The following is a 57,671-nucleotide window of genomic DNA, read 5'->3' on the forward strand; positions in this document are numbered from 1 at the left end:
CATTTTCTGGGCCAGTTTTTCGGCATCGACTGAGTAGGAACCGTCCTCAAGCGCTTCACGGATGCGGGACACCTTGGCGTCGTCCACTTCCGGCTGCTGCTGGAGCGTCTGCTCTGCAGCCTTGATGTTGCGTGCGTCCGGGCTCAGGTCCACGCGGGTGCTCTCGCGCGCCTGTGAGCCGCCTTCCGCGGGCTGCTGTGGCGTTTTCTGCCCCTGGGCGTCGTCACGCTGCCGCAGGGTCTGTTTCTGGGTGTTGAGGGCGTTGTTGTTGGCCCCATTGAAATCGATTGCCATGGCTTTCACCCCGTTCGGATCCGGATTCTCTGTGAATTGTAACGGCAGCGTGGCCGCAAACTTTAGCCTTGCGCGGCATTTTTTTCATCACCAGGCATGGAACTGCCGCTTTTCGGCATGATCCTGCCGCTTCCGTTCAGTTGATCGCGACCCGCCCGGGCTCGGTGATCCGGCCGCGGACCCGGCGCCCCGAGTTTTCGTTGATCACTGGAATCTGTTCGCCCACGCGGCCACTGCGCTCGGCCTTGCCTCGGGTTGTGATGGAGAAAGCATCGCTTCCTGCAGAGATGACTACGCGGTCGCCGCGCTCCACTGCCAGTGGTTTCTCGACCATGTGCGGCGTGATCGGGGTACCTGCGCGGATGGTGCGTGTGGCCTGCATGCCGATCATGTGCTCGGGATCCCGGAACCCGTTGCGGCGCTGTTCGTTGAGGACCACCGGGCTTGAGCGCAGCATGTCCGGGCTGAGCCGTTCGCCACGGCCAATGGGCCGGTCCGCGACCCAGCCGTCCACCTGGATACGCACTGTCGCACTGAGAAAGATCCGCCAGGGTTGATCCCCCTGACAGCTGACCAGCAGCGTGGTGCGCGTGGAGCGTTCCGGGTCACCCGCGAATTCGACCCCCAGCGCCTGCGGGCAGCGGTTGAGCGAGAGTCGGTTGTCCACGCTGCCAATGTCGTATTCAACCTCGCGCCCCTTTGCAGCCTGTTCCTTTGCAAAGGATTCCAGGAAACCGTCCGCCGCGTCCGTGATGCGTTCAGCGGTGGTCTGCTCCGGTTCCGAAGCCGTTGCCACCCCCGGAAGCAGCATGGCAGCCAGGAGGAGATAGCGGAAAACCGGCATTGGATTGGCGTTGGCGATGCGCATGGCGGTCAAAATGTCCTATCCTTGCGGGTAATCGGTGCCACGTTCGACCCGTGTCGGGGGTGGCACAACCCATACCGGCGAAAATCCGGCACAAGCCGGACGTTGTTCGCATTCTTCCGTTATGAAATGCAACAACCATGCCGGCTCATTATGACGGGCAGGACTATGGCGGGACTACTCGACAACGTGAATCAACGTACCCAGATGGTGGGGCAGAACCGGCTCGAACTGCTGCTGTTCCAGCTCAAGGGGGAGCAGTTCTACGGCATCAATGTGTTCAAGGTCCGGGAAGTGCTTCCCTGCCCGGCATTGACGGCAATTCCGCACAGCCACCCTGTGGTCCGGGGGGTTTCCTACGTGCGGGGTGAGACGGTGCCGATCATTGATACCGGTATGGCCATCGGCAGACAGCCGATTCCGGATGAGGAACTGTCAGAGTCGCTGGTGATCGTGTCGGAATACAACCGCAAGACCCAGGGGTTTCTTGTGCGCCGGGTGGAACGGATCGTTAACCTCAACTGGGAAGATGTGCACCCGCCACCCAAACGGGCCCGGGCGGAGTACCTCACGGCGGTCACCGAGCTTGAGGGAAAGCTCGTGGAGATCCTGGACGTGGAGAAGATCCTGGCGGAGGTGTCGCCCATTGATGACAGCGTGAGTGAATCCTTCCAGTCGACGCTGGATACCAGCGGTGATGCGGCAATGCGTGTGCTGGTCGCGGACGATTCCTCCGTGGCGAGAGGGCAGATCAGGCGCTGCATGGAAGCGGTCGGGCTTGAGGTCGTCATCTGCAATGATGGCCGCGAGGCGCTGGAATACCTGGAGTCACTGGTTGCGGATGGCAGCCCAATCCACGATCATCTGGCACTGATGATTTCCGATGTGGAGATGCCGGAAATGGACGGTTATACGCTGGTGACACACTGCAAGGACAATCCAGCTCTGGCTCCCCTGTATATCATGCTGCATTCGTCGCTCAGCGGTGTGTTCAATCAGGCCATGGTCCAGAAGGTCGGTGCTGATGAATTCATGGCCAAGTTCAATCCCAACGAGCTTGCGGAGCGGGTTATGGCAGTCATGGACAAGCAACAGCACATGCCGTCCTGACGGAGACGCCGACACCGATGAGTTCCGAGATCAGCCAGGAGGACTATCGCGCCTTCAAGGAGTTCCTGCAGGATGCCTCCGGCATTCTGTTGGGGGACAACAAGCAGTATCTGGTGAAAAGCCGTCTGCGGCGGATCATGACGGAGAACCGGTTCAACAGTCTTGGCGAGCTGGTTCAGCGCCTGCGTAAGCAGCCGCGCAGCGAACTGCGCGAGACCGTGATTGACGCCATGACCACCAACGAGACGCTCTGGTTCCGGGATACCCACCCGTTCCGCATTCTCGAGGAGCGGCTTCTGGGGGAGATGGCTGCGGAGAGCTCCAGCCAGCCCCTGCGGATCTGGTCAGCTGCCTGCTCGACCGGGCAGGAGCCGTACTCCATTGCGATGGTGATTGACGAGTACCGGCGCCGTAACCCCGGCCGCCTGCGCCGCCCCGTGGAGATCATCGCCACGGACGTGTCCAAGCCCGTGGTGGACGCGGCAAAGGACGGTATCTATGAACTGCTGGCCCTAGGGAGAGGTCTGTCCGCGGATCGTCAGAAGCATTACTTCACCCAGCTTCCGTCCGGGAGTTGGCAGGTCCGCAAAGAAATCCGTGACATGGTGACCTTCCGCGAACACAACCTGCTGGAGCGGTTCGGTTCCGGCAGGTTCGACATTGTCTTCTGCCGGAATGTGCTGATCTATTTCTCCAGTGATCTCAAGCACGACATCCTGGTACGCACCCACGGCATACTGAAGCGCGGTGGCTACCTGATCCTGGGTGCCTCCGAGTCGCTCAACGGGCTCAACCAGTACTACGAAATGGTCCAGTGCCGGCCGGGAATCATTTACCGCGCCAAGTGAGTGTTGCGTTCGGGCCACGTTTTGCGTACAGTCTGCGCCCATCAAACGCGGCGGGCCCTACAGCCCACACGCGTACCGATCAAAGGAGAGGTGTCCGAGTGGTCGAAGGAGCGCGCCTGGAAAGCGCGTGTACGTACTGCGTACCGAGGGTTCGAATCCCTCCCTCTCCGCCAATACAGAACCCGGCCATGTGCCGGGTTTTTTTATGTCGGGATCTTCTCCCCGAACTCCGCCATGGCCATCCCCGCCCGTGCCTCAGCGCTGTCCGGGATGTTCTCCTGGGCCTCAATCCACTGAAGCCGGGGCAGAAGTCCCTTGCCATTGGCAATCTGGATGGCCAGGCCAGGCCGGGCGTTGAGCTCCAGCATCAAAGGCCCCCGGTTGCGGTCGACCACGATGTCGGCGCCCAGATACCCGAGTCCGGTCAGGTCATGGCAGCGGGCGGCGAGGGTGAGGAGGTTCTGCCAGTCCGGGATGGCGATACGGTTCAGGTCAACGCCGGTGTCCGGATGGCTGTGTACGCGCCTGGAGTGCTGTACCGCGTGTATGCAGCGGCCACTGGCCAGGTCCAGCCCGACGCCGATCGCGCCCTGGTGCAGGTTGGCTTTGCCGTCGCTGGCATGGGTTGAGAGCCGGAGCATGGCCATTACCGGTATCCCGCGGAAAATAATGACGCGGATGTCCGGGACGCCCTCGACGGACAGGGACTCGAAGTAGGGGTCCGCCTCGATAAGGTCCTCGATGATGACCGAGTCGGGGGCGCCGGCAAGGGAGTGCAGGCCTGCAAGAATGTTGGAGCAGTGACGCTGCAGGCTACCCAGCGTGAGGGCCTGTCCGGATGCCTTCAGGAACTGCTCGCCGTCGCGCTCCCGGATGACCATAATGCCTTTGCCGCCGGCCCCACGGGAGGGTTTGATGGCGAAACGCTCGAGTCCCCCGAGGCGCTTACCCAGATCGCGGACGCCATGCTGGGTATCGATGACATCGCGCAGGGTGGGTGTAGCCACCCCGTGCAGCATGGCCCGCTCCTTGGTGAGCTTCTTGTCGTCCACCAGCGGATAGAGGCGGCGCTCGTTATACCTGGAGATATAGGACACATTCCGGCGGTTCATGCCCAGCAGGCCATGGCTCCGGAGTGTGGCGGGAGACACCAGCATCAGTCCTTCTCCACCATCGAACGGAAACGGTAAAGCTCGGACAGCTTGTAGCCCGTGTACTGCCCGACGAGCAGGATCAGCGCGAGAATGATCAGGTGGACCTCAGGGAAGTTGAAGGTAAGGTGTCGGACTGTCGCCAGCTGCATGAGCCCATAGGCGGCAATGGCCACCAGCAGGCTGCCACCGCCCTGTATGGCGACTTCCCGGGCCCCCTGTTCCTCCCAGATCACCGACATCCGCTCGATGGTCCAGGCAATGATGATCATCGGGAAGAAGGTGATGGTCATCCCAAGGTTGATCCCCATTTCATGGCCAAAGACACTCAGCAGACCTGTCAGCAGCACCACAAGTACGATCATGGCGGCGATCCGGGCCACCAGCAGGAGGTTGAGGCGTGACAGATACCCTCTCAGGAGCAGTCCCAGCCCGACAATGGTCAGGAAGGCGGTGAGCCCCGGCAGCAGCGTTGTCTGGATGAAGGCCAGGGCAATCAGAACCGGCATGAAGGTGCCGGATGTGCGGATGCCGATCACGATCCGCATGAAGGCCACAACCAGGGCGCCCAGGGGCAGCAGCAGGAGGAGCTTCAGCATGCCCTGTTCCTCGATCGGCAGCTGGTAGAGGCTGATGTAACCCAGAGGCTGGTCGGCCGAGGTCTGGCTCTGGGCGAGGTCGAGGGCGGGAATGCTCTGGCGCATCATCGAGAAGCGCACCTGGGAGTTCTGCCCGCCCATGACATCCAGAACGGGCCCGCTGGTGCGGTGCCAGACCAGGGTATTGGGCGTGATGCCCTGCTGGCCACCGCGCTCCAGGTCATAGAGATGCCAGGAATCCTCGATGTAGACGTCCACCAGCGGCTGGAGGCTCTGGTTGCGGCGGGCATCCTCCAGCTTCAGGCCCATGGCGAGACGGGCTGGGACACCGGACTGGTTGAGAAGGCGGACAACCAGCTGCTGGGGTGAGTGCTGGTCCAGCAGCAGTGCCGCGTTCTGGTCGTTGGGGCTCTGGACTGCCTTGATCAGTTCCCGGGTCAGGCTCGCCGGTGTACTGGAGCGCCGCCGGGCTGTTTCCAGCAGGTCGGCGGCGGCTGTGGCCTGGGGCTCCTCCCAGATGATCCGTTGGGGGTTAGAGGGAGCCTCGGTGTTGCCGCTGGGGCGGGGCGTTCCGTTCTTGCCCGGAGCGAACTGAACCTTGTAATAGAGGGTCTGGGGGCCCGTCGCTTGCCGCTTGGACCATTCGCCACGACGCCCCGTGGATTCAATGATGCGCGAGAACCCGTAACCCGGAGAGGCGGCCTGTTCGGAAATGATACGGTAACCCGGTGGGTCATTCGGGAGGCTCAGGCTTGCCAGTGTCTCGTCTCCCAGGGCGACGAAATCGATGCGTGCCTCCACCAGCCAGACTGGCTTGTCGTTTGCCGGCAGCAGGGGAATCCCCAGGCGGTCATGCCGCAGCCACATCATTGACACACCAATGATGATCAGCACCGATACAGCGAGGAAGAAAAGTGGCTGTTGCCTCATTCTTCACCCTCGATGCTGCCGGCGGCCTCTTTCAGTTTATCGGGGTCACTGAGTATGAACTGTCGTGATACATCCACCGTGAACAGGTCCCTGAGGATGTTGCGCCCGATCAGGGCAGGGTAGGTCAGGCGTTCCCGGTTGCTCAGGGTGAACTCCGCAACCCGCTCAATCGAGCCGATGCGGTACTGGAGTTCAATCACTGCGCGCCTTTCATTCTCATCAGTGGATGCCTGGATGATCTCCACGAACCGTGACACCGGGCGTTCCAGTTCCATGGCGCCGCGGTCTGCGAAATGCTCGCCCGCCAGTGTGAAGCGGACATAGTCATCACCGTCGCGCTCAAAGAACTCGATATCCCTGGCGTCCAGGGATGAGGTATTGGCACCGGTGTCGATCCTCGCCTCAAAAAGATGGTCCGGGGGCAGCAGGCGGATGCCCTCCACCGAACCGATGGTCGTGAGTCCGGAGCACTGTTCGTTCCCGTTGGCCGGGCCGGTGTTCAGGATCGGGCAGGTGTCGCCATCGTTGTTGGTGCTGCGGGATGCAAGATGACGGTTGGTGACGCTGCGCAGCCGCTCCATCTGGTCCTGAACATTGGCGAACCCCTGCTGCTGCTGTTCCGCCACGTTCCTGTTTCCGCTCAGCAGGGCGTTGAGCAATACCTGCTGGGAGGCCAGTTGATCCTGCTGTTGCGCCAGCTGCGTCTTGAGCACCCTGAGGTCACTTTCCGCTGTGGAGGAGGAAGTAAAGTGGGTACAGCCGGCGCTTATCAGCGCCGCCAGTAAAATCAGGATGCGTGGCGCAGCTGGCATGGGGGTCCTCTATGCTGTGGTAATGTCCGTTAGACATGGGGAGTATAGAGGCTGCACCTCTGTTTGACGATGGTTACCGCTTGAAGCGCGGGTTACGGCGGTGATAGACTCCGCGGTCTCAGCGCAGGCGGGATCAGCCGCCGGACTGAGCGCGATGGTGGTCCTGCTGGTGCCTTCGCAACGATAAACCGTGAACCCGGTCAGGCCCGGAAGGGAGCAGCCGTAGCGGTGGATTCGTGTGCCGGAGTGTCGCTGGCAGGCCACCCCCAGTTTTTCCTTTCCCGAGCTTTGCTCCCCGGCCAGCCCTCTGCTTGCCAGCCCAAGATAAGGCCGTGATAAGGTATCCCATCAGATAATGGATGGTCCGGCATGACGTATCAGGTACTTGCGCGCAAATGGCGCCCTTCCCGGTTTCAGGATCTTGTTGGTCAGGAGCACGTGCTCAGGGCGCTCGTGCACGGGCTGGATCAGGATCGGCTGCATCAGGCGTTTCTGTTCACCGGTACCCGGGGCGTGGGCAAGACCACGATCGGCCGGATTCTGGCGCGGTGCCTGAGCTGCGAGCAGGGCGTCAGCTCCAATCCCTGTGGCGAATGCGACAGCTGCCGTGAAATCCAGGATGGGCGGTTCGTCGACCTGATCGAGATCGACGCCGCCTCCCAGACCCGCGTGGAGGACATGCGTGAGCTGCTGGACAACGTCCAGTACGTGCCAACCCGCGGTCGCTTCCGCATATACCTCATTGACGAGGTCCACATGCTCTCCAGCCACAGCTTCAACGCGCTGCTGAAGACACTGGAGGAGCCGCCCGACCACGTTAAGTTCCTGCTCGCCACTACTGACCCCCAGAAGCTGCCGGTCACGATCCTGTCGCGTTGCCTGCAGTTCAATCTCAAGCGCCTGGGGCCGGAACTGATCGTATCCCATCTGGAGCACATCCTGGCCCAGGAAGGTATTGAGTATGAGAACAGTGCCCTCTGGCTTCTGGGGCGTGCCGCCGATGGCAGTATGCGCGATGCCCTGAGCCTGACCGACCAGGCGGTGGCATTCAGTGGCGGACGCCTGGAATCCGAGAGCGTCAGCCGGATGCTGGGCACCCTCGACCGGGCGGACATCTTCAGTATGCTGGATGCCCTGGTCCAGCGAGATGGCCAGACGCTGCTCAGGGAGGTAAACCGGATCGCGGAGTACGCACCGGATTACAGCGCGGTACTGGCGGACATGCTGGATGTGTTCCATCGAATCTCCCTGGAGCAGGCGATTCCCGGGAGCAATGACAACAGCCAGGGAGACCGGGAACAGGTCCGGACCCTGGCAGGTCAGTTGAGCGCGGAAGATGCCCAGCTGTTCTACCAGACGGCGTTGACCGCCCGGCGGGATCTGGCGATCACGCCGGATGCGCGCATGGGCTTTGAGATGGCACTTCTGCGCATGCTCGCTTTCCGGCCGGAGCCGGTTGCGACCCCACCGCAGGGTGGCCGCTCGGAGCCGGCGGCGGAGGCATCGGGCGCTCCCGCCGGGGAACCGGTATCCCCGCCGGAGCCCGAACCAGAACCCCAGCCCCAGCCTGAACCCGCTCCCGAGCCCGAACCAGCGCCGGATCCGGTGCCTGAACCAGAGCCGCCCATTCCTGAGGACGAGGCGGACCGGAATGCCGGGGAGGCATCACCAGCCACGGAGGCGCCCGAGACGTCGGCTGTCACCCCGGAGCCCGGTGTGGCGTCCGGTTTCGACTGGTGCCGTGACTTCGATCAGCTCCCCCTTCAGGGCATGCCGGCGACGCTGGCCGCGAACGCGGCCTGCCATGAGGAAGAAGGGGCCTGGGTTCTGACGCTGGCCGCCGGGCATTACCAGCTGCTGCATGAGCGTCACCAGCAACGGATCCGTGAGGCTGTTGGGGCTGTGGTCGGCAGTACCATTACCCTGGTCTTCCGTGAGGGTGAGCCGGGCCAGGCAACCCCGGAAACCCACCGGCAGGCGCAGATGGAAGAGGCGCAGGCGAATGCCGTCAGCGCCATTCACGGGGATCCCGTGGTGCAGCAGATTGTGGAGCGTTTCGGCGGCCAGGTTATTGAAGACAGTATAAAGCCTCCGCAGGCTTCGCCAGCGGCGGCATCAGACAGCAGAGAGGTGGCACGATGAAGGGTGGCATGAACGACATCATGAAGCAGGCGCAGCAGATGCAGGAGGACCTGCAGAAGGCGCAGGAAGAGATTGCCAAGGCTGAGGTTACTGGGGAGTCCGGTGCCGGCATGGTGAAGGTGACCATGAACGGGCGCCATGATGTGCGTAACGTGGACATTGATCCATCCCTGATGGACGAGGACCGCGAGGTTCTGGAGGACCTGATGGCGGCGGCGGTGAACGATGCCGTACGCCGTGTCGAGGAATACCAGAAGGAGAAGATGGGCAACATGACCCAGGGCATGGGCATGCCCCCCGGTTTCAACATGCCGTTCTGAGCCGGAGGGCCCATGAGTCTGAGTCCGCGTCTTGAGGCGCTGATTGATGCATTACAGTGCCTGCCCGGTGTGGGACGCAAGTCCGCCCAGCGCATGGCCTTCCAGCTCCTGGAGCGCGATCGTGCTGGGGCTGGCGCCCTGGCACGCCAGCTTGACGACGCCCTGGCCAACATCGGTCGCTGTGAGCGCTGCCAGACCTTTGCCGAGGACGCCCTGTGCCCGGTCTGTGCCGATGACAGGCGGGACAGTTCGCTGATGTGCGTGGTGGAATCGCCCGCCGATCTCGCCGCTATTGAGCAATCAGGGGATTACAGGGGCTACTACTTTGTACTGCTGGGGCATCTGTCTCCCATTGATGGCATAGGCCCCGAGGATATTGGGGTGGATCAGCTGCTGGCCCAGATCCATGAACGGGGGGTGACGGAACTCATCATGGCCACCAACGCTACCGTTGAGGGCGATGCCACCGCCCATTACATCGCGGACCGTGTGGATCCGGAAACAGTTACGATCACCCGGCCTGCCCAGGGTCTTCCCGTGGGAGGTGAGCTGGGCGGTGTCGATGGCGGTACGCTCAGTCATGCCCTGCGGGGCCGCCGGCCTTTCGCCGGGTAGTGGAGTCACTCATGGATCAACCCAACCCGGATCAGGCCGCCTGGCTGGATACCCCGCAACAGTTGGATGACTGGCTGGCTGATCTGCCGCCGGAGCATCCGGTTGGCATGGACTCCGAGTTCGAACGGGTGACCACCTTCCATGCGATCCCGGGTCTGATGCAGCTGGCCGCAGCAGGGGAGGTTGCGCTGGTTGAACCCGGGGCTGCCGAGGGCTCCGGGGTGCTGCGCAAGCTGTTGGAGGATGCGGACCGCTCGAAACACCTTTATGCCATGAGTGAGGACATCGAACTGTTCCGGGACTGGCTCGGTGTGCGTGTTCGTGGCGCACTGGATCTGCAGCTGGCGGCGGCTTTTGCCGGCCATGGTATGTCCGTGGGCTATGCCAGGCTTGTCGAATCCTGTCTCGGGGTGGCCCTGGGCAAGGGCGAAACCCGGTCGGACTGGCTGGCACGCCCGCTGTCCGATGCCCAGCTGTACTATGCCGTGGCCGATGTTCACTACCTGCGCCCGCTCCATGAGCAGCTTATGGAGCAGGTTGCGGCCAGAGGCTTCCAGGAGGCGCTGGCCGAGGAGAGCCGGACCTGGTGCGAACGTCAGAGCGTTGCTGATGCGCCTGAATCCTACTATCTGAGACTTACCGGGGCCTGGCGGCTGCGCCCGGGCAATCAGGCCGTACTGCGGGCGTTGTGCACCTGGCGTGAGCATCGGTGCCGGGAACTGGACCGTCCGCGTGGCCGGGTCATTGAGGACCGGCTTCTGATCCGCCTGGCCGAAGCGGTGCCGCGCAGCCGTAAGGCGCTCGCGGCCATAGAGGATATGCCCAGCGGGGTCGTGCGGCGTGAGGGTGATGCGCTTCTGGCGGTCATCTCAGAGGTGGTTGAGGGCCCGGAGCAGTCCCTAGAGCCCATACCGGCCCCTTTGACCCGCAGTGAGAAGAATCATTACCGAAACGTAAGGCGGATTCTGGCCGAGCAGGCGGAAAGCCTGGATCTGCCGCTGGAACTCATCGCTTCGAGGCGTTATCTTGAGCCAGCCGTCCGCACAGGCCTTCGTGAGGGCCGCCTGCCCGATCTTCTGACGCAGGGCTGGCGCGGCCGGGCACTGGCACCCCGCAGAGAGGAACTGGAAGCCTGTTTCCATGAGTGACAAGCACCTGATCAGCATTTACCGCAGCAGCAAGCGTGAAGGCATGTACGTGTTCGTGCCAAGGGAGACAGATCCGGCCACGCTCCCGTCATCACTGATGACCTATTTTGGCCTTCCGATTCATGCCATGGATCTGGTATTGACCCCAGACCGGAAGCTGGCACGGGCCAGTGCCAGTGATGTGATTGCGGCGATCGGGGACCAGGGCTTCTATCTCCAGATGCCCCCGAAGGAGACGGAGGTTACCGGTTAGGTCCATGGACATGCTGCTGACTGAATACAATATTGCCTGGGCGGTCTATCTGCTTGGCTTCCTGGTCGTCTACCGCTTCTGGGCTGTGATCGTGTGGTGGTTGCCACTGCGCATCCTCCGCCAGTTTCTCAAGGGTCTGTTCGCCGTGGTTCTGCTGACCCCGGTGGCCTCGGAGCGGGCCGCGGAATGGCTGGTGCCCGCGTGGTTGAATTTCTTCTATGCCGTGGTGCTTGAGCAGCCGGACGTGATGGGGCGCACCCTGTTTGTCTACGCACTCGCCGCCATTGTCATGCTGCTCGTGCTGGCCCTGGATTCCGGCTGGGCTCGCTACCGGCGCCGGAAAAGCTGAGACACCCGCTTTACCGGTGCTTTCATTCCACGGGATTCCTGCTATAGGTTGAGTGTAATCAACCGCTTTAATAAGGCCACCATGGGAAAGTCAGCGTCCAGATCGTTCCGCACCCTCCTGACCATTCTGCTGTTCACGGTGACCGGGCTGGTGACTGTCCAGGCCCAGGAGCAGGCGTCCCAGACCCAGGCACCGGAGCTGCCCGATAATATCGATGTGCGGTTTGTGGTGGATGTTTCCGGGAGCATGAAGCGCACTGACCCCGACAATCTGCGGGGAGAGGCAGTGCCCATGCTCGCGGAACTCATGCCTGAAGGGGCCCGTAGCGGTCTGTGGACCTTTGCGCGTTATGTCAACATGCTGGTACCTCTGGAAGAGGTTGATGACCAGTGGCGCCAGGAGATGCGCGATGCCCGCTCCCGTATCGGTTCCCCCGGCCAGTACACCCAAATAGGGCGGGCGCTGGAGACCGCCACTGAGGATTTCTGGCCGGGTGGGGGCTACGACAATACCCATGTGGTCCTGCTGACCGACGGTATGGTGGATGTGCCGGAAGGGGAGGAAGCCAGCCGGGAAGAGCGCCAGCGCATCCTTGACGACGTGCTCGGGCACTTCCGCGAGCACGGCGCGCGTCTGCATACGATCGCGCTCTCCGACGAAGCCGATCGGCCGCTGCTGGAGCAGCTCGCCGCCGAGACCGGGGGCCATCACGCCATTGCACGCTCCGATTCGGAGCTGATCAGCGCCTTTCTCTCCGCCTTTGGGGCAGCCTCTCCAACGGAAGAGGTGCCGCTTGAGAACAACGGCTTCTCGATCGATGACAGCGTGGATGAATTCACTGCCCTGATCTTCCGGGATGAGGGCAGTGAGTCCGCGGAGCTCGTTGATCCCTCGGGTAGCCGGGTGACGCGCAATAGCCTGCCGGAAGGGGCCCGCTGGCACAGCGCAGAGACCTATGACCTGGTGACCATTCCAGAGCCCGCTACCGGGCGCTGGGAAGTGGACGCCATGGTGGGCCCGGATAGCCGGATCAAGGTGGTGAGTGAGCTGCGCATGGCGGCGGGGGACCTGCCCTCGCGCTTCTTTGCTTCGGATATTCTGGATCTGGAAGTGGCTTTCTATGAAGACGGCGACAGGCTGACGGATGAGGATTTCCTCGGCGTCATGGATGTCCGTGCCGAGATCCGGAATGCGGAGGGTGACCGCCAGGGCACCGTCCGGCTTTCCGGCGACCGCGTTCCCTCAAATGGCGTCTTCAATGGCGAAATCCGAACCCTGACCGAACCCGGGCAATACGAGGTCCGCCTCATCGGTGAAGGCGAAACCTTCCAGCGCAGCCAGCGCCAGAAGGTAACACTGGCGCCGCCTTTTGACACGGAGATCCAGGGCCTTGGTACCGGCGATGACAGCCGATGGACCTTCCGGGTAATGCCACGGGATCCAGGTCTGGAGGCGGACAGTATCCAGGTTGAGGCTTCAGTGACAGGCCCGGATGGTGAAACACTGAAGCGTTCACTGGAGCCGGCCTCAGGCACCAGTGAGCGCATACTGACCCTCCATGGTGAGCGGGGTAACGGCACCTATCAGGTACGGCTCCGTATGCAGGCGGAAACCCAGGACGGGCGGGTGGTCTCCTTGGACACGCCGCCGTTCGCGGCGGAATTCCCGCGAACGGCGGATACGGCGGACTACCGGGCGCTCGAGCCTGAGCCTCGGCAGCCTGAACCGGCACCCGAGCCGGAGCCTGCGCCCGAGCCCGCGACCCCGTCCCAACCTGAACAGAAAGAGCCACTGTTTGATCCCGAGCCGGTTGAAGTGCCGGAAGAGACTCCCGAGCCGGAACAGCGGTCTGAGCCGGATGCCGGCATCAACTGGCTGCTCTGGGGCAGCGTTGGTGGCGGTCTGATCATCGGGCTTGGCGCCATCGCGGGCGGGTTCTGGTGGTGGCTGCGCCGGCGTGGTAATGGCGATGAACAGGAGACGGAGAAGCCCGAGTCGCCTGTTGGTCCTGAAACTGAACCGGCGGATGTGGTGGCCGAGCAGGAAGAGCCGGCTATGGAAGCGGATCTGGAGCCGGAGCAGCCGGAGGAGTTGGAGGGCGAGCCTGACAAGGATGAGGGAACCTCGCTTGCTGAAGCGGCGGCTGCGTACCAGGCCCAGCAGACGGGCCCCGGCGATGAAACAGCTTCCGAGCCGGAGACGGCGGTCCCCGAGGACTCGGCCGACACCGGCGCGGCTGAGGAGGCCATCCCCACAGTGGACGACATGGACACCATGGGCGCATCCGCAGAACCGGAGTCGGAACCTGACCCGGCGCCAGGAATGGACGCAGAATCAGTGCAACAGGAACAGGAACAGGAAACGGAAGAAGCGTCGGATTCAGAGGCATCGCAGGCAACCGGTGAGGAGGATGAGGCCATCCCGACCCTTGGCGATGATGACGCCTCCGAGGAGCCGGAGGCCCTGGCTGACCAGATCCTGGAGGAGAATCAGCAGAGTGCTGATGAGGATGAGTTCTCGCTGGAGGACTTTGATATATCCGAATTTGACGACCTTCCGGACCAGGAGGACGAGGCGGATTCGGGAGAAGACGACGATGGCAATCGTAACCGCTGACGGTCACTGACCATTGCTGGACGGTGTTTCCGCCTTTGGGGCCAACCGCTTACTTGTTGGCCCCGACGCCCTGCCTATATACTTCGCACCTCGTAGAAGGCCGGACCCTGATTGAGCAGGGGTCCATGGCCGCAGGTTTCCTGACTGAGGTGTTGCTGACATGAAATTTGAGGGTACCGAGAATTACGTTGCCACGGATGAGCTCCAGATGGCGGTCAATGCGGCCATCACGCTGGAGCGCCCGCTCCTGATCAAGGGCGAGCCCGGTACCGGCAAGACCATGCTGGCCGAGGAGATGGCGCGGGGCGTCGGCGCCGAGCTGATCACCTGGCACATCAAGTCCACCACCAAGGCGCAGCAGGGGCTCTATGAGTACGACGCGGTGTCGCGCCTGCGTGATTCCCAGCTGGGTTCCGACAAGGTTCACGACATCGGTAACTACATCGTCAAGGGCAAGCTCTGGGAAGCGTTCGAGGCGGACCAGCGGGCTGTGCTGCTGATCGACGAGATCGACAAGGCGGATATCGAATTTCCCAACGACCTGCTGCAGGAACTCGACCGCATGGAGTTCTATGTGTACGAGACGCAGCAGCAGGTGGTGGCCAAGCAACGCCCCATCGTGGTCATCACCAGTAACAACGAGAAAGAGCTGCCGGATGCCTTCCTCCGCCGCTGCTTCTTCCACTACATCGATTTCCCCGACCACGACACCATGAAGGAGATCGTGGACGTTCACTTCCCGGGCATCCAGCAGCAGCTGGTGCAGGATGCGCTGGAGATCTTCTTCGATGTGCGCCGTGTTCCCGGCCTCAAGAAGAAGCCCTCCACCTCCGAGCTGATTGACTGGCTCAAGCTTCTGATGGCGGATGATCTGGCCCAGAAGGTGATCCAGGACAAAGACACCTCCAATGCACTGCCGCCGCTCTACGGTGCGCTGGTCAAGAACGAACAGGATGTGCACCTGCTTCAGAAACTGGCATTCATGGCGCGCCGGCGTCGCTGATACGCTGACCGAAGCGCGGATCCACTGACAGCGGGGGCCCTATGCTCATCGACTTTTTCCTGGAAGTGCGCCGTGCCGGAGTGCCGGCCAGCCTGAGGGAGTTTCTGGACCTGACCGAGGCGCTCCAGAAGCGCCTGGCATTTGCGGATCTGGAGGATTTCTACTTCCTGAGCCGCCTGTGCCTGGTGAAGGACGAGCGTCATTACGACAAGTTCGACCGGGCCTTCGATGCCTATTTCAAGGGCATCGAGAACCTGGATGAACTGCTTGAGGCGCTGATTCCCGATGACTGGCTGCGCTCCGAGTTCGAGAAACACCTTTCCGAAGAGGAGAAGGCGCAGATCGACTCCCTTGGAGGCCTCGAGGAGCTGATCGAGACCTTCAAGAAGCGCATGGACGAGCAGACCGACCGCCACGAGGGCGGCAACAAGTGGATCGGTACCGGTGGTACGTCGCCCTTCGGCGCCAATGGCTATAACCCTGAAGGCTATCGCATTGGCCAGGAGAAAGGTCGACACGGGCGCGCGGTCAAGGTCTGGGAGAAGCGCGAATACCGGGATCTGGATGACAGCGTCACCATCAGCTCACGCAACATCAAGGTGGCGCTCAAGCGCCTGCGCAAGTTCGCGCGCGAGGGGGCCCCCGAGCACCTGGACATGGATGACACCATCCGCAACACCGCCCGCAACGGGGGGTACCTGGATCTGAAGATGGTCCCGGAACGCCACAACGCGGTGAAGGTGTTGCTGTTCTTTGATGTGGGCGGTTCCATGGACCCGCACGTTAAGGTCTGCGAGGAGCTGTTTTCGGCCTGCCGGGAGGAGTTCAAGCACCTGGAGTACTACTACTTCCACAACTTCGTCTACGAGGGTGTCTGGAAGGACAGCAGCCGACGTACCACCGAGATTACCCCCACCTGGGAGGTGATCAACACCTATCCGTCGGATTACAAGGTGATCTTTGTGGGCGACGCCACCATGGCGCCCTATGAGGTCAGCCATCCAGGCGGGTCGATCGAGCACTGGAACGAGGAGGCGGGCTCGACCTGGTTCCAGCGCCTTACGGACCACTTCAGCAAGGTGGTCTGGCTCAACCCGTTGCCCGAGGATTACTGGGGGCAGGGTGGTTCCCTGGGGATGATCCAGAAGCTGGTGGGCTTCCAGATGTACCCGATGACCCTGGAGGGGCTGGAGTCCGCGATGCGCTATCTCAGCCGCTGAGCCACATTGCACACGGATGACGTGACCGTAAAAAGGCTTTAAGATCCCGAGCCACAAAAACACTAATCAAACGACAGGTTACTCAGGAGATCCGTCATGGATATGGAGCAGTTTTTCAAAGAGAAGTACCCGTCAGATCTCTCCCGGGACGTGGACACGAACCAGTACAGCACCATGCTGGATGTGTTTGAGAAATCCGTGGCGCGGTTTGCGGACCGGCCCGCGTTCAGTGGTGTGGGCGTGACACTGACGTACCGGGATCTGGACCACTACAGCCGCGCTTTCGCAGCCTGGCTCCAGAATGAGACGGATCTCCAGCAGGGCGATCGCATCGCGATTCAGATGCCCAACATTCCCCAGTACCCGATCGCCATCTTTGGTGCCATGCGGGCCGGTCTGGTGGTCGTGAACACCAACCCGCTCTACACCACGCGCGAGATGGAGCACCAGTTCAACGATTCCGGCGCCCGTGCCCTGATCGTGCTGGCCAACATGGCGAGCAATGTCGAGAAGGTGCTGCCGAACACGGGTCTTGAGCACGTCATCGTCACCGAGCTTGCGGACCTGCACAAGCCGCTCAAGCGCAAACTGATGAACAGCGTGGTCAAACACGTGAAGAAGATGGTGCCGGCCTACAATCTGCCGAAGGCCCACGCCTTCCCGAAAGTGCTCAGGACCGGCGCCGGCCTGACCTATCGGCCGGTCAGCATCCAGCGCGAGGACATTGCAGTGCTCCAGTACACTGGCGGCACCACTGGTGTGGCCAAGGGTGCCATGCTGACCCACGCCAACCTCGTTTCGAACCTGCTGCAGGTCAAGCCGATGGTTGAGACTCAGATGGATGAGGGTAAGGAGGTGGTGGTTGCACCGCTGCCGCTCTACCACATCTACTCGTTCACCATGAACTGCGGTGTCATGCTGGAGAGTGGCAGTCACAGCATCCTGATCCCGAACCCGCGTGACATCCCGGGCTTCGTCAAGGAGCTGAAGAAGTGGCAGTTCACGGTGTTCATGGGCCTGAACACGCTGTTCGTGGCGCTGGCGAACAACGAGGAGTTCCGCAATCTGGATTTCAGTAACCTGAAGATCACGGTTGCCGGGGGCATGGCACTGACCAAGCCAACGGCGGATCAGTGGCAGCAGGTCACCGGGTGCGAGATCACTGAGGGCTATGGCCTGACCGAGACCTCGCCGGTGGTGAGCCTGAACCCGCTTGGAAACGCGCAGGTCGGCACTATTGGTATCCCGATCCCGGGTACTCTGATCAAGACCGTTGACGATGAGGGTAATGATCAGCCGGTCGGGGAGGCCGGCGAGCTCTGCGTTCATGGGCCACAGGTTATGAAGGGCTACTGGCAGCGCCCTGAGGAGACCAGCAAGTCCATTGACTCGGAAGGCTGGTTCCGTACTGGTGACGTGGCCATGATCCAGGAGGATGGTTTTGTTCGGATCGTGGACCGTAAGAAGGACATGATTCTGGTATCCGGTTTCAACGTCTATCCGAATGAGATTGAGGACGTTGTGATGGGGAATCCGAAAGTTCTGGAGTGTGCCGCCGTGGGCATTCAGGATGACAAGAGCGGTGAGGCGGTGAAGATCTTTGTGGTCGCGAAGGAGCAGGATGTGACCAAGGAGGAGATCATCAAGTACTGCCGTGAGAACCTGACGGCCTATAAGGTGCCGAAGCATGTTGAATTCCGGGATGAGCTGCCCAAGAGTAACGTGGGCAAGATTCTGCGGAAGGAGCTTCGGGACAGCTGATTGGGTTCAGCTGCCGTTACTTGGAAACCCCGTCTGGTTCAGGCGGGGTTTTTTGGTCTATGGATGCTCAAGATACAAGCCTGACGAGGGGCTGCCGGGCGGAGTGAGGAGGGGACTGTTGATCGGGAAACGCTGTAAATATCTTTTAGCTGCGCTATCCTGCTTCGCTAAAAGATCCTGGGCTTGCCTCCTGCAAGCCCGTTTGCGCTTAGTCGCGCAAACCCCAGTACGCTGCTCTTCTGCCATCCATGGCTCCAGAGCTTCCCGATTAACAGTCCCCTCCTCACTCCACCTTTGAGATCCTTGCATTCCGGAGCGCATCTTTCATTGACTGAGCAAAGTACTGATTGGCGAACACAGATCAAGCAATCCCTGGCTGACTGCCGGCAGTGGGAGACTGCGCGCATCCTTCGGCTGATGGGCAAGGGGGATCCGGATCCGAAAAACCGGGATCGGATTGAGGCCCTTCTGCAGGAGGGGCAGGAGGCGCTGGCGCGGCGGCGCTCGCTGGTTCCCTCCATTTCGTACCCCGAGTCGTTGCCGGTTTCGGAGCGGGTAGAGGATATCCGCTCGCTGCTGGAGCAGCATCAGGTAGTGATCGTTGCCGGTGAGACGGGGTCGGGCAAGACGACGCAGTTGCCGAAGATGGCGCTTGAGGCCGGGCGTGGCCGGCGCGGGCTGGTGGGGCATACCCAGCCGCGGCGGATTGCTGCGCGCACGGTGGCGCAGCGTCTGGCGGAAGAAATGGAGACCCGGGTCGGCGAGACGGTGGGTTACCAGGTGCGGTTCAGTGACCAGACCAGTGATGATTCACTGGTGAAGGTGATGACGGACGGCATCCTGCTGAATGAGCTGACCCATGACCGCTTTCTGGACCGCTACGACACCATCATTGTGGATGAGGCCCATGAGCGCAGTCTGAACATCGATTTCCTGTTGGGGGCGCTCAAACGGATTCTTCCGAAACGGCCTGACCTGAAGGTGATCATTACTTCGGCGACCATCGAGCTGGACCGCTTCAGTGCCTATTTTGACGATGCGCCGGTGCTGGAGGTTTCGGGGCGGACGCATCCGGTGGAGGTGCGGTATCGGCCGCTGGCGGACTCTGAGGATCCGGAGTCGGGCTGGCCAGGGGCGATCGAATCGGTCGTTCATGAGATCGAGGATTACGAGAAGGATCAGGGCAAGGGGCCCGGGGATATCCTGGTGTTCCTGCCGGGGGAGCGGGACATCCGGCAGGTGAGCAAGGAGCTGCGCCATGCGGATCTTCAGCACACCGAGGTGCTGCCGCTGTATGCGCGGCTGTCGAATCGCGAGCAGAACCGGGTGTTCCAGCCCCATGGCGGGCGACGGATCGTGCTGGCCACCAATGTGGCCGAGACCTCGCTGACGGTGCCGGGCATCCATTACGTGATCGATACGGGTCTGGCGCGGCTGAGCCGTTACAGCGTGCGCTCGAAGATGCAGCGCCTGCCGGTTGAGCCCATCGCCCAGGCCAGCGCGGAGCAGCGCAAGGGGCGCTGTGGGCGTGTGGCCCCCGGGATCTGTTTTCGACTCTATGACGAGTCGGATTTCCTGAATCGGCCCGAGTTCACGGACCCGGAGATCCGCCGGACCAACCTGGCGTCTGTGATCCTGCAGATGACGAACATGGGACTGGGCGACGTCAAGCGCTTCCCCTTCATCGACCCACCGGATAAGCGCCTGGTCAACGACGGCTACAAGCTGCTGGAAGAGCTGGGGGCCGTGGATCGGGGACGCAAAGTAACCAAGGCTGGGCGGCGCATGGCGCGGCTGCCGGTGGACCCAAGGCTGGCGCGCATGCTGCTGGCGGCTGAGCGGGAGGGCAGTCTGGCCGAGGTGGCGGTGATCGCGGCCGGACTCAGTATCCAGGACCCCCGTGAGCGCCCGGGCGACAAACAGACCCAGGCGGACCAGGCGCACGCGCTGTTCCGCGACAACCATTCGGACTTCAACAGTCTGCTCAATCTATGGAACGCCTGGGAAGAGCAACGCCAGACGCTGTCCGGCAATCAGCTCCAGAAGTGGTGCCGGAAGCATTTCGTGGCCTTTCTGCGCATGCGGGAGTGGCGCGACATTCACCGTCAGATCCTGCTGCTGGCAAAGGAGCAGGGCATGCGGGTGAATCAGCGGCCGGCAGACTATGCTTCCGTGCACCGGGCGCTTCTGGCCGGCCTGCTGGGCAATGTGGCGCTGAAGGAGGAGAAGGGCTGGTTCCACGGGACGCGTAACCGCAAATTCCGGATCTTTCCGGGCTCCGCACTGGCGAAGAAGCCACCGAAGTGGATCATGGCCGCCGAGATTGTGGAGACCAGCCAGGTGTTCGCGCGCATGGTGGCGGGGATCGAGGTGGAGTGGATCGAGCCACTCGCCGAACACGTGGTCCGGCGCAACCACGCGGAGCCGCACTGGGAGAAGAAGCGGGCCCAGGTCATGGCCATGGAGTCGGTCACACTCTATGGGCTGACCATCGTGGCCAATCGCCGCGTGGGGTACGCCCGGATCGACCCGGAGCTGTCTCGGGAGATCTTCATCCGCCGGGCCCTAGTGGAAGGCGAGTACAGGACCAGGGCCCCCTTCGTGCTGGCCAATCAGGAGTTGATCGAAGAGGTCACTTCGCTGGAGGACAAGGTTCGCCGGCGGGATCTGCTGGTGGATGAGGAGACCCTGTTCCAGTTCTACCATGAGCGCCTGCCCGCCGACATTGTCAGCGGCAAGGGTTTTGAGCGCTGGTGGAAGCAGCTTAACGACGAGCAACTCAGTCGCTTCTACCTGACCGAGTCCGATGTCTTCCAGAAAGAGCCCGGGACGGACACGCAGAGCCTGTATCCCGATACGCTGCAATGGCACGGCCTCACCTTTGAACTGCGCTATCATTTCGAACCGGGTACGGCCGAGGACGGCGTGAGCATCCGGGTGCCGATAATGGCGCTCAAGCAGCTGCCGGTGGAGCGGCTGGGGTGGCTGGTGCCGGGGCTGCTGCGCGATCGCGCCATTGCCCTGGTGAAAAGCCTGCCCAAATCACTGCGCCGCAACTTTGTGCCGGTGCCGGACTTCGTGGACGCCGCCCTCGCCAATCTCACCCCCTGCAATGAACCACTGCCCCGTAGACTGGGGGAACAGCTCCAGCGCATGACCGGCGTGCGGATACCCGAGGATGCGTGGGACCCGGATCACCTGCCTGACCATCTGCGCATGAACGTGCAGGTGATTGATGACAAGGGCAACATCCTGGATCAGGGGCGGGATGTGGAGGGGCTGATCGCACGCCACGAGGATGAGGCTCACCAGGCGCTGGAAAGTGCCATGCAGGAGGCCCCGGAGGAATCCGAAGTTGAGACGGTTGTCTCCGACTGGCCGGGCGGCGACCTGCCGGAGAGTGTCGAGACCGAGCAGGGTGGCATGCAGGTTCGTGTCTATCCGGTTCTGGAAGATGAGGGGCAGGGGGTACGTCAGACGCAGGTGCTGGACCCGGTGCGGGCCTGGTACCTGAACCGTCGGGGAATTGCACGCATCCTGGTCAACCGGCTCGGCAATACCCTGCGGGATCTGGATCGAAGACTGCCCGGCTTCCATGAAGCATCGCTGCTGTTTGCCCCGGTCGGGCGCAAGACAGAGCTTCTGGACGATATGCTCATTGCGACGGCCCAGTCCCACTTCCTGGCGGAGCAGGCGCTGCCACGCAGCGAGCGGGATCTGGAGAGCTGCCTTGAAAGCGGCCGAAGTGACTTCATACCCGCGCTGGAAGCTAACAGCCGGCTCCTGCTCCAGATCATGGAGCGCCATCACCAGGTGATGAAGGGGTTGAAGGGCAAGATCCCGCTGAATGTTGCCCAGAGCATGGCGGACCTGAAGTTTCAGATGAGCCAGCTGATTTACCCGGGGTTCATGGCGGCAACGCCGCCGGAGTGGCTGAAGCATTTTCCACGTTACATGGACGCGGCGCTGATCCGGCTGGACAAGATGCCCCGGGAGGCAGGCCGTGAGCGTGCCTTTCTCTCGGAGTTCCAGCCCTTCTGGGACCGCTACGTCGAGAGACGCGAGGCACTGGCCGTGCAGGGGATCGAGGACGAGGCCCTGATCACCTACCGGTGGATGCTGGAGGAATACCGCGTGTCGTATTTCGCACAGCAGCTGGGAACCGCTGTAACGGTTTCCCCTCAGCGCCTGGAGCGCCAGTGGCAGCAGGTCCGCCGCTGACGCCGTCCACCTGACACCCGGTGCCGATGTGTTAATATCCTGAGTCAGGAACTATTTCACAGGTTCTCCATTCAACAACAACCGGAGTCTATCCCGTGTCCTCAGCAGTCATCAGCGCTACCGGTCTTTTCTCGCCGCCCAGCGTCATCGACAACGACGAACTGGTGGAAGCCTTCAACGCCTACGTCGAACGCCACAACGAACGCAACGCGGCCGCGATTGAGCGTTGCGAGGTGGAAGCGCTGCAGCCTTCATCCTCGGCGTTCATCGAGAAAGCCTCAGGCATCAAGCGCCGGCATGTGATGGACAAGCAGGGCATACTGGATCCCGAACGCATGAAGCCGTCGATTCCGCAGCGCCCGAACTCGAACTATGGCATCCAGTGTGAAATGGCGGTCAAGGCCACGAATCAGGCGCTGGAGCGGGCCGGGATCAGGGCGCAGGATCTGGACGCGGTCGTTGTCGCCTGTTCGAATCTGGAACGCCCCTATCCGGCCGTGGCCGTTGAAGTACAGGATGCGCTGGGCGTGGAAGGCTTTGCGTACGACATGAACGTCGCCTGTAGTTCGGCGACCTTCGGCATCCAGAATGCCGTTGATGCCATCAATAACGGGCACGCCCGCACGGTGCTGGTTGTGAACCCGGAGATCTGCAGTGCCCATCTGAATTTCTGCGATCGGGACAGCCATTTCATTTTCGGCGACGCCTGCACCGCCATCATCGTCCAGCATCCGGATGATGTGCCGGCAGGGCGTGGCTTCGATGTTCTGGGCACACGGCTCAAGACGCGTTTTTCCAACAACATCCGGAACAACTTCGGGTTCCTGAACCGTGCGGATGAATCCGGCATGGGGCAGGCGGACAAGCTGTTCGTTCAGGAAGGCCGCAAGGTGTTCAAGGAGGTTTCTCCGCTGGTGGCGGAGCTGATTGGCGAGCACCTGGGGGCGCTTGGTCTCGGCACCGATCAGTTGCGGCGCATGTGGCTGCACCAGGCGAACCTCAATATGAACGAGCTGATTGCCAAGCGGGTCCTTGGGCGTGATGCCGAGGTTGGCGAGGCGCCGGTGATACTGGATGAGTACGCCAATACCAGCTCCGCAGGCTCCATCATCGCCTTTGACCAGTACCAGGCCGACCTGAACAGTGGCGATTACGGCATCATCTGTTCCTTCGGAGCTGGCTACTCCATCGGTAACGTCGTGGTCCGCAAGCGCTGAAGCGGCCCTATTGGCCGCTTTCCGCGCTCAATGCCCGCAGGCGGTCGGGCAGGGGTGTGGGGCGGCCAGTGTCATGATTGATCCACACCACCTTGGCGCTGCCTGATGCATAGAGAGCATCATCATCAGCGCCAATTACCCGATAGAAGTTCTCCAGGCTGCTGTTGCCGGCCCTGCCGGTGCGCACTTCAACCCTGATCCTGGTGGGATAGACCAGTTCCTGGTGGAAGGTTGCGCTCGTGGTTACGATCACCGGGCCCTCGCCCTGGCCGTCCGCTGTCAGTGTGAGACTGTCGAACCAGCGGATTCGCGCCTCTTCAAAAAACCTGAAATACACCGTATTGTTCACATGGCCGTAGGCATCCTGGTCGCCCCAGCGGACAGGGAAGGTTTCCTCATGGACCAGTCGGCCCTCGGGTTGGTTTTCGGACATGATGACTCCTGTTCTATGGATGGCGCTGATTCTAGGGCCGGAACAGATGATTTCAATCCCCCTGCAGACAGGTTTACAGGTTGATGATGCAACGAACCCTGCTCGCGTTCAGTCTCACCCTGGCACTGGCTACCGGTGCCAGTGCACAGCAGCCGGAAGACGGCTCCGCCAGCATGCTGCCCGACGATGCGGATCCACAGAAGGTGGCGGATACGTCCGCCTTTGACGACCGTGATCCCTGGGAGTCGTTCAACCGCAGCATCTTCACCTTCAACGAAGTGGTGGACCGCAACCTGCTCAAGCCTGTGGCGCGCGGCTACAACCGTGTCACGCCGGAGCCGGTGAATGATGGGGTCAGCAATTTCTTCAGCAACCTGAGCGAGCCGGGTAACATTCTCAACAGCCTGCTCCAGGGCAAAGGCGAGGATGCGCTGGTCAGCACTGGCCGCTTTATCTTCAACACCACTTTCGGGTTGCTTGGGCTGGTGGATGTGGCCAGCTACATGGAATTGCCGGAAAAGGAAGAAGACTTCGGCCAGACCTTTGGGTACTGGGGGGCCGACAGCGGCCCCTTCCTGATGCTGCCGTTCCTGGGCCCCTCAACGGTCCGGGATACAGCGGGCAGGGGAGTGGACTACGCCGTTCCGGATCTCATGGACGAGGTGGACTCTCCCGAGGTCTATTTCCTTTATGCCCTCTACGGAGTGGATCTCAGGGCCTCACTGCTGAGCTACGAGGAGCAGATCACAGGTGATCGTTACACGTTCATACGCAATGCCTACCTGCAGCGTCGTGAATATCAGGTCAATGATGGCAGGGTGGAAAGTGACCCCTTTGCCAGGGACGATGAGGACATAATGCTCGAGGATTTCTGATCGGCGGCTATACTCCGGTCAGGTAGTCCCGGGCAGTGGCCAGTGGAGTCCATTATGAACCGCAGGATCGCGCATTACCGCAAGCTGCTCAGCCAGGCCCGCACCTATGAACAGTGGAAGGCGGCGGCACTGGAGCTGGATTACCTGGAAGGCAATGTGGAATGGAAGGAGGCGTTCGCCTCCGAGTTCTACAACTACAACCTCATCCATGACCGCCTGAGGGAGCTGCGCCACTACCACCAGACCGGCGACTATGCCCGGCTCAAGCGCGCGATCCGGGAAGGGCTCCATCACGATCTCGGCAACATCTCGAACCCCGCGCTCTACCACAACAGCTATGTGGGCACCAAGCACCTGATCGAGGAATACGTGAACCAGGTGTGCGAGTCCATCAACCTGCTGTGTGACACCCCCATGCAGGAGCTGCCCGAAAGCGAAAAGCTGGGCTTCTTCAAGGATACCCTGCTGAGCTATGGCCGCCCGGCATTGCTGCTCAGCGGCGGCGCCACGCTTGGCCTGTTCCACCTGGGGGTGATCCGCACCCTCTGGGAACGGGATCTGCTCCCGCAGGTCATCTCCGGGTCCAGCGCCGGGGCTGTGATGGCGGCGATGGTTGGAACCACACCGGACGATGAGCTGGACCAGCTTCTGGAGCCGGAACGCCACAACCTCAAGGCCTGGCGCTGGAAGGGGGTGATCAATGGCCTTCGCGGGGCCGGGTTCATGGACCAGGGCGTACTGGAGCAGTGCCTGAGAGAGAATATCGGGGAGTTCACCTTCGAGGAGGCGTTCCAGCACACTGGCCGTTCCACCAACATCAGTGTGTCATCGGACCAGGGCCAGCATGGGGCGCGGCTGCTCAGTGGCTATACCTCGCCCTATATGCTGGTATGGAGCGCCGCTCTGGCCTCCTCTGCGGTTCCCGGGGTCTTTCCGCCCGTGCAGTTGCAGAAGAAGGATCACCAGGGGGCTACGGTGCCCTACATGCCACGCCTGCGCTTCGTGGACGGTTCGGTGGTGAGTGACCTGCCGCGCGAACGCCTGATGCACCTGTACGATGTGAATTTTACGCTGGTCAGCCAGACCAACCCGCATGTGGTTCCGTTTCTGCGCCGGGATCATGGACAGTCCCGGGAGAGCCTCGCCAGTCTGCCCCTGTCACTGCTGAAAGCGGAGATGCAGTTCCATGGCAAGGGGCTGTTCGATGTGCTGAGGCGGCGCATGCGGCCGGAACTTGCCCGCCAGGCCTGCGGCCAGATCTATACCATCATGGCGCAGCAGTACCAGGGGGACGTGACCCTGGCACCGCGCTACCGGATGCGGCACTTCCGGCGCATGATGTCGAACCCGTCGCCGGAATTCGTGCGCGAGATGATGCTGGAGGGGGAACGTGCCACCTGGCCGCTGATCTCCCAGATCCGGACCCATGCCAAGATCTCGCGCACGCTGGAGGGCTGCATCCGGCGCCTGCGCCAGCACAACCGCAAGGGCGCCGAGCTGCACGTAATCGCGAGCTGAGCCTGTACGCTCCGGGAGCCGCCCGCTATCATGAGCGGTCTCTTAACCGACCTTTGGACAGGAGCGCATGCTCAACGAGGATACGAAGGCTGAGATCCAGGCAGCCTATCGGGCCGTGCTGGCCGGCAAGGATCTGCGCGCGCGCTACGGCCAGCGGCTGATGATCGCCGAGATTGCCCGCTACCTCGGTGAGATCACGGAAAACGACGGTCAGCGAACGTCCGCCCACAAGGCCTGTGTTCTGGAAGCCGGAACCGGCACGGGCAAGACCCTCGCCTACCTCCTGGCCGCCATCCCGGTGGCACGGCAGCTTGGCAAGCAACTGGTGGTTTCCACCGCCACGGTGGCGCTCCAGGATCAGATCGTGAACAAGGATCTGCCGGACCTGAAAGCCCATTCAGGGCTGGATGTGAGCTGGTCCCTGGCGAAGGGGCGTGGCCGCTATCTGTGCCTGTCCAAGGTGGAGCAGCGCCTGCATGGCCACGGTAACCAGGACAGCGACACCATTCCGCTTTTCATGCTCCAGGAGGAGCCGGGCGAACCGGCGGAAACCCGCGCTTTCCACGAAAAGCTTTTCTCCAGCTACGCGGCCCGCGAGTGGGACGGCGACCGTGACCACTGGCCGGACCACATCCCCGATGACATCTGGCAGGGCGTGACCACGGACCACCGCCAGTGCACCAACCGCCGTTGCAGCTATTTTGACAGCTGTCCCTTTTTCTCGGCGCGTGCGGAGCTGGAACACGCGGACGTGATCGTCGCCAACCATGACCTGGTGCTGGCGGATCTGGCCCTGGGGGGTGGCGCCATACTGCCCAAGCCCGAGGACACCATCTATGTGATGGACGAGGCCCATCACCTGCCGGACAAGGCCCTGAACCACTTTGCCGCCTCCCTGGGGCTGGAAGGCACACGTCAGTGGCTGCGCAGCCTGAGCCAGGCTCTGGCCCAGCTTCTGCCGCATCTGCCGGCGGACGCCGAGGCGGCCCGCACGGTACAGAAACTGACGGATCTGGCACGGGAAATTGACCCGATGCTGTCGGACGTCCATGAATGGCTCGAAGAAAACACGCCCTGGGAAGGGGGCGAAGACGGTGGTAACAGCCAGTACCGTTTCCCGGGCGCACGGTTGCCGGACGAGTTGAGCACCCGGGTGACCGCACTGCAGCAGCAACAGGTTCAGCTGACGCGGCGTCTGGACCAGTTGGCCGACTTTCTGGATGAAGGGATGGATGAACGCCGGGAAGGCGATATTGATCGCGAGACCGCCGAAGCCTGGTACCCCGTGGTCGGCCAGTTCCATGCCCGGGCAGAGGATCAGTTGCGGCTGTGGCAGGCCTGGTCCGAGGCCGTGCCGGAAGCCGAAGAGGGGGAGGACAGCACGCGTACGCCCGCGCCGGCGCGGTGGCTCAACCGCCGTGGTGGCGAGAATGGCGACATCACGCTCTACAGCAGTCCAGTGCTGGCGGATAATGTCCTGTTCAGTCGGCTCTGGAGCCGGTGTTTCGGCGCCATCCTGACTTCCGCCACCCTGACAGCGCTTGGTCGCTTCGACCGCCTCAGCATGCGTGCCGGGCTGCCGGCGGACAGCCGCTGCCTGGTGATTCCCTCGAACTTCCGCTACCAGGAGAACGCCACCGTGGAGGTGCCGGCCTCAAGTATGGAACCCGGGGATCCGGCCAGCTACGCGGAGCGGCTGGTGGATCGTCTGCCCGGGGTGCTTGAAGGGGATACGGCGGCGCTGGTCCTGTTCACCGCGCGTCGGGACATGCAGAGGGTGCGTGACATGCTGCCGGAGACCTGGCGGGACTGCGTCATCACGCAGGATGACCATACCCGGGCGGAGGTCCTGGACCGCCATCGCCAGCGCGTGGACAACGGCCAGACTTCAATTCTCTTCGGAGTGGCCAGTTTCGCGGAAGGGATCGATCTGCCGGGAACCTATCTGGAGCACGTGGTCATCACGCGACTGCCGTTTTCGGTGCCGGATGATCCGATTGAGGCCAGTCTGGCTGAATGGATCGAGGAAAGGGGCGGCAACCCCTTCATGGAGATCAGCGTGCCGGACGCCTCCATAAGGCTTGTGCAGGCCGCTGGGCGGCTGCTTCGCAGTGAGTCCGACACGGGTCGTGTGACGATCCTGGACCGTCGCATCATCTCCCGGCGTTACGGCAGCATGCTGCTGGATGCGCTGCCGCCGTTCCGCCGTGTGATTGCCGCCTGAGCCCTACCTCAGTCCGTCTGGCGGGCGGGGTGCGGCTCGTAGCTGATGAGACCCTGCTGGCGGGCCATGGCGTAGGCGGCCTTGGGCCCCGTCCAGAGTGATGGCAACAGGATGAGTGATACCGGAATCGCGGTGATCACGATGAACTGTTGCAGCGCGCTGATCTGGCCTTCGCCCATGTACAGCAGAATCGCTGCCATCAGTGCCATGGCCACACCCCAGAAGACGCGAACTGCGCGGTTCGGTTCATCATGGCCGGTGCCCACGACAGAGATCGCGTAGCTCATGGAATCCCCGGTGGTTGCCACGAAGATGGTGGTCAGCAGCAGGATCGCCAGTGCCATGAGCATACCGCCGGGCAGTGCCTGGGCAACGGTGAGGGTGGCCACATCGAACTGGAAGTTCTGCAGCGGCTCGGCCAGCTCGATCACGTCCTGCATCTGGTAGAAGATGCCGGAACCGCCCAGCAGGGTGAACCAGACGGTGGTGGCGACCGGCGCCATGACGGCGACTGCCAGAATCATCTCCCGGATGGTGCGGCCACGGGAAATACGTGCCACAAAGATCGCCATCAGCGGCCCGTAGCCGATAAACCAGGCAAAGAAGAACACCGTCCACCATTTCATCCACCACGCAGGCGCGGTCTCGGAGGTCATGGTGCCCATGCGGAAGAATGAGGAGATGTATTCACCGAAGCCCTGTGTGTAGGCGTTGGTGAGGAAAAGCGTGGGCCCGAAGACAAAGATGACCGCCGCGATCGCGAGTGCCAGCATCACGTTGAACCGGCTCAGCAGCTGTATGCCTTTGTGGATGCCGGTTACCGCCGAGGTTACATAGATTGCACCCAGGGCGATGACGATCATCAACTGAGTGGAGTAACGGTCCTCGATGCCGAACAGAACCTCGAAGCCATAGCTGACCTGCGTAGCAAGGAAGCCGATGGGGCCAACAGTGCCGGCGACCACGGCCACCACGCAGCAGGCGTCCACCACGCCGCCGATCCAGCTGCTCATAATGCGCTGCCCGAAGACAGGGTAGAGCAGGGTGCGGGGCCGCAGCGGGTGCCCGAGATCATAATGGTTGTGCGCCAGGATGATCGCGGTCAGTGAGCCGAGGATGGCCCAGGCCAGAAAGCCCCAGTGCATGAATGACTGGGCAAGGGCGCCGGCCACGGCTTCGGCGGTGCCTGCCTCGGTGTTGAACGCCGGAGGTGTGACCACGAAGTGATAGACCGGCTCGCCGGCGGCAAAGAACACGCCGCCTCCGGCGAGCAGGGTACACATGATCATGGAAAGCCAGCGGAAGGTGCTGATTTCCGGTGTCGTACGGTTCCCCACAAGGGCGCCAGCCGCGGGCGAAATGGCAACCCCCAGGGCAATGAAGAAGGTTGCCAGCAGCAGCAACTGGAAGTATGAGCCCAGGCCCGCCGCTGTCGCGGTGAACCATTCACCGATGCTGTCGGAGACGAGCGTTATGTCGTACAGAGAGAACAGGATGAAGAGAACGATGAACCCGGCGCTGAGGCCGAGAACCACTGGATCACCAAGCCGCCGGTGATCGCTGGGCGACGTGCCCGGAGTCTGTTCGGATGGAGTCATGGGAGCCTCACGACCATAAAAAGTGAAGCGCGGGATGATGACAGCTTGTTACAGGAAATCAATGGTTGACAGTCCGAATGGACAGAAAAAAGCCACCAGGGAAAAACCGCTGGTGGCTGAACAAGGAGTTACGTGAGGAGAAATCCGAAAGGCCTGAAATCGAATTCCTGTTGACTCTTCTCACGGTGCCCAATGTAGGGCGTAAGGGGGCGTAGAGGGATCGTCCATAGGGCGTAAAAGGGGAGGAAAAAGGGCGTAAGGCGCTCAAAGTGTGAATTGAGTCACATTGTGAGTCCTGACTAATCGACCAGCCCCAGTTCCCGGGCACGGGCCAGTGCGCCGGTGCGGCTGCTGGCACCCAGTTTACCGTACAGGTTGCGTATATGGGCCTTGACCGTCGTCTGCGCCACGGACATGCGCTGTGCGATCTCCTTGTTGGCATGACCGGCATGGATCAGGGTCAGCACCTCGATCTCGCGCTGGCTCAGGGGCTCCAGGAGTGCTTCGGTGCTGCCCATGGCCGGCGCAGGTTCTGTCTGGGCGGGCGCGGATTCCGCTTCCAGCAGTGGGTCCAGTTCGCGCAGGAAAGCCAGCGGCAGGCCATGGTGGGGCATACGCCGGTACAGCGCGGCCAGCGCAGGCCCTTCCTCGACAAAGAGTCGCAGGAAACGTTCCCGGGAGGCCAGCTCAAGTGCGCGGTGCAGCATGACGGCGGCCTGTTCCCCGCGGTCGAGGTGATCCAGGCAGACCGCGTATACCGCCAGCAGTTCAATCAGATGTTTGAAATGGCGCCCTTTCTCGGTGGACAGCCGCAGCGGCGCCAGGATGTTGATCGCCTCCTCGGCCTGACCGTCCGCGAGCAGCAGCCGCGCCAGCCCGATGCGGGCCTGTTCCCTGTTGATGGGGTTACGGTAGTTGTGCTCCTCAAGCCGTTCCCGCCAGGTCTGTGCGCCAGTGCGGTCGCCCAGCGCCAGGTGGCAGCGCACGTGCAGTGCTTCCAGGCATGGGGGCTCGAACAGGATGGCATCGCGTTTCTGGTCCTGAACACGCTCCGCGTCCTCCAGGTATTCCATGGCGTCCTGGTACTGGCCCCGGGAGAAGGCCAGGTGTGCGCGGGTGTACTGGATCACCACGTGCTGGCCGGGCTCGCTGCCCGAATCCAGGTGCGGCAGCAGCGGGTTCATGTGGGTATCCGCCAGGGTCAGGTCGTTCTTCTCCCGGTGGATCTGGACCATGGCGCTGTTCTGCCAGCAGGAGACCAGGCGGGGCTGTTGGGGGTCCGTGTGATGGGAATTTACCCATTCGCGCACGCTGGTCCCCACGTCCAGTGCCCGGTCCATCTCACCCTGGTAGAACAGGATCCACGCCAGAAGGCCGCCGCTGGAGAGGGTGGTGGCGTGTTTCTTTTCCCGGCGCCCGTGCTCCACAGCGGATTCCAGAGCGTGGGTGGCACTGGCCAGATCCCCGTTGGCGTAGCAGTCCAGCCCGATGCCGTAGTAGGTCACGGACTTGAGGGGGATATTGGTGTGGTCGATATCCTTCAGGACCTGCTGGGTCAGGTGCTGGGCACTGGAGTGGTCGCTGCGGGTGCGCGCCATGTAGGAACGGATCAGCGCGATCTCGTTGTGCAGTGCCAGCGCCACGTCGGCGTTATCGTCTGAATTGGCAACACGGATGTCCAGCGCGTCTTCAAGCTGCTCCAGCAGGGGCTCGATGTTGTTGAGCCGGTTCAGGAAGAACAGTGCCCAGATCTGGAGCATCATCAGGCGTGGATTGCGGGTGGTCCGCTCCTCCGGCAGGTACTGCAGCCACTTATGGACCAGCTCATGGAAGCCGGTGTGGATCAGGTTGTTACCGTACTGTTCCAGCACCTGTTCCAGCCAGTCCCAATCCTCCAGCTGAAGCAGCTGTACGATGGCCTCCTGCAGGTAGTCCTCGTTCAGCAGCCAGCGGATGGCCCGCGCCTGCAGTTCCCGGTAGGCCTCTGGCTCGGTCTGGCTGAAACGCTGGGTCAGGGCTTCGCGGAACAGATCGTGGTAACGGAACCACTGGTCGCGGGTGTCCAGGGGAATGATGAAAAGGTTCGCGTGAACCAGCTGCTCCAGAACGGTCTGGCTGTCGTCGCGTTCCAGGATACTGTTGCACAGCTCCGCGCTCAGGCGCCGGCAGACGCTGGTGCGCAGCAGGAAGTCCCGCACATCCGGTCTCTGCTGATCCAGTATTTCGGTCAGTATGTAATCACTGATCTGGCGGCTGTGATCGCCCTCGCTGAGTACAGTACGGGACAGGCTGCTGGAGTTCATGCTCTTGCCAGACAGGGCTGTGAGCTGCATGGCGGCCGCCCAGCCCTCGGTCCGCTGCCATATGGCGCGGACCTTCTCGTCGTCCAGCGCAAGCCCCATGTAGTTGTTGAAGAAGGCGCTGCACTCGGATTCGGAAAAGGCAAGGTCACTGGCGTGCAGGCCCTCCATCCAGCCCTTGACCCGCCACCGGGAGAGCGGCAGGGCCGGCTCCGTGCGTGACAGCAGAACCAGGTGCAGCGCGGGCGGGGCATGATCCACAAGGAAGGTGATCTGGCGCTGGATGTCGGGATCCTGGATCAGGTGATAGTCGTCCAGTATCAGGTTGGCGTGCTCGACTGACTGGTCGATGAGCGTGTTGATGAACGCGGTCAGGGCGCCCTCTATGTGCTCCGCACCGGGCGTGTCCAGATAATGGTGGATGGACTCCTGGTGCCCCAGGATGGTGTTTTCCAGAGCGCCGATGACGTAGGACCAGAAACGGCGAGGCTCGTCGTCCTGTTCATCCAGGGACAGCCAGGCAACCGGCTGGTCATGGGCCGCGCACCACTGGTTCACCAGTGTGGTCTTACCATACCCGGCCGGGGCCGTGATGGCGGTCAGGCGCCGTGCCGCATCGGGCTGAAGCCGTTCCAGGAGACGGGGACGGGCGATGGCACGGGGGTCCGCTGCCGGGCGCATGAATTTTGTGGCCAGTAACATCGGCAAGTCCCTGATCCCGTTCCTGTGCTCAGTGTCGCATTGTCGGGGCTGGAGGTTGCATGTTCAAGATGCTTCGTGATTAGGGGAGCGGGACAGGCTGCGAAAAAAATGGAATAATACGCTATATTCTTAGATCAACGTAAAAGCATTGGAGTCGCCGGGCATGAAGCTGCAGCAACTGCGCTATATCTGGGAAGTGGCACACCATGACCTGAACGTTTCCGCCACGGCTGCCGAGCTGTTCACCTCGCAGCCCGGGATCTCCAAGCAGATCCGGATGCTGGAGGATGAGCTCGGGGTCGAGATCTTTGCCCGCTCGGGCAAGCACCTGACCCGGATTACGCCCGCGGGTGAGAGCATCATCCGCGAGGCGGGCGAGATCCTGCGCCGTGCCGATGGTATCAAGCGTATTGCCCAGGAGTTCAGTGACCAGAACCGGGGTGAGCTGCGGATCGCGACAACCCACACCCAGGCCCGCTATGCGCTCCCGAAGCTGATCCGCGAGTTCATGGCTGAATACCCGGAAGTGACGCTGCACATGAACCAGGGCACGCCCTGGCAGATCTCCGAGATGGCGGCGAACGGGGTGGTGGACTTCGCGATCTGCACCGAGGCCCTGGACCAGTTCCATGACCTGATCATGATGCCGGGTTATCGCTGGAACCGCTGCGCCGTGGTGCCGAAGGACCATCCACTGGCCGAGTTGAAGACCCTGACACTGGAGGAGCTGGCCAAGTACCCGCTGGTGACTTACGTGCAGGGATTCACCGGTCGGTCACGGTTGGATCAGGCCTTTGAGAGCGTGGGGCTGACACCCAAGGTGGTGTTCACGGCTTCGGATGCGGACGTGATCAAGACCTATGTGCGCCTGGGCCTGGGCGTGGGGATTGTAGCCCACATGGCCCACGACCCGGAGGTGGACACGGATCTGGTGGCGCTGGACGCCCAGCACCTGTTTGAGCCCAGCATCACCCGCATCGCCTTCCGCAAGGGCACCTTCCTGCGCGCCTACATGGTTGATTTCATCCAGAGGTTCGCGCCCCACCTTAGTCGGGATCTCATTGAGGCCGCTGCCCAGAGGACCTCCCAGGTGGAGCTGGATGAACTCTTTGAGGATGTGGTGCTGCCCAGCTACTGAGTGGGGGTCACTCAGCGCTGGAACTGGCGATCACGTTGCCGGCGTGCAGACCGCATTCCTTCTTGGTGGCCTCTTCCCACCACCAGCGGCCCTCGCGTTCGTGCTGGCCCGGGAGGATCGCCCGGGTGCAGGGCTCACAGCCAATGCTTACAAAGCCACGGTCGTGCAGCTCGTTATAGGGCACTTCCATGGCACGGATGTAGTCCCAGACGTCCTTTGAAGACCAGTTGGCCATGGGGTTGAACTTCACCAGCGGCCCATTGCGCCCCTCGAAGGATGTATCCTGCTGGACCACGGGTACATCGTTGCGGGTATCCGGGCTCTGGTCCTTGCGCTGCCCGGTGATCCAGGCATCGAGGCCCGACAGCTTGCGCCGAAGTGGCTCGACCTTGCGGATGCCGCAGCACTCCTCGTGGCCGTCCTCGTAGAAGCTGAACAGACCCTTCCTGTTGACCAGGTCCTGAACCGCCTGTGCATCCGGGAACAGGATCTCGAGGTCGAGTTCGTACGCCTGCCGCACCTTTTCCACGAACCGGTACGTTTCCGGGTGCAGGCGGCCGGTGTCCAGAGTGAAGACACTGAAGGGTTTTTTAAGGCTGTGCGCCATGGCGATCAGGGCCACGTCCTCGGCGCCGCTGAAGGAGATCGCGATATTGTCGAACTGCTCCAGTGCGGTTTTGATGATTTTCCGGGGCGAGGCGTCCGCCAGCTCGCTGTTGAGACTGTCGATGTCCATCAATGGAGTTCCGTGATCGGCGGTGAATTCAGCACCATCAATTCTAACATCCGGGACGCCTTATTACCCGTGCATTCGGTTCAGGCTTTATTTATGATGACGCTCCCAAAAAACAATACTGGCAAGGGCACAGGGTAAAAGGAGGCGTTGTGGAGCTGGCCTGTCTGGATCTGGAAGGGGTTCTGATCCCGGAAATATGGATTGCGTTTGCCGAGAAAACCGGGATACCGGAACTCAAGGCCACGACGCGGGACGTGCCGGACTATGACCAGTTGATGCAGCAGCGGCTGGCGCTGCTGGACCAGCACGGCTACGGACTCCCGGAGATCCGAGAAGTCATCGGGGAGCTGGAACCCCTCCCTGGTGCCCGGGAATTCCTGGAATGGCTGCGCCGGCATTTCCAGGTGGTGATTCTTTCGGACACCTTCTATGAGTTCGCCATGCCCCTGATGGAGAAACTCAGCTATCCGACGCTGCTCTGCCACCAGCTGAGTGTGGGCGAAGACGGCACTATTCTGGATTACCATCTGCGCCAGCCGGATCCCAAGCGCCAGGCGGTGCGTGCCTTCCAGCTGCTCAACATGAAGTGCATCGCAACGGGCGATTCCTACAACGACACCACCATGCTGGCCCAGGCTGAAGCAGGGATCCTGTTCCACGCGCCGGAGAATGTCATCCGGGAATTCCCCCAGTTCCCGGCCGTGCATGACTACGAGAGCCTGAAACAGGCCTTTCTCAACGCCAGTACCGCCCAGCACGATTGAGCTCCCCTGTAGGAGCCTGCCCCGCAGGCGATCTCTGATGCACGGAATATGGATCGCCTGCAGGCAGGCTCCTAAAGCTTCGTGAGGACGTCCATGAGCAGCTGGATCTTGGTGATCGACTCCTGGTACTCCGCCTCGGGCTCTGAGTCCGCCACGATCCCACCACCGCCGAAACAGGTGATCTCCCCGTCCCGGCACTCCAGTGTCCTTATGGCGATGGTGCTGTCGAAGCCGTTGCACGGGGTCCAGTGGAAGAAACTGCCGCAGTAGACGCCACGGGGTTCTTCCTCCAGTTCCCGGATGACCTCCATGGCACGGCGCTTTGGGGCGCCGGTGATCGAGCCGCCGGGAAAGGCGCTGAGCAGCAGGTCCAGTGGTGAAAGTCCGGGAGCCAGCTCGCCAGTGATGCAGGAGACCAGGTGGTGCACATTGGTGAAGGTTTCCAGGGCGAAGAGTGGTTCGGCCCGGACTGAGCCAATGCGGCAGCAGCGGCCCAGGTCATTGCGCAGAAGGTCCACGATCATCAGGTTCTCGGCCCGGTCCTTGGGGCTTGTAAGCAGCGCCTCCGCCAGCTTCCGGTCCTCCTCGGGGGTGCTGCCACGACCCCGGGTGCCCTTGATGGGGCGGGTCTCCACCTGTCCCCGCCTTACCTTCAGGAACCGCTCCGGAGACAGGCTCAGGATGCGGTTGACGCCGGTATCGAAGTAGGTTGAGCAGGGACCGGGGTTGGCCCTGTGGAGTGCCTGGAAGGCGTGGATGGGGTGGCCCTCATAGTGTGCCTGGAACGGTTGGGCGTAGTTGACCTGGTAGACGTCACCGGCGTGGATGTAGTCATGGATCCGCTGGATGCACTCCATGTAGTCCGCACGGGACTGGAGCGCCGCAAATCCCGATGTCAGGTGGAAACCGGGTTTGTGCGCGGCGTGATGTGCACCCATGAGCGCGTTCAGGCGCCCGTGGATGTATTGCCGGCGCCCTGGTGGGCAGTCCCTGTGGATGCGCAGCTCCATTGCGCCGGTTTCCGGGCGGTACAGGATCAGCCAGTCATACTCGTTGACCTGTATGAGCGGGCTGGGCGAGGGCCTGCGCGTCGGCAGTTCCATTTCGCCATCGCCATAACTCACAAATCCGAGCTTCAGCGGGAGCCAACCGGCACTATCTTCGGGCGCCTGCCGCGCCCGCTGGCTGAGTCCGGCGGTGTGGTCGGCGCACTGATAACAGGTCTCCCGGAATCGGGGCAGGGCGGTCATGACCCTTATCGGCGCGGGCTCATGCGTTGCGCCGGGCACATCAAACAGGCAGAAGCCGGGGTCATCCGCAAGGGACTGTGCCAGCGCCGACCAGCTCAGCTGTGACAGGACGTGAGTCGATTCCATGGCGATTCCAGTGAAAAGCATCACAGTTTAACCGTTCAGTACTCGGGATGTGACCCCGTGAAGGTCGCGTCTGCGGTGCTGTGAGGCACAATTGGCCCGATTGGTACGGCTAACGTCTGGAGGTTATATCATGTTTCGAACGCTGCTCTGTGCTCTCATCATCTGTGCCCTGGTTCCTTCCGCTGCGCTGGGCCAGGAGGGCGGAGAGGCCCTGGAGGAGAAGGGTGCCAAGGAAATGGCGTTTGGCCAGCTTTCGGAAAAGCAGCAGAAGCTGGTTGTCGGAATGCTGAAAAAGCTCTTCAAGGAAGGCAAGGTCAAGGCTGAGGAAAGCATCCGGGAGAATGGCAGTTTTGTGCCCTATGGCTACGTCTCGAACCATCAGGGCAAGGGCCAGTTCCTGCACATCAACCCGGAGCAGAAGCTGAAGGCTGAAGTTGCAGCCCATGCTGTCCAGAAGACGATCATCACCAACGCGCTCCGGGGGAATCTGGCAGCCAGCGGTCTCTTCATGACCATGGCGCTGCCGGAAGGGCTCAAGGAAAAAACCCAGAAGCAGCTGGAGGAATCCATCAAAGGGGACCGGGGTATCGATGACGTACGGTTCCTGATGGTTGAACTGCAGCATCTTGGTGGCCTTGGCCTGCTCATGTCCGTTCCTTACTGGCAGAACAGTGAGGACGGATGGGTCTTCGGGGAGCCCGTGTCCCAGCAGATCGAGCCGGAACTCCAGATGGCGGTCAAGCAGATGATGCGCAAGGCGGCACAGCGCCAGAGCAATGGATAAAAGGCCTTTCCCTTGGATTATCAGGTCATTATGACGGCCACCTCCCGGTGGCCGTTTTTGTTAAATGTCTGACCGAATGTTAATAGAATCACAATTCAGGTTTTCCTCCTGCCACTGCTCATCACCTGTGAACCTGTTCACTCTATGATCTGATTGTCTGACCTAGAATCACAATTGCCCGGTCAGAAATGACCGGCAATAAAAATAAACGAAGCAATCAAAGAATCTCTAAGGAGAACAATCATGAAAGGCCTGAATAAACTTGCACTGGCAACAGCTGTTGCCGCAGCACCGTTCGCCGCACAGGCGGAACTGACGGCCATGTCCGATCAGGCGATGGGCGACACCACTGGCCAGGCCGGTGTCACCATCGAGCTGAACACCCAGGTCAGCATGGACCAGATCCAATACAGCCAGAGCACTGACAGCGCCGCTACAGGCTCCCTGCTGGTCAACAACCTGTCCATCGGTGGCATGGACTCCGGTGGTCCGTTTGGTGAAGGGCTTGATGTCGCCATCAATGTTGACCTGCCCAGCGGCCAGACCGCGGAAGACAGCCTGTCGGATTTCGGATCGAAAGCGGGTTCCGATGCGGGTCTTGGTGGTCAGGATCTGACACTGAATGATGGTGATGCCCTGATTTCCGTGCAGAGCTACAAGACGGATGCGGATGGCGATGCCGTGCCGGTGGACATGAACCTCAACGTTGGTGGCACCGCCAATAATGCTCTCCAGCTTGAGTCCTCCGATGGCGATTCCTCCGCCACACTGGTTTCCTCCATTGATATGGATGTGTTCCTGAGCCAGTTGGACATCATTGCCCGCACTGACAACGTGGTTGGTGGTGACAGTTCTTCCGGCTCACTGGAAATCGAAGCCGGCTTCGCCATTGATAACCTCAATGCCGAGTTCGACGTGGCTGCTGTTGGCCTGGAAGGCATGCGCATGGCCGGCGCCGGCTCGCTGCCTGTCCTGAAAGGCGCAGCCAAGGGCAATGGTGACGTGCTGGGCGGTGGCGCTGCCATCGTGAGCATGGACATTGGCCAGGGTCAGGCGCTCAGCGGCACTGGTACTGCCAACGGTGAAACGCTCCGCGTCAATCTGGATAACTTCCAGGCTGACGTCTGGATGCCGACCATCAATGTTGGTGGCGGTGACGGCACTACTGCCAGCGTAGGCTCTGTTGGCATCAGCAACCTGCAGGTGAGCAACACCCAGATGGCCATCTACGGTCGCGAATAAAACGACCCGTAAGGCTGAAAAAAGCCACCCTTCGGGGTGGCTTTTCTGTTTTCGGCCGTCTCCCGCAAACATCCATAAGCCCGTTTTGGGAATTCATCCTCATCAAATCCTGCGCCTTTTGGGTAAAGTCCGTGAAAGGGCATCGCAAAGGCACTGGGTCTGAAGATGGTGATTCGGTGCGGCTGGTACTGGAGTTCTGAAAATGGCACGCAAGCAGAAAAAACAGACGGTTGGTAAGAGCCGCAAGGCATCCGCCAAAGCATCTCGGGGAAACAGTAATGGGCGTATTGCGGAACCGGCAGCACTGTCGCAAGCGCGGTCAAGGCTCCAGAATACTTCCAACCCGGCTGAAGTGACCGCAGCCGCCAGACAGATACTTGCAATCGATCCGGCAGACCCCGAAGGGTGGCGTTGGCTGGGTGAAGCCCAGCTTAGCAACCAGAAACTGGGCGACGCGGTCGTCAGCTTTTCCCGGGCATGTCGTATCGAGCCGAACAACGAAACCCTCATCGAGCGTTACGTCGGACTGGCACTCCGGCAGGGTAGCTACCTGGATGCGCTCAACGCGACCCGTCACTGGGTGACGATCGCGGAGGAAAAGCCTCTGACAGCGAAAAAGCTCCTGTCAGGGCTCTATGGTCTACTTGGCAAGGAAGAGCTCAGCTGTCAGTGGGGTCTGCAGGCGGCCTTCCGACAGCCAGTAGCCAAGGCGCAGGCTTCCGGAAAAGAACAGCTGCGGATACTGATTCTGGGGACAGTTGGCTGTGCCCCCTATCACTATGACCCAACGACCGGGCAGCTCACGGTCAGTGAGGGCCATAACAATCTGATGCATATGATTGACACGGGGGCGGCTACGCTGACCTCCCTCAGTGTGGATGTGATCGATGACTGTCCTGAGGTACTGGATGACCTGCCTGACGTTGATGTTGTTTACAACAGCATTACCGATGCGGGTCGCTGCCAGGAAGGCCTCAGGAATGCGAGCAGGGTATGCCGGAAACTCAGTGCTCCGGTGATCAATGCGCCAGCGGAGGTGCTGCGCACCACGCGGGAGGAGAATGCGCAGCGCTTGGGGCAGTGCGAAGGTATCCTCATGCCGCGGAGCGTTTCCCTGGGCCGTGTCCAGGGAGATATCAGTGACCGGGTCCAGGCTGCCATCCGGGATAACGGACTCCGGGCCCCGGTAATCGTGCGGCCATCCGGCTTCCAGAACGGCAAGCACATGTACCGTATTGATGACCCTGAATCCACGCCGGTCAGGATCACGGACGAAGCCGAGGTCTACGTTCTCCAGTACCACGATGTGACCTTCACGGACCCACGTGCCAAAGGCCATCGCTTCCATCCCAAGTACCGGGCTTTCATGGTCGACGGCAAGCTTTACCCTGCACACCTGCGGATGGGCCATGACGGGGACTGGAACGTTCACGGGGAGGAAACCCGCAAATCCTTCCGCAGTTTCCCCTGGCTCTATGACATGGAGCAGGACTTCATCGAGGATCCGGCGGCGCACTTTCAGCCGGGTGTCTGGGAAAACCTTGAGACAGCACTCCGGACGCTCGATCTGGAGTATTTCGGGGTGGACTTCGCGGTCTGCACGGAAGCGGAGGATTACGGAAAAGTCGTCATCTTCGAGACCAATGCCAGCATGCGAAGCTTCCTGCGCCAGACTTACCAGAACACACCTGAAAATGACGCGGCGCTCGAGATCATCATGGCGGCGCATCGGATGTTCTGCGCTCGTGCCGGCGTTCCGGAGTGGGACTTCAACCCACCGAAAGGGCTTGAGGGGCCGGCCCAGGAACATGGCTTTGAGGCGGATCCGGCCAATCCTGTTGCCAGGCATGTGCTTTTCAGTGGCGAGCTCCAGGGGCACGGCTTCCGGGAGTGGCTCCGGCATGAGCTCCACAAGCATAACCTGAAAGGTTGGCTCAGGAATCTCTCTGACGGTCGTGTGGAGGCCGTTGTTGCCGGAAGCGAGGCGGCGGTTAGCCATCTGCTCTCAGACCCCAAAGGGCCGGAAGAAGCCACCATCGAGAATGTGGAGGCTGTCGACTGGAAGGGGGCGGTTCCACAGAAAATCCGTGTCCGGGATATGGTCGCGGAGCCTGAGAGCGTGGCTGCTGAGACGGCAGAGGCGTAGCGGCGCGCTGTGAGGGGGAATCATGGCGAATCTTGATCCGGACGATGTCGGCTCCCTCAGCCGGTTCTTCCATGAAGCGCTGGAAGCCGGACTGGATCATTACCGGGGGCTTGAAGAGGCGCCTGTCTGGCAGCCGCCCGCCGAGCAGGCATTGCGTGCATTTACGGGGCCGGCACCAAGCCAGGGTCAACCCCTTGACCAGCTCCTGGATCATTTCAGGGATCATCTGATCCCCTATACCAACGGCAACCTCCACCCCGGTTTCTTCGGTTGGGTGCATGGGGGTGGCAATCTCTATGGCGCCCTGGGTGAGCTCTGCGCCGCCCTGCTGAACAATAACCTCGGTGGCCGGAACCATATTGCCCATGCGGTTGAGGGCCAGGTGGTCCAGTGGAGTCGGGAACTGTTCGGGTTTCCGCAGCAGAGTACCGGGCTGCTGGTCAGTGGTACCTCGATGGCCTCGGTTATTGCGCTTGCGGTTGCCCGGCAATGGGCTCTGGGCGAAGAGGTTAAAAGGCAGGGAGTCCAGGGAAAAGGACCGGTTCTGGTGGGCTATTGCTCAACGCAGACGCATGGGGCGCTGGTCAAAGCCTTCCAGTTGCTCGGTCTGGGCAGCGAGTCATTAAGAAGGGTGCCCGTCCGGGATGACCACTCGCTGGATACGGCGGCGTTGCGCGAATCCATCCGGAATGATCGTCGTGCCGGCCTGAAGCCGTTCGCGGTTATCGGGACGGTCTGCACCGTGAACACCGGCGCCATTGATGACCTGGCGGGGATCGCTGATATCTGCGAAGAGGAACAGCTCTGGTTCCACGTGGATGCTGCGTTCGGTGCCGCACTGGCGCTGCTTGAGGAGTACGCGGATGATCTGGCCGGTCTCGACCGGGCGGACTCGGTGGGCTTTGACTTCCACAAATGGTTCCAGGTGCCTTACGCGGTCGGAGGTGTGCTTGTGCGCGATGCCCAGGCGCACCGGAGTACGTTCTCGGAGCCTGTCGAATATCTCGAAACCCAGCCCATCGGTCTCGAGGCAGGTGCGCCCTGGCCCTGTGACCTGGGACCTGAGCTGTCACGTGGCTTTCTGGCCCTCAAGGTCTGGTTCACCTTCCAGGGGGTAGGGCTTGAAAGCATGGCGGCCAGTGTCAGAAAGCACTGCCGCCTGGCGCGAGAGCTGGCAATGCGTGTTAGCGCCGCTGAGGACCTGGAATGCCTGGCGCCGGTCAGCAGCAATATTGTCTGCCTGCGGTATCGGCCTTCTTCAGATCATGCCACCGGGGTCTGTTCAGAGCATTATCTGGATGCGCTCAACCGGGCTATCGTGACGCAGCTGCAGCTTCAGGGGGTTTCCGCTCCCTCCACCACAACACTCAATGGATGCCTCGCAATCCGCGTGGCCATTGTGAACCACAGAACGGAGTGGAAGCATCTCGAGCAGCTGCTCCACCATACCCGGCGCATCGGGGAGTGCCTGGATCAGCGCTATCCGACGCTCCTGAACCCGACGCACTGGCACTTCATGCAGGGCGGTGACGGCCGGCTCATCGTGGATCCGGTGACCGGGCTCAACCGCTACGGCTGTTCACCGGCCCCCCGCGACCATGCATTCACATTCGCGTCGTCGACGGCGTCGTCGGTTTCCCGTCAGGCTTACGAAGCGGCCGACCACTACCGACAGCAGCTGCTGCACGACCTGCTTGCCGCCGGCCCGTCAGAGATCGTTCCGGATTGTTTCCGTAAGCTTGAGCATCAAATGATGGGTCTTCTGGGGCTGAACGACCTTGAAGCGTCAGCCTTTCTCGTGCCTTCCGGGACCGATGCCCAGCTCCTGTCGGTGGGCGTAACCGCCAGTGATTCCTCAGCTTCCTGGGTCAGTGTCGTCTGTGGCGCGGATGAGACAGGGTCCGGTACCCCTGAGTCAGTGACCGGCCGGCATTTCGACAGCGAGACCTGTCTGGGCGTGCCCGTCACCCGGGGCGAACGGCTTGCCGGCATGGCGCCCATTGGTTACCGGGCGATTGATATCCATGGCGAGACCGGTCGGGGTCGTTCATCCACGGAAATGGATGCGGCCATAGAGGATTGTGTGGCCTCACTGGTCAGCGAGGGCCATTCGGTCATCCTGCACGCGATGGAGCAATCCAAGCTGGGCCGGTGGTGTCCGTCACGGGAGGTCATGGACCGTCTCAGGGAACGTTTTGACGGCCGTCTTCAGATCATTGTGGATGCCTGTCAGTTGCGGACGGATCCAGAGGATCTGCGGACCCATCTGGAGCAGGGCGATATTCTGTTGCTGACCGGCTCAAAATTCTTTACCGGCCCGCCGTTCAGTGGCGCTGCCATTTTTCCCAAACAGGTTGGGCGACGGCTGACCAATGATAGGGGGGGGCTGCCTGAAGGGCTTTCTGATTACATAACGTCTGATGCCCTGGGGAGCTGGCAGCCCATGGTGGCGTGCGCACGGCCGGCTCTCCAGACCGGGGTTCTTCTGCGCTGGCGCGCGGCGCTGGCTGAAATGGAGCGCTATTACGCGGTGCCGGAACGCATCAGGGTTGATGGGTTGAACCGGTTCAGTGAACAGGTGGTAAGCCTACTCCGCGAGCATCCATTGGTTGAGCCCCTCTTTGCACCGGATGAGGACTGGTGGGCCAGGAATGATTTTGCGGGGCGGGAGCTGTCGAACCGTCGCAGCATTTTTCCGTTTCTGGTGAAGGCCTCACAGGGAGGTGGTTATCTGGATGCGGGCCAGACCAGGAGACTGTATGAGCTCCTGAATCAGGAACTGGACAGGGACAGTCTGGAGCCACTTGGTGAGGCTATGCGCAGGGCCGCAGGGCAGTGCTGTCATATCGGCCAGCCGGTTCCGTTGAAGGGGATCAGCAGCGCCGCCCTGCGGATCAGCATGGGCGCGCGGATTATTTCGGACAGTTATGCGGCCGGAGGGTCTTTCGAGGATCATCTGGAAGGGGAGGTGCGTCAGATCCGGATGATCCTCGACAAGATCGAACTGTGCGTCAGCCAGACACTTCTCTGAAGCGCAGGCCCGGCTTACTGCTGGGGCACATCAATCGAAAGATCAAAGCCGCCCCCGGCCCTGGGGGTCAGCTTGACCGGCCCTTCATCAATTCCCCTGGGCAGATCAATGGCGCCCACGCCCGGCGGATTGTTGCCCATTGAGAAGTTCAGGGTGTCACCATCAAAACTGAGACCAAGCTGACCGTTTTCATAGCTGCGAGTGAAGGGGCCCTCGGGGATATCCGGGGTGCCGTAACCTGGAATCACCGGCTGCGGCAGGCTGGTATCGATCTGGGGCTGCAACCCCTGAAGCTGGTCCGCGGGGGAAGTCAGCGCCTGGCGGATGAACTCCTGCTCCGCAAAGTTCTGGGCCTGCTCAAGGCTTTCCATACGGTGGCGCTGCATGTCCATCACGGTCTGCGTTTCGTCTGCCTCGGTGCGGATGGGTTCGCCAGGGCGGACCAGTGCCCGGATGGCTCGTGCCCGGGTCTCCTCAATAGTACGCGTCTGGCGATCACGGCGGGGAGAGACCACAATGGCGGAGTCCTGAATGTAGGTTTCAACCATTTCATCCTGGGACAGGCTGCGTACACCATCTGCGAGCGCACTGCCGGCCATCAGCCCTGCACCCAGTGCGGTAACGGTAAGAATTGGTCTCAAAGCCATGGTCGTATGCCCCTGCTCGTAAGCTGATTGTTCACCAATCAGTATTTGATGTTTGACAGCTTATTGCAATAGTGATTAGTGCCTAACCGTGAGTGTCTGTTAACAGCCGTGACAGGGGTCAAATGCCCGGTAAGATTGTGAAACGTCCCTGGCGCCGGTGGGTGAACCGGCGGATCCCCCGTGCGGATGACTACCGCCCGGGCCGGCGTAACATCTTTGTGCTTCCCACCCGGGAGGGGCTGATGTTCACCGGGGTGCTGGTGATTTCGCTGCTGACCGGTATCAATTACCAGAACAGCCTGATCTACCTGTTCACCTTCATTCTGGGGGCGCTGTTCTACGGCACCATCTTCCAGACCTATCGCAATCTTGAGGGGCTTCACCTGAGTCTGGTGCGCGCGGGTGAATCGCAGGCTGGTGAACGCCTGCCCATGGCGATACGCATCCGGGATGAGGAGCACCGCCCCCGGGCAGCGCTGCGGCTGAGGATCGACGATGACGAACCGGTCACGGTCAGCCTTGAGGCCGGTGAGGGGCAGGTGGTGCCGCTGCCGGTACCGACGCGTCGGCGTGGGCCGCTGAAGCTGCCGTCGATCCGGCTGGAAACGGATTTCCCATTCGGGCTCATCCGCGCCTGGACCTGGTTCCGTCCGGCCTCACGGGGCCTGGTGACACCGCGGCCTGTAACGCCTCCGCCATTCGAAGCCTCCCCTGATGCCGAGGGCGACGAGGGGGAAGTCACTCTGAATGCGGAGCCCGGGGGTTCGGACATCCGGCTCAGGCCCTATCGTCTGGGGGATGCACTGCGCCGCATCAGCTGGAAGCGCTTTGCACGCAGCGGGCATCTGGTGGTGATGGACTGGGATACGCCGCCGGCGGACCCGCGCTGGCTGGACTGGGAGCAGTTCCCGGGGGCGGACACGGAGCTGCGCCTGAGTTATCTGGCCTGGCATGTCGGGCGGCTCAGTGAGCAGGGGCAGCCCTTTGGCCTGAGGCTGCCGGACCAGACCATTGAGCCGGATACCGGTGACCAGCATGAACGGGCCTGTCTGAACCGTCTCGGGGCCTTTGGGTTCGGGGAGATGCCGACATGAACCGCCATCACCTTGATCCATGGGTGGCCGCCTTCGGCCTGATCCTTCTGGCCCAGGTTCAGCGCCTCCCGCTGTGGCTCTCGCTGGGCGCCTGCCTGGCGGTGGTGTCCGGCTGGTTGCTCCAGCGCCACCGGAAGCGTGGCCTGCGCCCACTGTGGCTCGGTGTTCTGGCGGTGCTCAGCGCCGCGGCTTTCTGGGCTTACTACCGGGGCCAGTTCACGGTCGATACCGCCGCCTCTTTCCTGGTCCTGACGGTGGCGCTCAAATGGCTGGAGCTGGGGCGCCGCCGGGATCTGTTCATCCTGTTTTTCATCCAGTGCTATCTGGCAGTGGTCACGCTGCTTTTCCACCAGTCCATGCTCTGGACGGGCGGGCTTCTGGCCAGCCTGTTTCTGCTGTTTACCGGTCTGCAGATGGCGCTTGGCGGTCGTGCTCAGGGTATGGGCGTTGAGGCGATGAAGCGTTCGGCACTGGTGTTCGTGAAGATGCTGCCCGTGGTCATTGTACTGTTCATCTTCTTTCCCCGGATCGGGCCATTGTGGAGTGTGCCGCTGGTTTCGGAGCAGGGCACGACAGGGCTGAGCGACACCATGGAGCCCGGGGCCATCACCAGCCTGGCGCAGAATGATGACCCGGCGTTCCGGGTGACCTTTGGCGGGGATACGCCTGATCCGGGGCAGCGCTACTGGCAGGCGCTGGTGCTCGACCGCTTCGATGGCAGACGCTGGGACAGGCGCAGTCTGAATGACAGGGAGGGAATCTCGCGGGTGCCTGAGGATGCCTCAGCCGGCGAGCTGGCGGATGACGAATACGAGGTGATGCTTGAACCCCACGGCCGGCGCTGGGGCTTCGCGCTGGCGGATTCGGTGCCGGCATCCGCCAATGTGAGCCTCAACCGCAATGGCATGGTGCGTTTCGAACGCAGCGTGGATACCCGGCGGCGTTACCGCATGCAGTACGAACAGCCAACAGAGGCGCGGCGCCTGTCGGATGCCGAGCGACGGTTCTACACCCGGCTTCCCGGAGGCACCAATGAGCGGACGCGGGGATGGGTGGCTCAGCAACGGCGTGAGGTTGAGGGCAGGCGGGCCTTGATTCGGCACTTGATGGAGCACTTCAACCAGAAGCCGTTCCATTACACGCTGCAGCCGGAAGCGCTCGGCAATGCGGACACAGTGGACGCGCTGATGTTCGAGACTCGGGAGGGGTTCTGTGAGCATTACGCCAGTGCGCTGGCATTCATGCTGCGCTCGGCGGATATTCCGGCGCGGATCGTTACGGGGTATCTGGGTGGCGAGGCGGGCGTCGATAACGAATACCTGATCGTGCGCCAGTATGACGCCCACGCCTGGGTGCAGGCCTGGCTGCGGGGCCGAGGCTGGGTACGGCTTGATCCCACGGCCATGATCGCGCCCGAGCGCATCGAGAGCGGGTTGCGCGAGGCCATGCAGGATCAGGGCGGGTTCCTGTCGGATGATCCCTTCTCCATGAACCGGTACGCGGATGTGGGCTGGGTCAACTGGATGCGCCTGCGCCTCGATGCCGCCAACTACTACTGGCAGCGCTGGGTGGTGGGCTACGAAGGCCAGACCCAGCTTTCACTGCTGGGGCGGCTGCCCGGTGATATTGACCGGCGTATGCTGGGCGTGATCACGGCCGTGCTTGTTGCGGCCCTGATCCTGGCCGGCGTCGGCATCTCCCTTCTGCGCGCCCGCCGCCGGCACTTCCGCGATCCCTGGTACCGCCTGTATGATCAGTGGTGCCGATGGCTTGAGCGTCAGGGGGTAGGTGCCGGCCGGAGCGATACCCTGGCCGCGCAGGTGTCGGCGGCTGGGCGGCGTTTTCCTGCGCTGGCCCCCGACATCCGGGCTCTGGGCCTGCTTCTGGAACGGGCATTCTACGATCCGGGGCAGCCCGACCAGCAGGCGCTCGCGCAGGCGCGCCGCCTTATGAACGCAATCCGAAAACGGAAATCCCATGGCCGATCCGGAAACACAGCCACTGCAGAGTGACTCCTTCGCTCCCTGGCCCTGGCAGTCCGAGGTGCATCAGCAGCTTTCACAGCGTCTGAAGGAAGGACGCTTCCCGCATGCGCTGATGCTGTTGGGCCCGGCGGGCGTGGGGAAACGCCAGCTCGCCGTAGCGCTGGCGTCACTGTTGCTGTGCGAGGCGCCGGTCAACGCGGGCAAGGGTATGACCGCCTGTGGCGAGTGCAAGCAGTGCCGCCTGTTGGGTGGTGAGGGGCACCCGGATGCGCGCCGGCTCATGCCCACGGACCAGTCCCGCTATATCCGCATCCACCAGGTGCGGGCACTGGGTGGTTTCGTGATGGAGAGCCCTCAGGTGGCGCAGCGGAAAGTGGCGGTGATTGAACGTGCGGATCAGCTTAACCTCAATGCTGCCAACGCGCTGCTCAAGACTCTGGAGGAACCCCCCGCCGATACCTTCCTGCTGGTTCTCCAGCGCGAAGGCCAACCGGTGCTGCCCACCATCCGTTCCCGCTGCCAGATCCTGCGGGTTGAGGCGCCCGGGACCGTCGAGGCAAAAACGTGGCTGGCGCAGCGGCGTGATGAGGATGGGGCGGCTCTGGATCAAGCCCTGCGATGGGCCGGTGGCGCCCCGCTGGAGGCGCTGCGGCTGCTGGAGGCCGACAGACCCGGGCAGCGGGCCCAGTGCCTGAAGGCCCTGCAGCAGGCGCTTAAATCTGAGATCACCATGTCCGAGGCGGTGAAGCCCTTCCTCGCCATGCCTCTGACCGAGGCGCTGGACCTGCTCCAGGGCTGGGCACTGGACCTGGCCCGGGCCGGGGCGGATCCGGGGGCCATTGCGGACAGCGAGGCGGCGCCGATGCTGAGGTTCCTGGCTGGGCGCCGGCATCCGGCGGAGCTGACCACCCTCCACGAAGCCATCATGGAGGTCCGGCGCGGGCTGGATTACAACGTCAATTCCGAGCTGGAACTGATCGGTGTGCTGGAACGGTGGCGGCAGCTGATGCGCCGGCCGGGGGTGGCAAATCCGGCGTGAACGGCTAGACTGGCGAAAAGCGCAAACGGCAAGCAGACGGGAGAATCATGGGGCCTGGAATCGGCGCACGCAGCGGTATCATGACGCTGACCATCAAGGACAAGGCGGTGCTCTACGCCGCGTATATGCCCTTTGTCCGCAATGGTGGCCTCTTTATTCCGACCCAGAAGAATTACCGTATGGGCGACGAGGTTTTTCTGCTGCTCAACCTGATGGATGAGCCGGAAAAGATTCCGGTCGCCGGTAAGGTCGTCTGGGTTACCCCGAAAGGGGCTCAGGGAAACCGCGCCGCTGGTGTCGGTGTCCAGTTCAATGGGGACGACGAGACCGCGCGTACCAAGATTGAAGCCTACCTGGCCGGCTCCCTGAATTCGGACCGGCCAACCCATACCATGTAATCATGCCCAACACTGAACCGGAGCAGCTGACACTGGACGTCCCCGCAGGCACTCTGGGTGCGCTTGCCTGGGGCGATACCTCCTCACCCCTGGTCATCGCCTTCCATGGCTGGCTTGATAACGCTGCCAGTTTCAACCGCCTGGGGCCGGCTCTCGCCGACGACTACCGGGTGGTGGCAGTGGATCTTCCAGGCCATGGTTTTTCCTATCACAGACCGCCGGGGGCAAGTTACGAGCTGCTCGACTATGTGCGGGACCTGGCGCCCCTGTTTGACCGGGAAGCGTCGCAGGGAGCCGTTCTGCTCGGCCATTCACTGGGTGGAATCGTGGCGAGCCTGCTCAGTGTGGCGGTGCCGGAACGGGTGAGGGCGTTGATGCTGGTGGACAGCCTGGGGCCGCTTACCGGCGACGCCGAATCCTTCCCGGACCAGCTCAAGCAGGCCATTGACCGCGTGCGCCAGGGCAGCCGCGGTCAGCCGCCCCGTTATGCGGACGTTGAGGAAGCCATCGTCGCGCGCATGAAGGGTCGCATCCCGCTGTCCCGTGTCGCCGCTGAATGCATTGTGCCAAGAAGTCTCCAGCAGGATCAGCAGGGCTGGCGGTGGGGAACGGATGCAAGGCTGCGCTATCCGTCCATGCACCGGTTGGAAGAGGATGAGGTTGAAGCCTACCTGGCGGCCATTGCCGCACCCACACTGCTTATAAGAGCCAATCGGGGCATGGCCGCCTTCAAGCCGGAATGGATCGAGGGCCGTCTGCCCAGGCTGTCTGACGCTGAGGTGATCGATGTGGAGGGAAGCCATCACTGTCATCTGGATGGAGACGTTGGCGGGCTGGCCGAGGGCTGCCTGGGCTGGCTGGGCCGCATCCGGTCTGCGCCCTTGTAATGATTACCGGCCGAGCCCATTGTCATTCAAGGGATTTGAATCCGAAGGGAGCAGGCGATGAATGAACCACAGACCGTGGCACTGGTGCTCGGCAGTGGTGGTGCCCGGGGGTACGCTCACATTGGCGTGATTGAGGTGCTCAGGGAGCAGGGCTACAACATCGTGGCCATTTCCGGTGCCAGTATGGGAGCGCTCATTGGCGGCATGTACGCCGCCGGTAAGCTGCAGGCCTATAAGGACTGGGTCACCGGGCTTGATCAGCTGCAGCTGCTGCGCCTTCTCGACTTTTCCCTGGGGTCACCCGGTGCGATCCGCGGCGAAAAGGTTTTCGGCGTGGTGCAGGAAATGCTTGGCGATCTGCGCATTGAGGACCTGCAGATTCCCTTCACGGCAGTGGCGACGGACCTGCTGGCGCACCAGGAGGTGTGGTTTCAGGAAGGGCCGCTCCATCAGGCGGTGCGGGCCTCCACGGCGATCCCCAGTGTGATCACGCCGGTGATGCTGCATGGCCGGGTGCTGGTGGATGGCGGGCTGCTCAACCCCCTGCCGATCATTCCCACGGTGGCCTCCCATGCGGATCTGATCATGGCCGTGAACCTGAGTGGCAACGACAAGCGCTATGCCAACCTGCCACCGCTGGAGGAATGGGCCTCCCGCGAGCGCAAGCAGCATGAAGCGGCCGCCGAGGCTGCGGCACAGGCGGCAGCCGACGAGGAAGTGGATCCAGCGGAAGAAGCCGACGCCTCGCCGGATGAGTGGCTGGACAGGCTCAAACAGCGTGCGGCCCGTTGGTTTGACTGGGACGGCCAGGACAGCGCGGCACGGCGCCGTGGCCGGGCCAGTAGCGAGGAACAGGCGCTGGCGGAGGCCCAGAAGCGCCATGCGCGCGAAAAGGCGGCGGGAAAGGGAAGCGAGGGCGACGATGCGCGCTCGGTGAGCCTGCAGGAGCTGGGGCTCGGCAAGTTTGATGTCATGAACCTGGCGATCGAGACCATGCAGGACTCGCTGACCCGTTACAAGATCGCCGGCTATCCGCCGGATATCCTGATCAACTTCCCCAAGCATGTATGCCGCTCGTTCGATTACCATCGTGCCCCGGAGCTGATCCAGCTGGGGCGGATGCTTGCGGAGGATGCCCTTGAGGACCATCGCAATGCGGGTACGGGGGAGCCGCGGATCCCGGGAATGAACCGCCAATAGCTGGTACAATCGTGGCTTTTACGGGATGACTCCGGGAGTACTGGGTGAGCACCGAAGCCATTGAACAACTCCAGACCGTGCGCGACTGGCTGCGTTACGCGGTGTCACGGTTCACGCAGGCCGGCGTCTGGTGCGGCCACGGCACCGACAGCCACTGGGATGACGCGGTACAGCTGCTGATGCAGACCCTGCATCTGCCCATGGACAATAACGTGCCCTTCCTGGATGCCCGTCTGACCCTCTCTGAACGGGAACAGGTGCTTGAGCGCATCGAACGTCGCGCCCGGGACCGTGTTCCGGTTCCGTATATAACAGGCGAAGCCTTTTTCATGGGGCTGCAGTTCCATGTTGACGAACGGGCCCTGATCCCGCGCTCGCCCATTGGCGAATTCCTGGCCACGGAAGGTGAGCCCTGGCTGGCGGGTCGGCCGGTTGAACGGATTCTGGACCTGTGCGCTGGCAGTGGCTGTATTGGAATCGCGGCGGCCCATGTGTTCCCGGCGGCCCAGGTGGATCTGGGTGAGGTGTCCCCCGGAGCCGTTGAGGTGGCGGAACAGAACATCCGGCGCCATGGCCTGGAAGGGCAGGTGCGCGCGGTGACCTCGGACCTGTTCGAGAAGCTGGATGGCCCCTATGACCTGATTCTGGCGAACCCGCCGTACGTGGATGCCAGGGATATGGCGACGCTGCCACCGGAATACCGCCATGAACCGGAGCTGGGACTTGCGGCCGGAGAAGACGGCCTGGAGCTGATGGGCCGGATCCTGAGGGAAGCACCGGCGTATCTCTCGGAAGATGGGCTGCTGGTTGGGGAAGTCGGCAACAGCCAGCCGGCGCTGGAGGCGGCTTTCCCCAGCGTTCCCTTCACCTGGCTTGAAATGGAAAACGGCGGTCACGGGGTCTTCGTGGTCGACGCGCAAACACTGGCGCAGGCGGCGCCCCTGATGAACGGATAGAATCCATGTCTGGTAATTCCTTTGGAACACTCTTCACCGTCTCCACCTTCGGCGAAAGCCACGGGTCCGCTCTGGGCTGCATCGTGGACGGCTGCCCACCGGGCGTGCCGGTTTCCACCGAGATGATCCAGGCGGAGCTGGACCTCAGGCGCCCTGGAACCTCGCGCCATACCACACAGCGCCGGGAGCCGGATGAGGTCCGGATCCTGTCCGGGGTGTTCGAAGGGGTGAGCACGGGCGCGCCCATCGGGTTGCTGATCGAGAACACGGACCAACGCTCCAGCGACTACTCGAAGATCAAGGACCAGTTCCGTCCGGCCCACGCGGATTACACCTACTGGCATAAGTACGGCATCCGTGATTATCGCGGCGGCGGCCGTTCCTCGGCGCGGGAGACCGCCATGCGGGTAGCGGCCGGCGCCATCGCCCGCGCCTTCCTGAAGGAGAAGGGCATCACCATCCGGGGGTGCATGACCCAGCTCGGGCCCATTGAGCTCGGCATGACCGACTGGTCCGCTGTGCACGAGAACGCCTTCTTCTGCGCGGAGCCGGAGAAGGTTCCGGAGCTGGAAGCCTTCATGGATAAGCTGCGCAAGGAAGGGGACTCCGTTGGGGCCCGCATCCGTGTTGAGGCGGACGGCGTTATCCCGGGTCTGGGCGAACCCGTCTTTGACCGGCTGGACGCCGACCTTGCCAAGGCACTGATGAGCATCAATGCCGTCAAGGGTGTGGAGATCGGGGCCGGATTCGACAGTGTCAGCCAGAGGGGCACCGAGCACCGGGATGAGATGACGCCGGACGGGTTTCTCTCCAATAACGCCGGTGGGGTGCTGGGCGGTATCTCGTCCGGGCAGCCGGTGGTGGCGAGCATGGCGTTGAAGCCCACGTCCAGCCTGCGGCTGCCGGGTCAGGGGATTGATGTGCACGGCAATCCGGTGGAGGTGGTGACCACCGGCCGTCACGACCCCTGCGTCGGCATCCGGGCCACGCCCATCGCGGAGGCCATGATGGCCATCGTGCTCATGGACCACTACCTGCGCCACCGCGCCCAGAATGCGGACGTGCGGGTGGATACGCCGGACATCGAAAAGGCCCGCCGTCAGCAGGAGGACTGATATGGCGGCCTCCGGGACGGGGATCTACTGGCGCCTGTCCAACCTCTACTTCTGGTTCTTCGCTGCTTTTGGGGTATTAATGCCCTACTGGGCGTTGTATCTGGAAGACCAGGGGTTCCGCTACATTGAGATCGCCCTGCTCATGGCCACCCTGCAGGGCACCAAGATCATCGCGCCCAATCTGTGGGGCTGGCTGGGGGATCGCACCGGCCGGCGGCTGCGACTGATCCGCTTCGGTGCGCTTGTGGCCGTCCTGTGTTTCAGCTTCACCCTGCTGCGCCCAGGATTCTGGGGGCTGATGCTGGTGATGCTCTCGTTCAGCTTTTTCTGGAACGCAGTGCTGCCGCTGTTTGAGGTCATCACCCTGCACAACCTGGGCAGCGACTCCAGGCGCTATGGGCGGGTCCGGCTCTGGGGATCGATCGGGTTCATCCTGTCGGTGGCCGGTTTCGGGGCGGCGCTGGATCACATGGCGGTGTCCATCATGCCCTGGCTGGTGCTGCCCCTGTTCGCCGGACTCCTCATGGCGACGCTGCAGATTCATGACGAACCCAGTACCCGCAGGCAGCCCCATCACGGATCGGTTGCGGCTATCCTGAAGCGGCCCGAGGTCTGGTCCTTCTTCATCCTGAACTTCATGCTCCAGGCCAGCCACGGGCCCTATTACACCTTTTTCTCGATCCATCTGGAGCAGCTTGGCTATGCGAAGATCAGCACCGGGGCGCTCTGGGCACTGGGCGTATTGGCGGAAGTTGGCCTGTTCCTGGTGATGCACAGGCTGCTTTCGGCCTACCCGATGCGGGTGATCATGCTCTGTGCAGCGACCCTGACAGCACTGCGCTGGTTGGTTATCGCGGAATTCTCGCAGTTTCTCTGGATCCTGCTCGGGGCACAGCTGCTTCATGCGGCCTCCTATGCCGCCTTGCACGCGGCCTCGGTGCACTACATCCGGGTGCAGTTCGGCGAAGGGCACCAGGGGCAGGGGCAGGCGCTGTACAGCGGGCTGACCTACGGGGCAGGCGGTGCTTTCGGCGCCTGGATCTCGGGCGTGCTGGTAGAGTGGGAGAGCACCGTCGCCGCCTTCTACGGCGGCGCCGGTTTCATGCTGGTGGGGGTCGCCGCCGCCTGGCTCTGGATGCGGCCCGCGCCGCAGAGAGCGTACGCCGGCCAGTAAGCAGCGGCTGATCCCGTCAAACCTGGGGTCACAGGTTGTCGAAGTCGCTGGGGTCGTGACGCTCCGGGAGCTTGCTTCCCTCATCGCCCCAGGTCTTGTTGACGAGGCGACCCCGCTTGACGGCCGGGCGCGCGGCGATCTCATCCGCCCAGCGGATCACGTTGGTGTAGGTGTGCGCTTCCAGAAATTCGGCCGCGTCATAGACCTTGCCCTTCACCAGCGCGCCGTACCAGGGCCAGATCGCCATGTCCGCGATGGTGTACTCATCCCCGGCGATGTAGCGGTTGTCCGCCAGTTGCCGGTTGAGCACATCCAGCTGGCGTTTCACTTCCATGGTGAAGCGGTTGATCGGGTACTCGTAGGATTCCGGGGCATAGGCGTAGAAGTGCCCGAAGCCACCGCCCAGCAGTGGGGCCATGCCCATCTGCCAGAACAGCCAGGAGAGGGTCTCGGTGCGTCCATGGGGATCGGTGGGCAGGAAGGCCCCGAACTTCTCGGCCAGATAGAGCAGGATGTTGCCAGATTCAAAGATCCGCAGTGGTGGGTTCTGGGTGTGATCCATCATCGCGGGGATCTTGGAGTTCGGGTTAACGGCCACGAAGCCGCTGCTGAACTGCTCGCCTTCAAGGATGCTGATGGGCCAGGCGTCGTATTCGGCCTCGGAGTGGCCGGCTTCCAGCAACTCCTCGAGCATAACAGTCACTTTCACGCCGTTGGGCGTAGCCAGGGAATAGAGCTGCAGAGGGTGCTTGCCCACCGGCAATTCCCTGTCATGCGTGGGGCCGGCAATGGGGCGGTTGATGCTGGCGAAACGCCCGCCACTGGCGTCTTCCCACTTCCAGACTTTCGGGGGCGTGTAGCTGTTGTCGCTCATGGTCAGGCTCTCTCACTGCATTGGTGTGGTAGCCACGGCAACCGTGGACAGCATGGAGTATGCCATCCGCTGGCGGCATTGAGCAGGGGATCTCAGTAGGCATCCCGGATCAGATCGATACCGGGCTTCAGCACCCGGCGCCACTGCGCATCCAGTGTCGCATCGTACTCTGGGTCGTGTTTGCTGACAGCCTGCATCAGGGCATCCAGCCAGAGCGAATACCATTCGGGCGAGATATTGTAGCCGTGCCTTGAATGGCTTTGCCCCAGCTGTTTCAGCTTGGTGTCGGGCATGCCTCGGGCGTAGAGGATCAACTGCATGATGCCGTTGCGCAGGAGGTGGCGCTGCTGCTTCATGTCGGTATCGCGGAACTGGTCCTTGATGGTCTGAGAGCTGCTCATGAAGTAGTCGTAGAAATCAACGAAAAACTGTTCGCCCGTGCAGACCCGCCCATAACTCTGGAATACCGCTTCTACTTCCGAGCTGTCCATGAAATCCCCTGTCTTTAGTTCTGCCTGTCTGTGATGGCCCGGAATTATAAAACAGTCAGCCGGTTTCGGCACAGCGCGCCGGTGCCTGTCCCTGAACGGTTTCAAGAAGGGCGCGGGCCGCTGTCCCGGGTTCCCGTCCCCTGATGCCCACGGCACCCAGCATCCGGGTTACGGGCTCCGGTACGTCCAAGACCACCAGGGTGCTGTCGAGCATGGTGTTGGGCAGAACCGACCACCCCAGTCCCACGCTGGTCATCATCTTGATGGTTTCGAGGTAGTTGGTGGGCATCTGGGCATCCAGTGTGATTCCTTGTTGAAGAAAATGGTGGGAGACGACCCGGTAGGTTTCGGTATTACTGTCGGGGAGGATGGCCTGGTACTGCGCAATGTCCTCAGGGGCCAGCTGCTGCTTGTGGGCTAGGGGGTGGTCAGGGCCACAGACGAAGCTCATTGGATCTTCCCAGGCGAACCAGACCTGGAAGCGTTCCATGATCCGGTCGTTGAGTGTCACCCATGCAAGTGGGGCGTCATGCTGGTGCAGTTGCTGGAAGACCTGTTCGGACTCGAGGAACTGGAGGTTGAAGGTCAGGTCGGGATGGGCCTTCTGCAGGGCGCGCAGCCAGTTCGGGAGATGGTGGAGGCCGATATGGTGGCTGGTGATCAGCGACAGGGGGCCGTGCATTCGCTGGTCAAGGCTGGTGAGGGCTTCACGGGCGTTGTGGAGTTCGTCCAGGACCTTCCGTGCATGGGGCAGCAGGGCATGGCCGGCGTCGGTCAGCCGCAGGCTGCGGCCGTTGCGTTCAATCAGGGGGCGACCGGTCTGGTGTTCGAGGGTGGCGATGCGTTTGCTGACGGCGGATTGAGTGAGGTGCAGGGCTTCTGCGGCCTCGGAGAAGGAGCCGGTGTCGATGACGGTGGTGAAGGCGATCAGTGATTGGGTGTCCATAGCACTAAAGATTGGTACCTGGTTGCAGGGCACGATGAGTGGGGAGTCTTTCACGGGAAACGCTGTAAATACTTTTCAGTTGCGCAGTCCTGCTTCACTGAAAAGTCCTGGGTTTACATCCGTGTAAACCCGTTTGCGCTTAATCGCGCAAACCCCTGTACGCTGCTCTTCCGCCATCCATGGCTCCAGAGCTTCCCGTGAAAGACTCCCCACTCACCGTACCCCCGGGAGTGTTGCCGTTCGCAAACGTGCTCCAAACGTAAGCTGTAGGAGCCGGCCTTGCGGGCGATCCGGGCTTTGGATTCCAAAAAGGAATCCGTTTCAGGAAAAACATGAATTGAAGTGATCTGATCAGAGTCTGTACCATTAACGAACAATCGGTCAAACCACGTCAGCTCCGCCATGGGGGAGGGCGTGTCCGCTCGCAACGGGGGTAGCACCATGAGTGGCAAGACACTGTACGACAAACTGTGGGATTCGCATCTGGTCAAGGAGCGTGCTGACGGCTCCTGCCTGATCTACAT

Annotated in this window: 47 protein-coding genes, 1 tRNA gene and 1 other RNA gene (2 of these 49 cut by a window edge); 35 read left to right on the forward strand and 14 right to left on the reverse strand. The window is 62.0% G+C overall.

What is annotated here, in order from left to right; translation table 11 throughout:
* Nucleotides 1-294: the 5' portion of a flagellar biosynthesis anti-sigma factor FlgM gene (gene flgM, locus GLW01_RS11750; RefSeq protein WP_151440498.1), read on the reverse strand. 30 nt of this gene lie to the left of the window's left edge; the window shows 294 of its 324 coding nt (coding positions 1-294); its start codon is at nucleotides 292-294; its stop codon lies beyond the left edge, outside the window.
* Between the two features lie 136 nt (nucleotides 295-430).
* Nucleotides 431-1,162 (reverse strand): flagellar basal body P-ring formation chaperone FlgA, encoded by a 732-nt coding sequence (gene flgA, locus GLW01_RS11755; RefSeq protein WP_237416581.1) that lies wholly within the window; start codon nucleotides 1,160-1,162, stop codon nucleotides 431-433.
* 165 nt (nucleotides 1,163-1,327) lie between these two features.
* On the opposite strand from flgA, the gene GLW01_RS11760 reads away from it, so the two are divergent.
* The 3 genes from GLW01_RS11760 (at nucleotide 1,328) to GLW01_RS11770 (ending at nucleotide 3,290) form a co-directional block, all read left to right on the forward strand.
* Complete coding sequence (locus GLW01_RS11760) at nucleotides 1,328-2,269, forward strand: chemotaxis protein CheV (RefSeq protein WP_151440496.1); 942 nt, start codon at nucleotides 1,328-1,330, stop codon at nucleotides 2,267-2,269.
* Nucleotides 2,270-2,286: 17 nt separating this feature from the next.
* A complete protein-coding gene (locus GLW01_RS11765) occupies nucleotides 2,287-3,117 on the forward strand; it encodes a CheR family methyltransferase (protein WP_160899175.1) in 831 nt (276 codons plus the stop codon).
* Between the two features lie 84 nt (nucleotides 3,118-3,201).
* A tRNA-Ser gene (locus GLW01_RS11770) sits at nucleotides 3,202-3,290 on the forward strand.
* 30 nt (nucleotides 3,291-3,320) lie between these two features.
* On the opposite strand, the gene GLW01_RS11775 is transcribed toward GLW01_RS11770, so the two are convergent.
* Genes GLW01_RS11775 through GLW01_RS11785 form a run of 3 tightly spaced genes read right to left on the reverse strand, consistent with a single transcriptional unit; the run spans nucleotide 3,321 to nucleotide 6,609 of the window.
* Entirely contained in the window at nucleotides 3,321-4,274 is a 954-nt protein-coding gene (locus tag GLW01_RS11775) for an alpha-L-glutamate ligase-like protein (RefSeq protein WP_151440494.1), read from the reverse strand.
* Nucleotides 4,274-5,797: an inactive transglutaminase family protein gene (locus GLW01_RS11780; protein WP_160899176.1), complete on the reverse strand. Its 1,524-nt coding sequence runs from the start codon at nucleotides 5,795-5,797 to the stop codon at nucleotides 4,274-4,276. The genes GLW01_RS11775 and GLW01_RS11780 overlap by 1 nt, the downstream gene beginning before the upstream one ends.
* Nucleotides 5,794-6,609: an ATP-dependent zinc protease family protein gene (locus tag GLW01_RS11785; RefSeq protein ID WP_151440492.1), complete on the reverse strand. Its 816-nt coding sequence runs from the start codon at nucleotides 6,607-6,609 to the stop codon at nucleotides 5,794-5,796. Before GLW01_RS11785 ends, GLW01_RS11780 begins: the two co-directional genes overlap by 4 nt.
* 164 nt (nucleotides 6,610-6,773) lie before the next feature.
* On the opposite strand from GLW01_RS11785, the gene ffs reads away from it, so the two are divergent.
* The 13 genes from ffs to GLW01_RS11850 all read left to right on the forward strand — a co-directional run bounded on the left by ffs (nucleotide 6,774) and on the right by GLW01_RS11850 (nucleotide 23,474).
* Nucleotides 6,774-6,870: signal recognition particle sRNA small type (gene ffs, locus GLW01_RS11790), an RNA gene on the forward strand.
* Nucleotides 6,871-6,978: 108 nt separating this feature from the next.
* Entirely contained in the window at nucleotides 6,979-8,751 is a 1,773-nt protein-coding gene (dnaX, locus tag GLW01_RS11795; RefSeq protein ID WP_160899177.1) for a DNA polymerase III subunit gamma/tau, read from the forward strand.
* A complete protein-coding gene (locus tag GLW01_RS11800) occupies nucleotides 8,748-9,071 on the forward strand; it encodes a YbaB/EbfC family nucleoid-associated protein (protein WP_151440490.1) in 324 nt (107 codons plus the stop codon). The genes dnaX and GLW01_RS11800 overlap by 4 nt, the downstream gene beginning before the upstream one ends.
* A gap of 12 nt (nucleotides 9,072-9,083) precedes the next feature.
* Entirely contained in the window at nucleotides 9,084-9,686 is a 603-nt protein-coding gene (recR, locus tag GLW01_RS11805; protein WP_151440489.1) for a recombination mediator RecR, read from the forward strand.
* Nucleotides 9,687-9,697: 11 nt separating this feature from the next.
* Entirely contained in the window at nucleotides 9,698-10,834 is a 1,137-nt protein-coding gene (locus GLW01_RS11810) for a ribonuclease D (RefSeq protein ID WP_160899178.1), read from the forward strand.
* On the forward strand, nucleotides 10,827-11,087 hold the full coding sequence (locus GLW01_RS11815; RefSeq protein WP_160899179.1) for a YcgL domain-containing protein: 261 nt from the start codon (nucleotides 10,827-10,829) through the stop codon (nucleotides 11,085-11,087). Before GLW01_RS11810 ends, GLW01_RS11815 begins: the two co-directional genes overlap by 8 nt.
* Before the next feature lie 10 nt (nucleotides 11,088-11,097).
* Nucleotides 11,098-11,436, forward strand: a complete 339-nt coding sequence (locus GLW01_RS11820; protein WP_160899180.1) for a hypothetical protein — start codon at nucleotides 11,098-11,100, stop codon at nucleotides 11,434-11,436.
* A gap of 81 nt (nucleotides 11,437-11,517) precedes the next feature.
* A complete protein-coding gene (locus GLW01_RS11825) occupies nucleotides 11,518-14,052 on the forward strand; it encodes a VWA domain-containing protein (protein WP_160899181.1) in 2,535 nt (844 codons plus the stop codon).
* Nucleotides 14,053-14,212: 160 nt separating this feature from the next.
* On the forward strand, nucleotides 14,213-15,055 hold the full coding sequence (locus tag GLW01_RS11830) for an AAA family ATPase (protein WP_077531241.1): 843 nt from the start codon (nucleotides 14,213-14,215) through the stop codon (nucleotides 15,053-15,055).
* Nucleotides 15,056-15,096: 41 nt separating this feature from the next.
* Nucleotides 15,097-16,275, forward strand: coding sequence for a vWA domain-containing protein (locus GLW01_RS11835; protein ID WP_160899182.1), 1,179 nt, complete (start codon nucleotides 15,097-15,099; stop codon nucleotides 16,273-16,275).
* A gap of 102 nt (nucleotides 16,276-16,377) precedes the next feature.
* Nucleotides 16,378-18,036 carry an AMP-binding protein gene (locus GLW01_RS11840; RefSeq protein WP_202405709.1) on the forward strand — a complete coding sequence of 553 codons (1,659 nt, stop codon included), beginning with the start codon at nucleotides 16,378-16,380 and terminating at the stop codon, nucleotides 18,034-18,036.
* A 327-nt stretch (nucleotides 18,037-18,363) separates the two neighbouring features.
* Complete coding sequence (gene hrpA, locus GLW01_RS11845) at nucleotides 18,364-22,257, forward strand: ATP-dependent RNA helicase HrpA (protein ID WP_202405697.1); 3,894 nt, start codon at nucleotides 18,364-18,366, stop codon at nucleotides 22,255-22,257.
* Nucleotides 22,258-22,352: 95 nt separating this feature from the next.
* Nucleotides 22,353-23,474, forward strand: a complete 1,122-nt coding sequence (locus GLW01_RS11850) for a beta-ketoacyl-ACP synthase III (protein WP_160899183.1) — start codon at nucleotides 22,353-22,355, stop codon at nucleotides 23,472-23,474.
* A 7-nt stretch (nucleotides 23,475-23,481) separates the two neighbouring features.
* Here GLW01_RS11850 and GLW01_RS11855 read toward each other — a convergent pair whose 3' ends face one another.
* Nucleotides 23,482-23,907 (reverse strand): acyl-CoA thioesterase, encoded by a 426-nt coding sequence (locus GLW01_RS11855; protein ID WP_160899184.1) that lies wholly within the window; start codon nucleotides 23,905-23,907, stop codon nucleotides 23,482-23,484.
* Nucleotides 23,908-23,990: 83 nt separating this feature from the next.
* Between GLW01_RS11855 and GLW01_RS11860 the strand changes: the two genes are divergently transcribed.
* From GLW01_RS11860 to dinG, 3 genes are all read left to right on the forward strand, one after another.
* Nucleotides 23,991-24,782: an MlaA family lipoprotein gene (locus GLW01_RS11860; protein WP_202405698.1), complete on the forward strand. Its 792-nt coding sequence runs from the start codon at nucleotides 23,991-23,993 to the stop codon at nucleotides 24,780-24,782.
* Between the two features lie 54 nt (nucleotides 24,783-24,836).
* Nucleotides 24,837-26,300: a DUF3336 domain-containing protein gene (locus tag GLW01_RS11865; protein ID WP_160899185.1), complete on the forward strand. Its 1,464-nt coding sequence runs from the start codon at nucleotides 24,837-24,839 to the stop codon at nucleotides 26,298-26,300.
* Nucleotides 26,301-26,367: 67 nt separating this feature from the next.
* A complete protein-coding gene (dinG, locus tag GLW01_RS11870) occupies nucleotides 26,368-28,524 on the forward strand; it encodes an ATP-dependent DNA helicase DinG (RefSeq protein WP_160899186.1) in 2,157 nt (718 codons plus the stop codon).
* 8 nt (nucleotides 28,525-28,532) lie between these two features.
* Here dinG and GLW01_RS11875 read toward each other — a convergent pair whose 3' ends face one another.
* Together GLW01_RS11875 and GLW01_RS11880 are read right to left on the reverse strand one after the other, a co-directional pair.
* Nucleotides 28,533-30,122: a BCCT family transporter gene (locus tag GLW01_RS11875; RefSeq protein WP_151440479.1), complete on the reverse strand. Its 1,590-nt coding sequence runs from the start codon at nucleotides 30,120-30,122 to the stop codon at nucleotides 28,533-28,535.
* Nucleotides 30,123-30,421: 299 nt separating this feature from the next.
* Nucleotides 30,422-33,124, reverse strand: a complete 2,703-nt coding sequence (locus GLW01_RS11880; protein ID WP_160899187.1) for a LuxR C-terminal-related transcriptional regulator — start codon at nucleotides 33,122-33,124, stop codon at nucleotides 30,422-30,424.
* A 163-nt stretch (nucleotides 33,125-33,287) separates the two neighbouring features.
* Between GLW01_RS11880 and cysB the strand changes: the two genes are divergently transcribed.
* Complete coding sequence (gene cysB / locus GLW01_RS11885; protein ID WP_151440477.1) at nucleotides 33,288-34,262, forward strand: HTH-type transcriptional regulator CysB; 975 nt, start codon at nucleotides 33,288-33,290, stop codon at nucleotides 34,260-34,262.
* Nucleotides 34,263-34,269: 7 nt separating this feature from the next.
* Here cysB and GLW01_RS11890 read toward each other — a convergent pair whose 3' ends face one another.
* Nucleotides 34,270-34,998, reverse strand: coding sequence for a phosphoadenylyl-sulfate reductase (locus GLW01_RS11890; RefSeq protein WP_192497314.1), 729 nt, complete (start codon nucleotides 34,996-34,998; stop codon nucleotides 34,270-34,272).
* A 149-nt stretch (nucleotides 34,999-35,147) separates the two neighbouring features.
* Here GLW01_RS11890 and thrH point away from each other — a divergent pair, with 149 nt between their 5' ends.
* Entirely contained in the window at nucleotides 35,148-35,762 is a 615-nt protein-coding gene (thrH, locus tag GLW01_RS11895; RefSeq protein WP_160899188.1) for a bifunctional phosphoserine phosphatase/homoserine phosphotransferase ThrH, read from the forward strand.
* Nucleotides 35,763-35,833: 71 nt separating this feature from the next.
* Here thrH and pabB read toward each other — a convergent pair whose 3' ends face one another.
* Nucleotides 35,834-37,138, reverse strand: a complete 1,305-nt coding sequence (pabB, locus tag GLW01_RS11900; protein ID WP_202405699.1) for an aminodeoxychorismate synthase component I — start codon at nucleotides 37,136-37,138, stop codon at nucleotides 35,834-35,836.
* A gap of 130 nt (nucleotides 37,139-37,268) precedes the next feature.
* Here pabB and GLW01_RS11905 point away from each other — a divergent pair, with 130 nt between their 5' ends.
* The 4 genes from GLW01_RS11905 (at nucleotide 37,269) to GLW01_RS11920 (ending at nucleotide 44,341) form a co-directional block, all read left to right on the forward strand.
* Nucleotides 37,269-37,922 (forward strand): hypothetical protein, encoded by a 654-nt coding sequence (locus tag GLW01_RS11905; protein ID WP_151439646.1) that lies wholly within the window; start codon nucleotides 37,269-37,271, stop codon nucleotides 37,920-37,922.
* Between the two features lie 243 nt (nucleotides 37,923-38,165).
* On the forward strand, nucleotides 38,166-39,164 hold the full coding sequence (locus GLW01_RS11910; RefSeq protein WP_160899189.1) for a DUF6160 family protein: 999 nt from the start codon (nucleotides 38,166-38,168) through the stop codon (nucleotides 39,162-39,164).
* 202 nt (nucleotides 39,165-39,366) lie between these two features.
* On the forward strand, nucleotides 39,367-41,310 hold the full coding sequence (locus GLW01_RS15535; RefSeq protein ID WP_202405700.1) for an acylphosphatase: 1,944 nt from the start codon (nucleotides 39,367-39,369) through the stop codon (nucleotides 41,308-41,310).
* A 22-nt stretch (nucleotides 41,311-41,332) separates the two neighbouring features.
* Nucleotides 41,333-44,341, forward strand: a complete 3,009-nt coding sequence (locus GLW01_RS11920) for a pyridoxal phosphate-dependent decarboxylase family protein (protein ID WP_160899190.1) — start codon at nucleotides 41,333-41,335, stop codon at nucleotides 44,339-44,341.
* A 14-nt stretch (nucleotides 44,342-44,355) separates the two neighbouring features.
* Here GLW01_RS11920 and GLW01_RS11925 read toward each other — a convergent pair whose 3' ends face one another.
* A complete protein-coding gene (locus GLW01_RS11925) occupies nucleotides 44,356-44,988 on the reverse strand; it encodes a hypothetical protein (protein WP_202405701.1) in 633 nt (210 codons plus the stop codon).
* A gap of 122 nt (nucleotides 44,989-45,110) precedes the next feature.
* Here GLW01_RS11925 and GLW01_RS11930 point away from each other — a divergent pair, with 122 nt between their 5' ends.
* The 9 genes from GLW01_RS11930 to GLW01_RS11970 are packed head-to-tail and all read left to right on the forward strand — an operon-like array spanning nucleotide 45,111 to nucleotide 54,836.
* The gene (locus GLW01_RS11930) at nucleotides 45,111-46,082 is read left to right on the forward strand and encodes a DUF58 domain-containing protein (RefSeq protein ID WP_160899191.1); all 972 of its coding nucleotides are present in this window, start codon (nucleotides 45,111-45,113) and stop codon (nucleotides 46,080-46,082) included.
* The gene (locus tag GLW01_RS11935) at nucleotides 46,079-48,094 is read left to right on the forward strand and encodes a transglutaminase TgpA family protein (RefSeq protein WP_160899192.1); all 2,016 of its coding nucleotides are present in this window, start codon (nucleotides 46,079-46,081) and stop codon (nucleotides 48,092-48,094) included. The genes GLW01_RS11930 and GLW01_RS11935 overlap by 4 nt, the downstream gene beginning before the upstream one ends.
* A complete protein-coding gene (gene holB / locus GLW01_RS11940; protein ID WP_160899193.1) occupies nucleotides 48,060-49,106 on the forward strand; it encodes a DNA polymerase III subunit delta' in 1,047 nt (348 codons plus the stop codon). Before GLW01_RS11935 ends, holB begins: the two co-directional genes overlap by 35 nt.
* A gap of 47 nt (nucleotides 49,107-49,153) precedes the next feature.
* Nucleotides 49,154-49,504, forward strand: coding sequence for a PilZ domain-containing protein (locus tag GLW01_RS11945; protein ID WP_077531261.1), 351 nt, complete (start codon nucleotides 49,154-49,156; stop codon nucleotides 49,502-49,504).
* Between the two features lie 2 nt (nucleotides 49,505-49,506).
* Nucleotides 49,507-50,391 (forward strand): alpha/beta fold hydrolase, encoded by an 885-nt coding sequence (locus tag GLW01_RS11950; protein WP_160899194.1) that lies wholly within the window; start codon nucleotides 49,507-49,509, stop codon nucleotides 50,389-50,391.
* Between the two features lie 57 nt (nucleotides 50,392-50,448).
* Nucleotides 50,449-51,591 (forward strand): patatin-like phospholipase family protein, encoded by a 1,143-nt coding sequence (locus GLW01_RS11955; RefSeq protein WP_095616722.1) that lies wholly within the window; start codon nucleotides 50,449-50,451, stop codon nucleotides 51,589-51,591.
* 44 nt (nucleotides 51,592-51,635) lie between these two features.
* Nucleotides 51,636-52,547: a 50S ribosomal protein L3 N(5)-glutamine methyltransferase gene (gene prmB / locus GLW01_RS11960; protein WP_160899195.1), complete on the forward strand. Its 912-nt coding sequence runs from the start codon at nucleotides 51,636-51,638 to the stop codon at nucleotides 52,545-52,547.
* Between the two features lie 5 nt (nucleotides 52,548-52,552).
* Nucleotides 52,553-53,662, forward strand: coding sequence for a chorismate synthase (gene aroC, locus GLW01_RS11965; protein ID WP_095616724.1), 1,110 nt, complete (start codon nucleotides 52,553-52,555; stop codon nucleotides 53,660-53,662).
* A 1-nt stretch (nucleotide 53,663) separates the two neighbouring features.
* Nucleotides 53,664-54,836 (forward strand): MFS transporter, encoded by a 1,173-nt coding sequence (locus tag GLW01_RS11970; protein WP_095616725.1) that lies wholly within the window; start codon nucleotides 53,664-53,666, stop codon nucleotides 54,834-54,836.
* Between the two features lie 28 nt (nucleotides 54,837-54,864).
* On the opposite strand, the gene yghU is transcribed toward GLW01_RS11970, so the two are convergent.
* From yghU to GLW01_RS11985, 3 genes are all read right to left on the reverse strand, one after another.
* Nucleotides 54,865-55,710 carry a glutathione-dependent disulfide-bond oxidoreductase gene (gene yghU / locus GLW01_RS11975; protein WP_160899196.1) on the reverse strand — a complete coding sequence of 282 codons (846 nt, stop codon included), beginning with the start codon at nucleotides 55,708-55,710 and terminating at the stop codon, nucleotides 54,865-54,867.
* A gap of 92 nt (nucleotides 55,711-55,802) precedes the next feature.
* On the reverse strand, nucleotides 55,803-56,201 hold the full coding sequence (locus tag GLW01_RS11980) for a globin (protein ID WP_095616727.1): 399 nt from the start codon (nucleotides 56,199-56,201) through the stop codon (nucleotides 55,803-55,805).
* Between the two features lie 55 nt (nucleotides 56,202-56,256).
* The gene (locus tag GLW01_RS11985; protein ID WP_160899197.1) at nucleotides 56,257-57,147 is read right to left on the reverse strand and encodes a LysR family transcriptional regulator; all 891 of its coding nucleotides are present in this window, start codon (nucleotides 57,145-57,147) and stop codon (nucleotides 56,257-56,259) included.
* 441 nt (nucleotides 57,148-57,588) lie between these two features.
* Between GLW01_RS11985 and leuC the strand changes: the two genes are divergently transcribed.
* On the forward strand, nucleotides 57,589-57,671 hold the 5' end (the start) of the coding sequence (gene leuC / locus GLW01_RS11990; protein ID WP_151439635.1) for a 3-isopropylmalate dehydratase large subunit. Its footprint extends 1,345 nt past the window's final position; 83 of the gene's 1,428 nt are visible here — the first part of the coding sequence; the start codon lies at nucleotides 57,589-57,591; the stop codon falls past the right edge of the window.

It is taken from the genome of Vreelandella halophila, assembly GCF_009856365.1.
In the GTDB taxonomy this organism is placed as follows: Bacteria; Pseudomonadota; Gammaproteobacteria; order Pseudomonadales; family Oleiphilaceae; genus Halospina; species Halospina utahensis_B.

Coding starts and splice junctions, on each gene's coding strand:
- GLW01_RS11935 (WP_160899192.1), top strand. CDS start 46,079: ATGAACCGCCATCACCTTGATCCATGGGTGGCCGCCTTCGGCCTGATC.
- GLW01_RS11800 (WP_151440490.1), top strand. CDS start 8,748: ATGAAGGGTGGCATGAACGACATCATGAAGCAGGCGCAGCAGATGCAG.
- GLW01_RS11905 (WP_151439646.1), top strand. CDS start 37,269: ATGTTTCGAACGCTGCTCTGTGCTCTCATCATCTGTGCCCTGGTTCCT.
- GLW01_RS11760 (WP_151440496.1), top strand. CDS start 1,328: ATGGCGGGACTACTCGACAACGTGAATCAACGTACCCAGATGGTGGGG.
- GLW01_RS11880 (WP_160899187.1), bottom strand. CDS start 33,124: ATGTTACTGGCCACAAAATTCATGCGCCCGGCAGCGGACCCCCGTGCC.
- GLW01_RS11890 (WP_192497314.1), bottom strand. CDS start 34,998: ATGGACATCGACAGTCTCAACAGCGAGCTGGCGGACGCCTCGCCCCGG.
- GLW01_RS11780 (WP_160899176.1), bottom strand. CDS start 5,797: ATGAGGCAACAGCCACTTTTCTTCCTCGCTGTATCGGTGCTGATCATC.
- GLW01_RS11840 (WP_202405709.1), top strand. CDS start 16,378: ATGGAGCAGTTTTTCAAAGAGAAGTACCCGTCAGATCTCTCCCGGGAC.
- GLW01_RS11775 (WP_151440494.1), bottom strand. CDS start 4,274: ATGCTGGTGTCTCCCGCCACACTCCGGAGCCATGGCCTGCTGGGCATG.
- GLW01_RS11980 (WP_095616727.1), bottom strand. CDS start 56,201: ATGGACAGCTCGGAAGTAGAAGCGGTATTCCAGAGTTATGGGCGGGTC.
- GLW01_RS11855 (WP_160899184.1), bottom strand. CDS start 23,907: ATGTCCGAAAACCAACCCGAGGGCCGACTGGTCCATGAGGAAACCTTC.
- dinG (WP_160899186.1), top strand. CDS start 26,368: ATGCTCAACGAGGATACGAAGGCTGAGATCCAGGCAGCCTATCGGGCC.
- GLW01_RS11925 (WP_202405701.1), bottom strand. CDS start 44,988: ATGGCTTTGAGACCAATTCTTACCGTTACCGCACTGGGTGCAGGGCTG.
- GLW01_RS11970 (WP_095616725.1), top strand. CDS start 53,664: ATGGCGGCCTCCGGGACGGGGATCTACTGGCGCCTGTCCAACCTCTAC.
- GLW01_RS11910 (WP_160899189.1), top strand. CDS start 38,166: ATGAAAGGCCTGAATAAACTTGCACTGGCAACAGCTGTTGCCGCAGCA.
- GLW01_RS11950 (WP_160899194.1), top strand. CDS start 49,507: ATGCCCAACACTGAACCGGAGCAGCTGACACTGGACGTCCCCGCAGGC.
- GLW01_RS11835 (WP_160899182.1), top strand. CDS start 15,097: ATGCTCATCGACTTTTTCCTGGAAGTGCGCCGTGCCGGAGTGCCGGCC.
- GLW01_RS11810 (WP_160899178.1), top strand. CDS start 9,698: ATGGATCAACCCAACCCGGATCAGGCCGCCTGGCTGGATACCCCGCAA.
- GLW01_RS11815 (WP_160899179.1), top strand. CDS start 10,827: ATGAGTGACAAGCACCTGATCAGCATTTACCGCAGCAGCAAGCGTGAA.
- cysB (WP_151440477.1), top strand. CDS start 33,288: ATGAAGCTGCAGCAACTGCGCTATATCTGGGAAGTGGCACACCATGAC.
- GLW01_RS11825 (WP_160899181.1), top strand. CDS start 11,518: ATGGGAAAGTCAGCGTCCAGATCGTTCCGCACCCTCCTGACCATTCTG.
- GLW01_RS11920 (WP_160899190.1), top strand. CDS start 41,333: ATGGCGAATCTTGATCCGGACGATGTCGGCTCCCTCAGCCGGTTCTTC.
- GLW01_RS15535 (WP_202405700.1), top strand. CDS start 39,367: ATGGCACGCAAGCAGAAAAAACAGACGGTTGGTAAGAGCCGCAAGGCA.
- holB (WP_160899193.1), top strand. CDS start 48,060: ATGGCCGATCCGGAAACACAGCCACTGCAGAGTGACTCCTTCGCTCCC.
- aroC (WP_095616724.1), top strand. CDS start 52,553: ATGTCTGGTAATTCCTTTGGAACACTCTTCACCGTCTCCACCTTCGGC.
- dnaX (WP_160899177.1), top strand. CDS start 6,979: ATGACGTATCAGGTACTTGCGCGCAAATGGCGCCCTTCCCGGTTTCAG.
- GLW01_RS11985 (WP_160899197.1), bottom strand. CDS start 57,147: ATGGACACCCAATCACTGATCGCCTTCACCACCGTCATCGACACCGGC.
- yghU (WP_160899196.1), bottom strand. CDS start 55,710: ATGAGCGACAACAGCTACACGCCCCCGAAAGTCTGGAAGTGGGAAGAC.
- GLW01_RS11955 (WP_095616722.1), top strand. CDS start 50,449: ATGAATGAACCACAGACCGTGGCACTGGTGCTCGGCAGTGGTGGTGCC.
- GLW01_RS11875 (WP_151440479.1), bottom strand. CDS start 30,122: ATGACTCCATCCGAACAGACTCCGGGCACGTCGCCCAGCGATCACCGG.
- GLW01_RS11930 (WP_160899191.1), top strand. CDS start 45,111: ATGCCCGGTAAGATTGTGAAACGTCCCTGGCGCCGGTGGGTGAACCGG.
- GLW01_RS11830 (WP_077531241.1), top strand. CDS start 14,213: ATGAAATTTGAGGGTACCGAGAATTACGTTGCCACGGATGAGCTCCAG.
- GLW01_RS11865 (WP_160899185.1), top strand. CDS start 24,837: ATGAACCGCAGGATCGCGCATTACCGCAAGCTGCTCAGCCAGGCCCGC.
- GLW01_RS11820 (WP_160899180.1), top strand. CDS start 11,098: ATGCTGCTGACTGAATACAATATTGCCTGGGCGGTCTATCTGCTTGGC.
- flgA (WP_237416581.1), bottom strand. CDS start 1,162: ATGCGCATCGCCAACGCCAATCCAATGCCGGTTTTCCGCTATCTCCTC.
- GLW01_RS11945 (WP_077531261.1), top strand. CDS start 49,154: ATGGGGCCTGGAATCGGCGCACGCAGCGGTATCATGACGCTGACCATC.
- recR (WP_151440489.1), top strand. CDS start 9,084: ATGAGTCTGAGTCCGCGTCTTGAGGCGCTGATTGATGCATTACAGTGC.
- GLW01_RS11860 (WP_202405698.1), top strand. CDS start 23,991: ATGATGCAACGAACCCTGCTCGCGTTCAGTCTCACCCTGGCACTGGCT.
- GLW01_RS11785 (WP_151440492.1), bottom strand. CDS start 6,609: ATGCCAGCTGCGCCACGCATCCTGATTTTACTGGCGGCGCTGATAAGC.
- pabB (WP_202405699.1), bottom strand. CDS start 37,138: ATGGAATCGACTCACGTCCTGTCACAGCTGAGCTGGTCGGCGCTGGCA.
- GLW01_RS11765 (WP_160899175.1), top strand. CDS start 2,287: ATGAGTTCCGAGATCAGCCAGGAGGACTATCGCGCCTTCAAGGAGTTC.